51 protein-coding genes and 1 pseudogene (1 of these 52 only partly in view) are annotated in these 57,264 nt (G+C 56.9%); 24 read left to right on the top strand and 28 right to left on the bottom strand.

Annotated elements, in window-relative coordinates; all coding sequences use genetic code 11:
* Positions 1-2,331 (top strand): DEAD/DEAH box helicase (locus tag INF68_RS13150; protein WP_193525326.1); only part of this gene is annotated, 2,331 nt, incomplete at its 5' end.
* Between the two features lie 161 nt (positions 2,332-2,492).
* On the opposite strand, the gene INF68_RS13155 is transcribed toward INF68_RS13150, so the two are convergent.
* On the bottom strand, positions 2,493-3,359 hold the full coding sequence (locus INF68_RS13155) for a phosphorothioated DNA-binding restriction endonuclease (protein ID WP_126786360.1): 867 nt from the start codon (positions 3,357-3,359) through the stop codon (positions 2,493-2,495).
* Positions 3,360-3,659: 300 nt separating this feature from the next.
* On the opposite strand from INF68_RS13155, the gene INF68_RS13160 reads away from it, so the two are divergent.
* Positions 3,660-4,127, top strand: coding sequence for a SymE family type I addiction module toxin (locus INF68_RS13160; protein ID WP_082131790.1), 468 nt, complete (start codon positions 3,660-3,662; stop codon positions 4,125-4,127).
* A gap of 58 nt (positions 4,128-4,185) precedes the next feature.
* On the opposite strand, the gene INF68_RS13165 is transcribed toward INF68_RS13160, so the two are convergent.
* On the bottom strand, positions 4,186-4,557 hold the full coding sequence (locus INF68_RS13165) for a hypothetical protein (RefSeq protein ID WP_126786261.1): 372 nt from the start codon (positions 4,555-4,557) through the stop codon (positions 4,186-4,188).
* A gap of 575 nt (positions 4,558-5,132) precedes the next feature.
* Entirely contained in the window at positions 5,133-6,137 is a 1,005-nt protein-coding gene (gene trpS / locus INF68_RS13170; protein WP_126786263.1) for a tryptophan--tRNA ligase, read from the bottom strand.
* A 199-nt stretch (positions 6,138-6,336) separates the two neighbouring features.
* Between trpS and fosA the strand changes: the two genes are divergently transcribed.
* On the top strand, positions 6,337-6,762 hold the full coding sequence (fosA, locus tag INF68_RS13175; RefSeq protein WP_126786264.1) for a FosA/FosA2 family fosfomycin resistance glutathione transferase: 426 nt from the start codon (positions 6,337-6,339) through the stop codon (positions 6,760-6,762).
* Between the two features lie 108 nt (positions 6,763-6,870).
* Here fosA and INF68_RS13180 read toward each other — a convergent pair whose 3' ends face one another.
* The 4 genes from INF68_RS13180 to INF68_RS13195 are packed head-to-tail and all read right to left on the bottom strand — an operon-like array spanning position 6,871 to position 11,617.
* Positions 6,871-7,692 carry an alpha/beta fold hydrolase gene (locus INF68_RS13180; protein WP_023310234.1) on the bottom strand — a complete coding sequence of 274 codons (822 nt, stop codon included), beginning with the start codon at positions 7,690-7,692 and terminating at the stop codon, positions 6,871-6,873.
* Positions 7,693-7,722: 30 nt separating this feature from the next.
* Positions 7,723-9,342, bottom strand: coding sequence for an MFS transporter (locus tag INF68_RS13185; protein ID WP_126786265.1), 1,620 nt, complete (start codon positions 9,340-9,342; stop codon positions 7,723-7,725).
* A complete protein-coding gene (locus tag INF68_RS13190) occupies positions 9,339-9,746 on the bottom strand; it encodes a DoxX family protein (protein ID WP_126786266.1) in 408 nt (135 codons plus the stop codon). Before INF68_RS13190 ends, INF68_RS13185 begins: the two co-directional genes overlap by 4 nt.
* Positions 9,746-11,617, bottom strand: a complete 1,872-nt coding sequence (locus tag INF68_RS13195; RefSeq protein WP_059347234.1) for an amidohydrolase — start codon at positions 11,615-11,617, stop codon at positions 9,746-9,748. The genes INF68_RS13190 and INF68_RS13195 overlap by 1 nt, the downstream gene beginning before the upstream one ends.
* Positions 11,618-11,835: 218 nt before the next feature.
* Between INF68_RS13195 and INF68_RS13200 the strand changes: the two genes are divergently transcribed.
* The 5 genes from INF68_RS13200 to INF68_RS13220 all read left to right on the top strand — a co-directional run bounded on the left by INF68_RS13200 (position 11,836) and on the right by INF68_RS13220 (position 19,058).
* Entirely contained in the window at positions 11,836-12,522 is a 687-nt protein-coding gene (locus tag INF68_RS13200) for a hydrolase (protein ID WP_047742952.1), read from the top strand.
* Between the two features lie 61 nt (positions 12,523-12,583).
* A complete protein-coding gene (locus INF68_RS13205) occupies positions 12,584-12,805 on the top strand; it encodes a DUF1427 family protein (RefSeq protein WP_126786267.1) in 222 nt (73 codons plus the stop codon).
* Positions 12,802-13,062: a XapX domain-containing protein gene (locus tag INF68_RS13210; RefSeq protein ID WP_010427264.1), complete on the top strand. Its 261-nt coding sequence runs from the start codon at positions 12,802-12,804 to the stop codon at positions 13,060-13,062. Before INF68_RS13205 ends, INF68_RS13210 begins: the two co-directional genes overlap by 4 nt.
* Positions 13,063-13,085: 23 nt before the next feature.
* Entirely contained in the window at positions 13,086-13,466 is a 381-nt protein-coding gene (locus tag INF68_RS13215) for a response regulator transcription factor (RefSeq protein ID WP_059445718.1), read from the top strand.
* Between the two features lie 9 nt (positions 13,467-13,475).
* Positions 13,476-19,058: an ATP-binding protein gene (locus tag INF68_RS13220; RefSeq protein WP_126786268.1), complete on the top strand. Its 5,583-nt coding sequence runs from the start codon at positions 13,476-13,478 to the stop codon at positions 19,056-19,058.
* 3 nt (positions 19,059-19,061) lie between these two features.
* Here the strand turns inward: INF68_RS13220 and INF68_RS13225 are convergent, their stop codons facing one another.
* On the bottom strand, positions 19,062-19,679 hold the full coding sequence (locus INF68_RS13225) for a response regulator transcription factor (protein ID WP_126786269.1): 618 nt from the start codon (positions 19,677-19,679) through the stop codon (positions 19,062-19,064).
* 324 nt (positions 19,680-20,003) lie between these two features.
* On the opposite strand from INF68_RS13225, the gene INF68_RS13230 reads away from it, so the two are divergent.
* A complete protein-coding gene (locus INF68_RS13230) occupies positions 20,004-20,606 on the top strand; it encodes an ATP-dependent Clp protease proteolytic subunit (protein ID WP_023310243.1) in 603 nt (200 codons plus the stop codon).
* Between the two features lie 135 nt (positions 20,607-20,741).
* Positions 20,742-21,863 (top strand): cupin domain-containing protein, encoded by a 1,122-nt coding sequence (locus INF68_RS13235; protein WP_126786270.1) that lies wholly within the window; start codon positions 20,742-20,744, stop codon positions 21,861-21,863.
* A gap of 49 nt (positions 21,864-21,912) precedes the next feature.
* Here the strand turns inward: INF68_RS13235 and INF68_RS13240 are convergent, their stop codons facing one another.
* Positions 21,913-23,328, bottom strand: coding sequence for a PLP-dependent aminotransferase family protein (locus tag INF68_RS13240; RefSeq protein WP_109846360.1), 1,416 nt, complete (start codon positions 23,326-23,328; stop codon positions 21,913-21,915).
* 176 nt (positions 23,329-23,504) lie between these two features.
* Between INF68_RS13240 and INF68_RS13245 the strand changes: the two genes are divergently transcribed.
* On the top strand, positions 23,505-23,666 hold the full coding sequence (locus INF68_RS13245) for a DUF1127 domain-containing protein (RefSeq protein WP_063409561.1): 162 nt from the start codon (positions 23,505-23,507) through the stop codon (positions 23,664-23,666).
* 41 nt (positions 23,667-23,707) lie between these two features.
* Here the strand turns inward: INF68_RS13245 and INF68_RS13250 are convergent, their stop codons facing one another.
* The gene (locus tag INF68_RS13250; RefSeq protein WP_126786271.1) at positions 23,708-25,096 is read right to left on the bottom strand and encodes a PLP-dependent aminotransferase family protein; all 1,389 of its coding nucleotides are present in this window, start codon (positions 25,094-25,096) and stop codon (positions 23,708-23,710) included.
* A 101-nt stretch (positions 25,097-25,197) separates the two neighbouring features.
* On the opposite strand from INF68_RS13250, the gene INF68_RS13255 reads away from it, so the two are divergent.
* The gene (locus tag INF68_RS13255; RefSeq protein WP_023310248.1) at positions 25,198-25,677 is read left to right on the top strand and encodes a carboxymuconolactone decarboxylase family protein; all 480 of its coding nucleotides are present in this window, start codon (positions 25,198-25,200) and stop codon (positions 25,675-25,677) included.
* Here INF68_RS13255 and INF68_RS13260 read toward each other — a convergent pair.
* On the bottom strand, positions 25,664-26,566 hold the full coding sequence (locus tag INF68_RS13260; RefSeq protein ID WP_047173274.1) for a LysR family transcriptional regulator: 903 nt from the start codon (positions 26,564-26,566) through the stop codon (positions 25,664-25,666). The two genes, INF68_RS13255 and INF68_RS13260, sit on opposite strands and share 14 nt — an antisense overlap.
* A gap of 100 nt (positions 26,567-26,666) precedes the next feature.
* Between INF68_RS13260 and INF68_RS13265 the strand changes: the two genes are divergently transcribed.
* The 7 genes from INF68_RS13265 to INF68_RS13295 all read left to right on the top strand — a co-directional run bounded on the left by INF68_RS13265 (position 26,667) and on the right by INF68_RS13295 (position 32,365).
* A complete protein-coding gene (locus INF68_RS13265; RefSeq protein ID WP_126786272.1) occupies positions 26,667-28,082 on the top strand; it encodes an aldehyde dehydrogenase family protein in 1,416 nt (471 codons plus the stop codon).
* 152 nt (positions 28,083-28,234) lie between these two features.
* Positions 28,235-28,558, top strand: a complete 324-nt coding sequence (locus INF68_RS13270) for an antibiotic biosynthesis monooxygenase (RefSeq protein WP_023310251.1) — start codon at positions 28,235-28,237, stop codon at positions 28,556-28,558.
* The gene (locus INF68_RS13275; RefSeq protein ID WP_126786273.1) at positions 28,551-28,946 is read left to right on the top strand and encodes an amino acid-binding protein; all 396 of its coding nucleotides are present in this window, start codon (positions 28,551-28,553) and stop codon (positions 28,944-28,946) included. Before INF68_RS13270 ends, INF68_RS13275 begins: the two co-directional genes overlap by 8 nt.
* Positions 28,921-29,616, top strand: a complete 696-nt coding sequence (locus INF68_RS13280) for a helix-turn-helix transcriptional regulator (protein ID WP_126786274.1) — start codon at positions 28,921-28,923, stop codon at positions 29,614-29,616. Before INF68_RS13275 ends, INF68_RS13280 begins: the two co-directional genes overlap by 26 nt.
* 148 nt (positions 29,617-29,764) lie before the next feature.
* Positions 29,765-30,235: a MarR family winged helix-turn-helix transcriptional regulator gene (locus INF68_RS13285; RefSeq protein ID WP_023310254.1), complete on the top strand. Its 471-nt coding sequence runs from the start codon at positions 29,765-29,767 to the stop codon at positions 30,233-30,235.
* On the top strand, positions 30,232-31,299 hold the full coding sequence (locus INF68_RS13290) for an HlyD family secretion protein (RefSeq protein ID WP_123244547.1): 1,068 nt from the start codon (positions 30,232-30,234) through the stop codon (positions 31,297-31,299). Before INF68_RS13285 ends, INF68_RS13290 begins: the two co-directional genes overlap by 4 nt.
* A complete protein-coding gene (locus INF68_RS13295) occupies positions 31,289-32,365 on the top strand; it encodes a DUF2955 domain-containing protein (RefSeq protein WP_023310256.1) in 1,077 nt (358 codons plus the stop codon). Before INF68_RS13290 ends, INF68_RS13295 begins: the two co-directional genes overlap by 11 nt.
* Here INF68_RS13295 and INF68_RS13300 read toward each other — a convergent pair.
* Entirely contained in the window at positions 32,362-33,633 is a 1,272-nt protein-coding gene (locus INF68_RS13300; RefSeq protein WP_126786275.1) for a DUF445 domain-containing protein, read from the bottom strand. The genes INF68_RS13295 and INF68_RS13300 overlap by 4 nt on opposite strands.
* 242 nt (positions 33,634-33,875) lie before the next feature.
* On the opposite strand from INF68_RS13300, the gene INF68_RS13305 reads away from it, so the two are divergent.
* The 3 genes from INF68_RS13305 to tssD are packed head-to-tail and all read left to right on the top strand — an operon-like array spanning position 33,876 to position 35,239.
* Complete coding sequence (locus tag INF68_RS13305) at positions 33,876-34,238, top strand: tlde1 domain-containing protein (protein WP_023310258.1); 363 nt, start codon at positions 33,876-33,878, stop codon at positions 34,236-34,238.
* Entirely contained in the window at positions 34,238-34,747 is a 510-nt protein-coding gene (locus INF68_RS13310; protein WP_126786276.1) for a hypothetical protein, read from the top strand. Before INF68_RS13305 ends, INF68_RS13310 begins: the two co-directional genes overlap by 1 nt.
* Positions 34,748-35,239: a type VI secretion system tube protein TssD gene (gene tssD, locus INF68_RS13315; RefSeq protein ID WP_045404518.1), complete on the top strand. Its 492-nt coding sequence runs from the start codon at positions 34,748-34,750 to the stop codon at positions 35,237-35,239.
* 90 nt (positions 35,240-35,329) lie between these two features.
* Here the strand turns inward: tssD and INF68_RS13320 are convergent, their stop codons facing one another.
* From INF68_RS13320 to INF68_RS13345, 6 genes are all read right to left on the bottom strand, one after another.
* The gene (locus INF68_RS13320) at positions 35,330-36,253 is read right to left on the bottom strand and encodes a DUF5655 domain-containing protein (protein WP_126786277.1); all 924 of its coding nucleotides are present in this window, start codon (positions 36,251-36,253) and stop codon (positions 35,330-35,332) included.
* Entirely contained in the window at positions 36,246-39,506 is a 3,261-nt protein-coding gene (locus INF68_RS13325) for a type I restriction endonuclease subunit R (protein ID WP_126786278.1), read from the bottom strand. Before INF68_RS13325 ends, INF68_RS13320 begins: the two co-directional genes overlap by 8 nt.
* Positions 39,503-40,855, bottom strand: a complete 1,353-nt coding sequence (locus INF68_RS13330) for a restriction endonuclease subunit S (RefSeq protein ID WP_126786279.1) — start codon at positions 40,853-40,855, stop codon at positions 39,503-39,505. The genes INF68_RS13325 and INF68_RS13330 overlap by 4 nt, the downstream gene beginning before the upstream one ends.
* Positions 40,855-43,122 (bottom strand): class I SAM-dependent DNA methyltransferase, encoded by a 2,268-nt coding sequence (locus INF68_RS13335; protein ID WP_126786280.1) that lies wholly within the window; start codon positions 43,120-43,122, stop codon positions 40,855-40,857. Before INF68_RS13335 ends, INF68_RS13330 begins: the two co-directional genes overlap by 1 nt.
* A 178-nt stretch (positions 43,123-43,300) precedes the next feature.
* Positions 43,301-43,939 (bottom strand): LysE family translocator, encoded by a 639-nt coding sequence (locus INF68_RS13340; protein ID WP_126786281.1) that lies wholly within the window; start codon positions 43,937-43,939, stop codon positions 43,301-43,303.
* Positions 43,940-43,986: 47 nt separating this feature from the next.
* The gene (locus tag INF68_RS13345) at positions 43,987-44,730 is read right to left on the bottom strand and encodes an AraC family transcriptional regulator (protein WP_126786282.1); all 744 of its coding nucleotides are present in this window, start codon (positions 44,728-44,730) and stop codon (positions 43,987-43,989) included.
* Positions 44,731-44,881: 151 nt separating this feature from the next.
* On the opposite strand from INF68_RS13345, the gene INF68_RS13350 reads away from it, so the two are divergent.
* A complete protein-coding gene (locus INF68_RS13350) occupies positions 44,882-46,252 on the top strand; it encodes an NAD-dependent succinate-semialdehyde dehydrogenase (RefSeq protein ID WP_126786283.1) in 1,371 nt (456 codons plus the stop codon).
* 44 nt (positions 46,253-46,296) lie between these two features.
* Here INF68_RS13350 and INF68_RS13355 read toward each other — a convergent pair whose 3' ends face one another.
* Together INF68_RS13355 and INF68_RS13360 are read right to left on the bottom strand one after the other, a co-directional pair.
* A complete protein-coding gene (locus INF68_RS13355; protein ID WP_028015390.1) occupies positions 46,297-46,617 on the bottom strand; it encodes a hypothetical protein in 321 nt (106 codons plus the stop codon).
* On the bottom strand, positions 46,617-47,162 hold the full coding sequence (locus INF68_RS13360) for a YfaZ family outer membrane protein (RefSeq protein ID WP_023310269.1): 546 nt from the start codon (positions 47,160-47,162) through the stop codon (positions 46,617-46,619). Before INF68_RS13360 ends, INF68_RS13355 begins: the two co-directional genes overlap by 1 nt.
* Before the next feature lie 411 nt (positions 47,163-47,573).
* Here INF68_RS13360 and INF68_RS13365 point away from each other — a divergent pair, with 411 nt between their 5' ends.
* Entirely contained in the window at positions 47,574-48,932 is a 1,359-nt protein-coding gene (locus INF68_RS13365; RefSeq protein WP_126786284.1) for an esterase-like activity of phytase family protein, read from the top strand.
* 401 nt (positions 48,933-49,333) lie between these two features.
* Here INF68_RS13365 and yjiA read toward each other — a convergent pair whose 3' ends face one another.
* From yjiA to hpaX, 8 genes and pseudogenes are all read right to left on the bottom strand, one after another.
* A complete protein-coding gene (gene yjiA / locus INF68_RS13370) occupies positions 49,334-50,287 on the bottom strand; it encodes a GTPase (RefSeq protein ID WP_126786285.1) in 954 nt (317 codons plus the stop codon).
* A 10-nt stretch (positions 50,288-50,297) separates the two neighbouring features.
* On the bottom strand, positions 50,298-50,501 hold the full coding sequence (locus INF68_RS13375; protein ID WP_003856610.1) for a YbdD/YjiX family protein: 204 nt from the start codon (positions 50,499-50,501) through the stop codon (positions 50,298-50,300).
* A gap of 88 nt (positions 50,502-50,589) precedes the next feature.
* Positions 50,590-52,743 carry a carbon starvation CstA family protein gene (locus INF68_RS13380; protein ID WP_047346241.1) on the bottom strand — a complete coding sequence of 718 codons (2,154 nt, stop codon included), beginning with the start codon at positions 52,741-52,743 and terminating at the stop codon, positions 50,590-50,592.
* A gap of 191 nt (positions 52,744-52,934) precedes the next feature.
* Positions 52,935-53,852, bottom strand: coding sequence for a YafY family protein (locus tag INF68_RS13385; protein WP_126786286.1), 918 nt, complete (start codon positions 53,850-53,852; stop codon positions 52,935-52,937).
* 179 nt (positions 53,853-54,031) lie between these two features.
* Complete coding sequence (locus tag INF68_RS13390; RefSeq protein ID WP_023310274.1) at positions 54,032-54,544, bottom strand: 4-hydroxyphenylacetate 3-monooxygenase reductase subunit; 513 nt, start codon at positions 54,542-54,544, stop codon at positions 54,032-54,034.
* Between the two features lie 17 nt (positions 54,545-54,561).
* Positions 54,562-56,124, bottom strand: coding sequence for a 4-hydroxyphenylacetate 3-monooxygenase, oxygenase component (gene hpaB, locus INF68_RS13395; RefSeq protein WP_109846342.1), 1,563 nt, complete (start codon positions 56,122-56,124; stop codon positions 54,562-54,564).
* 177 nt (positions 56,125-56,301) lie between these two features.
* Positions 56,302-57,234, bottom strand: a complete 933-nt coding sequence (hpaA, locus tag INF68_RS13400) for a 4-hydroxyphenylacetate catabolism regulatory protein HpaA (RefSeq protein WP_063439871.1) — start codon at positions 57,232-57,234, stop codon at positions 56,302-56,304.
* Between the two features lie 9 nt (positions 57,235-57,243).
* Positions 57,244-57,264: pseudogene (hpaX, locus tag INF68_RS13405) on the bottom strand (4-hydroxyphenylacetate permease) (it continues 1,261 nt past the right edge of the window).

Here is a 57,264-nt window from a genome sequence, read left to right on the forward strand (position 1 = left end):
AAAAGTATAGCGTACCATTTAAACATGATTTCTCAAAAGGATATAATAAAGAAGAGTTCTGTTGAATTGTTAAGAGAGTTGGGTAATTTTCCGGGAGCTAATTTTTTAAAAGGGATAAGTAATTTCAAAGAGGAGTTGTTTTTTGATTTCCTGAAGAGAAATATTCTTGAGAAAGAAAATACTGTTAAAATAGATGGCATTGATTTCTTATTGACCGATTTTCAAAAGGGTGTTTGGAACTCATTATATCAAAAAGGTGCTAGGGCAATTTCAGCCCCAACCTCAGCTGGCAAGTCATTCATAGTTTTAGAAATGCTCGTTAGAAAAATTCTTGAAAATCACATTTGTTGTGCGGTTTACATTGCCCCAACAAGAGCTCTAGTTAATGAGATATGTGAAAAATTATCGAAGAAATTGTACATCCATAAAGATTCCGTTAGAGTTTCAGCAATCCCAACACTTAATAATAACTATAACAAACAGATTTTTGTATTGACGCAAGAAAGGTTACAGGTTTTACTTGAATTAATTGATGATAGCATTGATTTGGTTGTGATTGATGAGGCTCAGTGTATAGGGGATGATATTAGAGGTATGATTCTCCAAGATTGCCTCGAAATTATTAATAAGAGAAATGAAGATGTGGAGTATTTATTTTTAGCTCCAGGTGCCAATGGTTTTAATAGTTTTGGTGAAATACTAGGAAGAAAAGACATAGTTGTTGATAAAACAGATTATTCACCTGTTGTCCAAAATAAACTTATTGTTACTGTAGATCCTGCAGAACAAAAAAGCTTAGATTTATTTTTGCTAGATAATTCCACTAGATTTTATATTGGAAAAATAAAATCTGAAAGAGGGTTTGCTAATCATGATACTAGGTTGGCTGCAATTGCGTTAGCTTTGGGTAAAAACTCATCATCATTAGTATACGCAACTGGGGCAGCTAATGCTGAAAAAGTTGCTAAGCAGCTTGCTTCTGATTTAGAAATAAAAAAAGATAACGAGCTACTTGAGTTATCGAAATTCATTAAAAAGCATGTTCATAAAGACTATTCTTTGGCAAGTCACGTTCTTAAAGGTGTAGCGTATCACTATGGTAAAATGCCAGGGTTATTACGAGAGTCTATTGAGAAAGCATTTATAAAAAAGGATATAAATTTTTTAGTTTGTACAACTACCTTGTTCCAAGGTGTCAATTTGCCAACCAAAAATGTATTTATTGATACGCCCACTCGTGGTAATAAAGGTGTTCAACTGGATTCGGCATCAATATGGAATTTTGCAGGCAGAGCTGGTCGATTAGGTTATGCGTTTTCTGGAGATGTCTATTTAATTGGCTATGATGAATGGGATAGCAAGCCCTTAGATAATAAGGTTGAATTCAAAATAACACCATCATTCAAGAAAGTTGCCTCTGAAGATTTAGAGGCTATAATTTCGAGATTAAAAAAAGATAATCATGTAGATTCTGCAAAGTACACAAATGCTGATGCTGCCGCAGGATTGTTACTTTCAAAAGCGGCTAAAGGAGATTTAAATACTTTCCTTAAAAATAGCTTAGAGTCCAGCTTAACTCCCGCTAATATCGAGAAGTTAGAAATATCAACATTACAATCACTCAATTCTCTCGATTTGCCTCATGAAATGTTAGCAATAAATTGGACTGTAGACCCTTTTGGACAGGAAAGGATTTATAAAAGGTTTATTGAGGTAATAAAAAGTGGAGGTGCGGATGGGTTAATACCACGTCATCCGTCAGGTGATGTCTATCAAGTGTATGTAGGTATATTTAGTCGGATAAATAAATATATATTAAATAATAATTCTGCTAAATTTTCTAGATACCTTACAACTATGTCATTAAACTGGATGCGTGGTAAATCTCTTCCAGAGATTATATCGCTAACTATCAAACACAAAAAGTCTAACAGTAAGGATGGTAGTGTTAATGTTGATAGAACAGTTAGAGAAGTTTTTGAATTTATCGAAGACAACTTACGGTTTAAGTATGTACAGTTAGGGCGTGCATATGTTGACATACTACGGATTGCTTTAATGAATTGTGATTTGGCAGATAAGGTTAGAGAAATTTACGATTTCCCTTTGTCTTTAGAGCTGGGCGTATCTTCTATAGCAGGCCAGGTTTTCATTGAGCTAGGATTATCCAGAATCACAGCTTCTTACCTTGAGGGGATGATGCCAAATTCTAACCCGAGTCTAGATGAGGCCATAAACTGGATACGAAATATTGATCCTAAATCTTTGGAAATCCCTTTAATTATTTTGAGAGAGTTGGAAAGTAAATCCCTAATCAAATTATTAGAATAATTTAATACTTATAGACCACTCATAAACGAGCCAGTCTGTGTATGGATTCATGATGATTCCCTCTCATGGGGTCATCATGGGGGTCTATAAGTTTTATTTTCATTTAAAATAAATATAAATCAATGGCTTGTAGGTTTTTTTGAGTCCGGCCTTCGCACTCATCATCTAAACACCTCCCTACGATGCCACTCTACATATCCCTCCTTTGGATAGTTCCCTTTCACCATCGGCAAAGCAATCTGCTTCCCTGCAAAATCCCAGAACAACCGCCCAACAATCCCGCCTCCATTCACCGCCTCAGACACCAACACCCGCATACTTTCATCCAGCCCAATCGATCCCTTATCAAATGCCTTATGATGAATCGCACACAACGCCAGTCCGTTCGGGATCTCACACGGCCCGCCAAACTGCTTCCATTTAATATGCGCGGCTTCAAGTCCTACAGAGGCGTTATCATGTCGCATGTTAAACCCGCAGATTGCGCACTCGTAGTTATAAGCTCGCAGAACCTGCTGGCGGAACAGCGGATCGCGAACCTTACGGATTTGCTGAATATCAAAACCCATCTCATCCGCGATCTCTTCCTGAATGCTTTCCGGAAAATGCGCTTCAAGGATCTGCTGCGCCAGCGAGCCGATCAGGTTTTTGTTCTTACTCAGCAGCGCAAAGTGTTCTTCATCAAACCCGCCTGCGACGTTATGCTCCACAAGCTCTTTAACAGGCGGCTGCTTACTGCCAGTGGTCGAACAGAATTCAGTATTCTTCAGATCCCAAAAACCGTCCCCTTTGAGCCGCCAGAAGGGCATATTTGGGTAATGCGCCTTCCTCTGCGGGCCAAAACGTTCTAACAGGCTAAGCAACTGTTCATGGACCTCGGTTCCATAATCAAACAGTCGCGCATGCCCCTGCTGATAGTTCGCCAGCACGTACAGAAGCAATAAAGGCTTATGTGGCGCGCGCTGTTCGCCTTTGCGCCAGATGGTGATGTCGGCAATTGCCTGTTCGATAGTTTTGCTGAATGCCATCGCGTTACGGAAGAAAGTAAATATTTGCGATGATGCTCGCAAAACCCAGACCAGGCAACCCGCAATCAACAAAAACATGACTTTACCGCACAGAACTCTATTTCCTGAATCCCCCTCGCAAATTCTAAATTTACCCCACCCAAAACCGCTGTATTTATATTCAGTCCTGTATAATGAGCACCAGAAATTACGCCAATCGGCAAAGGAAGTATCAAAGAGAATTTAACGAAGAATTCGCGATATGAAGGTGCTGCAACACCCCCATACCGCTAACCACAGCCAACTAGACAGGAGTTGAAAATGGCTGCGACGAATTTTAAGCCAGAGTTTACTGTTTGCAAAACAGAATCAGACGCTTTCACCGGCATGATTGAAAACCGCGAGCTGGTCCGCAAAAACAGCGCCCGCCGTTTACACGGCAACCCGCCTAACGCGGCGCCCGTCCATCCCCGCGCGGAAACGCCGCAGGACAGTGCAGCCTGCTGCGAACTCTATGCACGCATAGACATGAAATACCTGCTGCTGGGTGGCGACTGGTTAACCCGTGCGGGCTTTATCAACGGCATGCCCGTGAAAATCCGCGCCATGAAAGACTGCATTGTGATTACGCCGCAGCATACAAGAGAATTATGGGGATGCCTGGAAGGGATGAGCGTGGTGAATATCAATAAGCAGAAAGTCGCCCAATGGCTGAAGACCTTTCCGGGAGCGCTGAATGATACAGGTGATGTTCCGGTGATTAAGCGTGGGAGTGGGAAGGCCGTTTAAACTTAAGACTAACGAGTGCGGGCATATGAGCACATGCCCGCACTATGCTAAAAATAACTCAATCATGATCTACCTGTTCTTTAACTGCCTTAACCAGCACAGCATGAAGCTCGCCAACGGTTAAATCGCGTATCACCGGTTCCGGAATGCCTCGCAACCTGCGAATCAAGCGGCAGATACCAAAGTAATCTATGCCCTCGGTGCTAAAAAGAAACTCGTTTTCAGCGAGGGAAAAAGTTTTCTCATAGCCATCTTCTTCAGTGACAAGCGTAACGCCAAACGCTGCCTCGCAGTCTTCAATCAGGGCATCGCCATCCATGCCGCATATATCAAGGTCGGCTTCGATTAGGGTGTTCTCATCAATGCGCTTGCGATGATGTCCAGAGGACTGACGTACAATCTCAATGACCTGCGAAAGAGTGGGGTACATTATGTTGGATTCCGAGGGTGAAGAAATGACGTAGACATTGATTAATAGACCGAGTTAACGCCTGGGGCTTATTATGGAAGGTATAAAGAAAATCAAAACAATCCACGCAAACATCCCAATGATTTTCAGCGGCCAGGGTTCGAATACATCAAAGCACACAATTGCGCCTATAACTAATAGTGGTCCTCCCAATAATTCCATCATTCCTTCTAAGATAGATAAATTATGCGGTAATACACGATTCAGTAAAATGGCCATGAAATGTGCGCATCCTAAAGTGATAATTATAGCTATAGTGCATTCTTTCCAGTTATCAGTGACGCCCACGCATATGAGGCATAACACAATCACAAAAAAACAAAGTAACGTATTCAGCATGGAAATAATAAACTTACTCATGAGAGTGGCCGCGACGTTATAAAATATAAAGAGTCTAAGAATATAGCGCTCTCAACAGAATGACAAACGACATTGGCTAATAATGCATTTCAGAATTTATTGCGCCTCGCTGATTTCCGTAATAATCAAGTTAGCGGCTTCATGCCAATTCCACGCACTCCACCGCTAAATCTAACTTAACTAAACACTGGCACCCCCAGTCCAACCTTCACCTCCCTCAACGTCTCCTGCGTCACCCCCTGCGCCCGTTCCGTGCCGCGCTTAAGCATCGCCATCAGCTCCCCCTTATCCCGCATATACATCGCCCTCCGCTCCCGCATCGGCGCAATCAGCTCCTGCAGGCACGCTTCAAGCTCGTTCTTGCACGCCCGGTCCCCAAGCCCGCCTGCCTGATAGTGCGCCTTCATCGCCGCCACTTTCTCCTTGTCCGGATGAAACGCATCGAGGTACGTAAACACCACGTTCCCCTCAATCTGCCCCGGGTCGCTCACCTTCAGATGATTCGGGTCGGTGTACATGGCGCTGACCGCACGGTGAATGGTCTCTTCACTGGCCGAAAGGTGCAGCGTGTTGCCCAGCGATTTCGACATCTTGGCGCTGCCGTCGATGCCGGGCAGGCGGCTGGTGTCGCTCAGCATCGCCTTGCAGTGGCGCAGCACCGGGGCTGGCAGCAGGCTGTTCATCTTGTGCACAATCTCGTTGGTCTGCTCAATCATCGGCAGCTGGTCGTCGCCGACGGGCACGCACTCGGCCTTAAACGCGGTGATGTCCGCCGCCTGGCTGATGGGGTAGGCCATAAACCCGACCGGCAGCGAGCGGGCGAAGCCCTTCTGCGCAATCTCGTTTTTCACCGTCGGGTTACGCTCCACGCGGGCGACGGTGACGATGTTCATATACAGCATCGTCAGCTCGGCGAGGGCGGGCAGGGCGGACTGCAGGCAGATGGTGGTCAGGTTCGGGTCGATGCCGGCGGCGAGGTAGTCGGCCAGCACTTCGGGGATGTTGTCGCGAATTTTCTGCGGGTTGCTGCCGTTGTCGGTCAGGCCCTGCAGGTCGGCAATCAGCACAAACTGGCTGTGCGTCTGCTGCAGCGCCACGCGCTGGCGCAGCGATCCGACGAAGTGGCCGAGGTGCAGCGGGCCGGTTGGGCGGTCGCCGGTGAGGATGGTTGGTGCGTTCATAATGACTCCTTAATGGGCAGTTGCCGAAAGGGGTCTTAGAAATGTGAAAGCCGCCTTTCGGCGGCTATCTGAAAATGGGGAAAACTACTCCGTGCCGCCTTTAAGAAGGCAGCCACCAGCGGTTTACGGTGAGCACGGCGTGGTTTATGTTCATCTCTTTACCGTATCACGTCCGGCGCGAAAAACAAAAGGGCACGTCATGCTGCAATCACTCAACCATCTGACCCTCGCGGTCAGCGACCTGCAAAAAAGCGTCACCTTCTGGCACGAGCTGCTGGGGCTTGCGCTGCACGCCCGCTGGAATACCGGGGCCTATCTCACCTGCGGCGATCTGTGGGTCTGCCTGTCGTACGACGAGGCGCGCCAGTACGTGCTGCCGCAGGAGAGCGACTACACCCACTACGCGTTTACCGTGGCGGAAGAGGATTTTGAACCGTTCTCGCAAAGGCTGGAGCAGGCGGGCGTCACCGTCTGGAAGCAGAACAAAAGCGAGGGGGCGTCGTTCTATTTTCTCGACCCGGACGGGCACAAGCTGGAGCTGCACGTGGGCAGCCTCGCCGCGCGGCTGGCGGCGTGTCGCGAGAAGCCCTATGCGGGCATGGTGTTTACCTCAGACGAGGCTTGAGGCGCGCACCTTCAGCCTGCAGGTCCTGTCTCAGCAATCACTGGCTACGTGACGCTGGCGGAGCGAAAGCGCCGGGTGGCGGCTGCGCCTTACCCGGCCTGGAAAAAATTACAGCGACTTCACAAACGCCAGCAGGTCTTCGTTGAGCTGGTCCTGGTGGGTCAGCGCGAAGCCGTGCGGCGCGTTGTCGTATACCTTCAGCGTGGCGTTTTTGATCATCTCTGCCGCCAGCTTGCCGGTGCTTTCAAATGGCACGATCTGGTCGTTGCTGCCGTGAATCACCAGCGTCGGCACGTCGATTTTCGCCATGTCCGGGCGGAAGTCGGTTTCGCCGAACGCGGTCACGCAGTCGATGGTGCCCTTCAGGGACGCCAGCAGGGCGATGTTCAGCGTCTGGGTCAGGGCACCGGCGGAAACGGTCTGCCCGGCGTTGGTGCCGTAGAACGGCGTCGCGAAGTCGCTGATAAACTGGGCGCGATCTTTACGTAGTCCGTCGCGAATGCCGTCGAACACGCTCTGATCCACGCCCTGCGGGAAGGAGTCGGATTTGCCGAAGATTGGCGTTACCGCGCCCAGCAGCGCCAGACCGGCCACGCGCGCGCTGCCGTAGTTGTTGATGTAGCGGGTCACGTCGCCGCCGCCCATTGAGAAACCCACCAGCGTCACGTCCTGCAGGTCCAGGGTGGTGATCAGGTCGTTGATGTCGGACGCAAAGGTGTCGTAGTCGTAGCCGTTCCACGGCTGATCCGAGCGGCCAAAGCCGCGGCGGTCAAAGGCGATGGCGCGGAAGCCGCGTTCCGCCAGGTAGTTCAGCTGGCTGTCCCACATGTCGCCGTCCAGCGGCCAGCCGTGGCTGAAGAGAACCGGTTTGCCCGCGCCGCCGTCCTTGTAGTAAATCTGCGTGCCGTCTTTTGCCTTAAACGTTGCCATAGTGTGTTCCTGTGCAGGTGATGGTTATGGTTATACCGGCGCGACCAGGTAGCGAATTGCCGGTGATGTTGTGCCCTGATGAAAAGCCAGAACGCGGCTCTGCAGCAGGAGGTCATTCATGGTGTGGCGCTCCTGCTGGCGCAGATGCTCAATCCAGGAGCCCATCAGGAAGGTCTCGATAAACAGGCCGGGGCGTTCGATATCCTCGTACACCGCCCAGCTCATCGCCCCGGCGCGGCGGCGCACCCGGCGCAGCTCGTGAACCGCCTCCAGGAAGGCCTTCGTATTCTGCGGGTCGATGATGTACTCGTGCGACACAAGCACCGGGCCGCGCTCGTTCGGCAGGTCAATCTCCACGCCGTCCAGCGGCTGGCCGCTGAGGTCGAGGTTCAGGTCCGGATCTTTCCCCAGCTTCCAGCGGAACACCGTCGCGCTCGCCAGCACCATCCCCAGCGTGGCGACCACCAGCGATGTCGGGGTGCCGAAGCGGGAGGCGATCTGCCCCCAGATGGCGCTGCCCGCGGTCATCGAGCCGAAGAACACCGTCAGGTAGACCGCCAGCGCGCGGGCCTTCACCCAGCGGGCGGCGCTGCGCTGCGCGCCGAGGTTCAGTGTTGAGAGCACCGCAATCCAAGCGAAGCCGGTGAAGAACTCAAACAGGTTGAGCAGCCAGACGTGGCGCACGAACGCCAGCGCCAGCATGGTGAGGGCAAAGGTCAGGCTGGCGGCCACCATCAGGCGGTCGGCGTCGAGCCGCTGGCGCAGGCGCGGCAGAAGGATCGCCCCGGCAATCGCCCCCAGGCCAATGCACGCCAGCATCACGCCGTAGCCCGCCGGGCCTAAGCCCAGCTCGCGGCGCGCCACCAGCGGCAGCAGCGCCCAGCCCGCGCTGCCGAAAACGAAGAAGGCCACGGTGCGCACCAGCACGTTGCGCAGCACCGGCGCGGCGTGCACGTAGCGGATGCCGGAGCGCACCGCGGAGAAGAAGTGCTCCGGCGGCAGACGTTGAATGGACGGTGCCGGACGCCAGCGCCACAGCACCCACGCCACGCCGACCACGGAGAGCGCGTTGAGGGCAAACACCATCCACGGCCCGGCGAGCGAGAGCAGAAAACCGCCCAGCGCGGGGCCAATTGCCCGGCTGATGTTCACTCCGAGCGAGTTCAGCGCCACGGCGGCGCCCAGCTCCGGCTTGCTCACCAGATCGGGCACCACGGCCTGGAACGGCGGCGAGCTCATCGCCGCGCCCACGCTCAGCAGAAACGTCGCCACCAGCAGAACGGTGGGGGTGACGTGTCCGGTGAAGGAGAGCACCGTCAGCCCGGCGGCGGCGATGAACACCCACAGCTGGGAGAAGAGCAGGTATTTACGTCGGTCGACTATGTCCGCCATCACCCCGGACGGCAGGGCGAAGAGGAACATCGGCAGGCTGCTGGCCGCCTGCACCAGCGCGATATCTAAAGGATCGGCGCTCAGGGTCAGCATGCTCCAGTTGATGCCGACGTCGCTCATCCATGAGCCGATGTTAGAGACCACCGTGGCGATCCACAGCATGCGGAACACCGGCTGGCTCAGCGGCTGCCACGGCGAAACCGCCTGCGCGGGCGTCGTCTCGACGTGTGCGTCGCGAACGTCGTTAACCTGGGTCATGTGAACCTCTCCGCTGTCTTACGCTGCAGCCGCCACTGGCCCGGCCCGGTGAGGGCGAGGGTGGTGAAGATAATCAGCAGCAGCCAGCCAAACTGCCCTTCGGCAATCGACCAGTTCGGGTGGACCGCCAGCATCGCCACCAGCAGCACGGCGATAATCGGCAGGCACGCCAGGCGGGTGTAGACGCCCGCAATGATCAACAGCGGGCAGATCACCTCGGCGACAATCGCCGGGATCAGGCTCGCGTAAGGCCCGAAGCCGAACGGATCTTCAATGCGCGTCAGCTCTTCGCTGAAGTGCAGCACCTTCGGCAGGCCGTGCACGTAGAGCAGCAGCAGGCTGCCGGTCAGGCGCAGGAAGAACAGCCCCAGGTCGACCCGGGGCGGAGCAAAGGTGTTTTTCATCAGAATGCAAAGCAGCTGCAGCCCAGCGCCCCCCAGAAAGCGTTATCGTCGGACACCGGCATCTCTGACGTGCGGGCGAAATCATGCTGGTGGCTGTGAACCCCGCACGGGCCGCTGCAGTGATGAACGGCGCTCATCCCGACGCGGGCGGCCTGCGGCGGCGCGCTGCGGTAGTGGCCCGGTACCTTCACCACCGGGGACCACTCGGGCAGAACCGGAATGGCCGGCGGCGCGAGCGGGCCAAAGCTGCCTGCGGCGTAAACGATATCGCCGTTGACCACCGTCAGGACGGACTCGATGCCCTTGATCTCCTCTTCCGGCACGCGGAAGTAGTCTTTGCTGAGCACCGCCAGGTCGGCGAGCTGGCCGACCTTGATCTGCCCCTTCTGGTTCTGCTCGCTGGAGAACCACGCGCTGCCCTGGGTCCAGAGCATCAGGGCGGTATCGCGGTCCAGACGGGCGCTGTGGTCGTACATCTGCATCCCGCCGACGGTGCGGCCGGAGACCAGCCAGTAGAGTGCGGTCCACGGGTTGTAGCTCGCCACGCGGGTGGCGTCCGTCCCTAAGCCCACCGGCACGCCGGTCTCGAGCATTTTCGCCACCGGCGGCGTGTGGCGGGTGGCTTCGATGCCGTAGCGCTCGGCAAAGTATTCCCCCTGGAAGGCCATGCGGTGCTGCACGGCAATGCCGCCGCCGAGCGCTTTGATGCGGTCGATGTTGGCCTGGGTAACGGTTTCCGCATGGTCGAAGAACCAGTGCAGGCCGTTGAACGGAATGTCGCGGTTCACCTTCTCGAAGACGTCCAGCATGCGGCTGATGGATTCGTTATAGGTGGCGTGCAGGCGGAACGGCCAGCGGTGCTCCACCAGATGGCGCACCACGCGCTCCAGCTCGTCCTCCATGCCCGGCGCGAGGTCCGGGCGCGGCTCGAGGAAGTCTTCAAAATCGGCGGCGGAGAAGACCAGCATCTCGCCCGCGCCGTTGTGGCGGAAGAAGTCGCTGCCCTGGCCCGGCGTGAGCATGTCGGTCCATTTTTCAAAGTCTTCCAGCTCGTGGCCCGGACGCTGGGTAAACAGGTTGTAGGCGATGCGGATGGTCATCTGCTTTTTCTCGTGCAGCTCGGCAATCACCTCGTAATCTTCCGGGTAGTTCTGGAAGCCGCCGCCCGCGTCGATGGCGCTGGTCAGCCCCAGGCGGTTGAGCTCGCGCATGAACTGGCGCGTGGAGTTGACCTGCTGCTCCAGCGGCAGCTTCGGCCCTTTCGCCAGCGTGGCGTAGAGGATCATGGCGTTCGGACGGGCGATCAGCATCCCGGTCGGGTTGCCGTTGGCGTCGCGCTGGATCTCGCCCCCCGGCGGGTTTGGCGTGTCTTTGGTGTAGCCGACCACCTTCAGCGCGGCGCGGTTGAGCAGGGCGCGGTCGTACAGGTGCAGGATGAAGACCGGGGTATCCGGCGCGGCGTCGTTAATTTCGTCCAGGGTCGGCATCCGGCGCTCGGCAAACTGGAACTCGGTCCAGCCGCCCACCACGCGTACCCACTGCGGCGACGGCGTGCGCAGGGCCTGCTCTTTCAGCATCCGCAGGGCGTCGGCCAGCGACGGCACGCCTTCCCAGCGCAGCTCGAGGTTGTAGTTCAGCCCGCCGCGAATCAGGTGCAGGTGCGAGTCGTTCAGGCCGGGGATGGCGGTGTGGCCTTTTAAGTCGACCACTTTGGTGCCTTCGCAGTGGTGTTGCATCACCTCGGCGACGGTACCCACTTCCAGAAATTTTCCGTCGCGCACGGCAACGGCTTCCGCGACAGGATTTTCGCGATCGACGGTGTGAAACTGGCCGTTAACCAGAATGAGATCGGCTTTACCGAGGGTAACCATAAACTGCTCCTGACTGAGAGGGGAATGGTCAGGATTATGGGAACCGGTTTCGGCAAAGATCCAGTTATACAATAGGATAGGTATACCAAAGTATAACTATACCTAAGGTTAACTATACGAAGAGATAATTACGCGCAGGGACGGAAAACCGCAGGATGAGGATGATTTTATCGTCGCGGCGCTCGCGGCGATTTCACCCTTAACCACTGGAAAATGCTATGACCTCTTCAAAGCTCGAAGTGTTAACCCCTGCGAACTGTCAGATCATCTTTATCGATCACCAGCCTCAGATGGCGTTTGGCGTGCAGTCTATTGACCGCCAGGTGCTGAAAAACAACACCGTGGCGCTGGCGAAAGCGGCTAAGGTGTTCAACATCCCAACCATCATCACCACCGTTGAGACCGAAAGCTTCTCCGGTAACACCTATCCGGAGCTGCTGGACGTGTTCCCGGGCCAGGACATCCTGGAGCGTACCTCCATGAACTCCTGGGACGACCAGAAGGTGCGCGACGCGCTGCAGGCTAACGGTAAGAAGAAGGTGGTGGTGGCCGGCCTGTGGACCGAAGTGTGCAACAACAGCTTTGCCCTGTGCGCGATGCTGGAAGGCGACTACGAAATTTACATGGTGGCGGACGCGTCCGGCGGCACCTCCAAAGAAGCCCACGACTACGCGATGCAGCGCATGATCCAGGCGGGCGTGATCCCGGTCACCTGGCAGCAGGTGATGCTGGAGTGGCAGCGCGACTGGGCGCGTAAAGAGACCTACACCGCGGTGATGGATATCGTGCGCGAGCACTCCGGCGCGTACGGCATGGGCGTGGATTACGCCTACACCATGGTGCACAAAGCGCCGTCTCGCCAGAAGAGCGAGCACCGCACCTTAGCGCCGGTCCCGGCTCGCTAAGTTCCGCTGGCGGGCTGGTCCCTCATCCGGCTCGCCGCTGCCTCTTTCTCTGGAGTTCACAATGAGTACTGGGCTGATATCCCTTGCGGCAGGCGTGTTGATTGGCCTGATGTATGCCGTGCTGAAGGTGCGCTCCCCCGCGCCGCCCGCGCTGGCGCTGATTGGCCTGCTGGGGATGCTGGCGGGTGAACAGGCGACGCGACATCTGTTATCCCGCGACGGCGCGCCGCCGCCTCCGGTGGCCGTTCCGCAGGCCAAATTGCAGACGGGAGCGTCCTCATGAAAGCATGGATAATTTCGCTGGTGTGCGGTGTGGTTGCTGGGGTAATTTACGCTCTGCTCGACGTCCATTCCCCGGCGCCGCCGGTTGTCGCCCTGCTTGGCCTGTTTGGCATGCTGGTGGGCGAACAGCTCATCCCGGTGGGACGGCGTTTACTGAGTCGCGAACCGCTTACCCTCGCCTGGTTTCGTCACGAATGCGTACCGAAAATCAGCGGCACGGCGCCCCCTGCGCCCGCGAAGGACGATCGCGACGTTTAATGATTTACCAGAGGAAAGACAGCATGACGCTGCCGTGGCGCATTGCCATCATTGATGACGAACGATCCGTCCGCAGCGGGCTGAGTAATCTCCTCGAGTCGGAAGGCTATGCCGCCGATACGTTTGATTCGGCAGAGGTGTTTCTGAGCCATCCGCTCGCCCTGTCCGGCGCGGCGCTGGTGATCACCGATATCAAGCTGCGGGGCATGAGCGGCCTGGAGCTGTTTGATAAGCTGCGGCTGCTGGCCGTACCGCCTCCGCCCGTGCTCTTTATCTCCGGTCATGCTGATGAAAATATGCAGCGGTACGCTCTTAATCTGGGCGCCGCTGCATTTTTGCGTAAGCCTATTAACATCGATATTCTGCTGGATCATATTCAGCGGGAGCTGGCCCGCCGACAATAAGGATCGCGGATGAACGAACACGAGCAGCCTGCATTCTGGCCCGCCCAGGGGAATCTTCACCAGGGGCGGGTTTTTGTCCTTAAAGAGGATGTGATTTTTACCGTGCTGGCGCAGGAGGGCGGAATCGCCTGGATGCACGCGCGACATCCTCATTCCGGCGGTTCGTTCATTATCGCCACCGCGGTGAGCGACGAAGAGGAAGAGCGGGCCACCCGGCTGCTTAAAAACGAGTTTGCGCTGCGCGACGCGCTGCAGGACAGCTGGGCCATCCGCGCCGTTGCGTCCACCCAGTACCGGGGGCGCTTCGCGCTGGTGTACGCCCCGTTTTCGTTTGAGCTGCTGGCGCGGCGCGCGGGCAGGGCGATCTCGGGCATCGCGCGCTTTATCGAGATGGCGATCCAGATTTGCGTTCCCCTGCGCCAGATGCATCTGCAAAACCTGATCCACGGCGATATCAAGCCCGGCAGTATTTTTGTTCATCACGGCGCCACCTGCCGTCTGGGCAGCTTTGGCCTTTCCAGCAGTCTTTCCGATGCCATCACCCAAACCCGGCTTGCCGTTTCAGGGGGCACGCCCGCCTATATGTCGCCGGAGCACACCACCCGCACCCAGCGCCCCGTCGACGGCCGCAGCGATCTCTACAGCCTCGGCATGGTGCTGTATGAACTCCTGACCGGACGCCTGCCGTTTGAGCTGGGGGAGGACGAGCAGACTAACTGGGCGCACTACCATATTGCCTCGGCGCCGCTGGCCCCGGACGCGATCCGCCCGGACGTGCCGGGAATGCTGTCGACCATCATCCTGAAGCTGCTGGAAAAGCACCCCGATAACCGCTACCAGACGGTCGACGGATTGATTGCCGACCTTCGCCGCTGCCAGGCGACGCTGACCTGCGAGGGCGAGATCGTCGCCTTTATCCCCGGCCAGCAGGACCGCACCCCGGCGATCCATCTGGCGGACTCCCTCTTCGCGACGCATCCGCAGGCGAATGACGTTATTGCGGCGTTTGAGCGGGTGGGGCAGAGCCTGGTGCCGGAGCTGGTGACGATCGGCGGGCCGTCGGGGATCGGCAAATCTTCGATCATCGCGACGGCGCTCAAAACGCTGCAGCAGCGTACGGTGCTGCTGGCGGTGGGCAAAGTCGACCAGTTTTCGCCGTCGCTGCCCTACGGCGTATTAAGCTCCGCGTTCCGCACCCTGACGCTGCACCTGCTGGGGCTGCCCGCAGAGGACGTGGCGAAGTGGAAAATCCGCTTGTCTCGCGCCCTGGAGGGGTACGAGGCGCTGGCCGTCAGCCTGGTGCCCGAGCTGGGCCTGCTGCTTGAGAGCAAGCCGCGCTTCTCGGCGGATACGTTTTCCATTGATGCCCGGGCGCGCTTCAGTCATATGGTGCTGGCGCTGGTAAAAACCTTTGCCTCGCAGGGCTGCCCGCTGGTGCTGGTGCTCGACGATCTCCAGTGGAGCGACGCCGCCAGCCTGTATACGCTTAAATACCTGCTGATGAACTGCGGCGCGATCCCGCTGCTGGTGGTTGTGGCTCACCGCGATATCGGTTCGCTATCCGAACCTACACTGCAACAGCAGCTGGCGAGCCTGCCGGAGGCGGCACAGCACGCGAGCGAAATTGTCCCGCAGGCGCTTTCCGTGAAAGCGGTGGCGCGCTGGCTGGCGACGGTATTTCGCACCCGCAGCGCGGCGACGACCGATCTCGCCACGCTGATCCACGAGAAGACGGGCGGCAACCCGCTCTTTGTGCACGAGTTTTTCCGCCGCATCGTGGATGACGGCCTGGTAGTGCACAACAAATATCAGGACAAGTGGCACTACGATCTGCAGGCGATCCGCGCCAGGCATTACACCGAAAACGTCGTCACCCTGGTGCTGGAGCAGCTCGAAGAGCTGCCCGACGAAACGCGCCGCCTGCTGGGCAGCATCGCCTGCCTCGGCGGCACGGGCGAGATGGAGATGATCTGCCGCGTGGTCGGCATGTCGATGGCGGAAATGCGCTATGCGCTGCACCCGGCGGTGATGGCCCAGCTCATCGTGCTGGCGGAAAAAAAGTACGCCTTCACTCATGACCGGGTGCAGGAGGCCGCCTTTGCGCTGCTGGATCGGCATGAGAGAAGCCATATTCACCTGACCACCGCCAGCCTGCTGGCCGAGGCCGCGCGTCAGGCGGCGGGGAACGAGCTGCTGTTCCGCGCCGTTCACCACGTCACGGCCGCGCTGGACAGCATCCAGCCCGCCCCGCAGCGCGAGATGTTCCGCGAGCTTAGCCTGCTGGCCGCGCGACGCGCGAAGCGTTCGGGAGATTACCTTTCGGCGCTCGGCTATATCCAGACCGCCAGAGCGCTGGGCAACGCCGGGACGGTATCGGACTTTATGCTCGATATCGAAGAGGCAGGCTGCGAGTTTGCGCTGGGGCATCTGGAGCGCACCCGCAAGCTGTGTGACGCCATTCTCGGCTGCCCCGGCGGGCTGACCGAAAAGGCGCTGGCGGCCAACCTGCTGGTGGAGGTGTACATTCGTCAGTCGGACAGCCGTCTGGCGCTGGAGGCGGCGCTCTGCTGGCTGGGGATTTTCGGGATCCAGATTAGCCGCTATCCGGAAGATGCCGACTGCGACGAGGCCTGGGCGCTCTTTTGCAACCGCACGGCCGACGCGCCGCAAAACCTGTTTGCCCAGCTGTCGCGGATGGATAACCCGGAAACCGAAGCGGTGATGAACCTGCTCTACAGCGCCAGCATTTGCGCCAGCTTCATCTGCCCGCGCCTGCACTTTTTGCTGCTCTGCCGCATGATGCACCTGACCCTCGACCACGGCATTACCGGCGCCTCCACCACGGCGATGGCCTGGTTTGGCGTGCTGATTGGCCACCGCTACGCCGAGTATCGCCTCGGGTTCCAGTACGGCACCCTGGCCCGCGAGCTGGTGAATCGCCACGGCTACGACGCGTTCGAAGCCAAAACCCTGCTGCCGCTCGACCAGCTCAGCGTCTGGACCCAGCCTTTATCGTTTACCATCGAATGCGCGAAGGCCTGCTTCACCTCGGCGGTGACCCACGGGGATATGACGATGGCCTGCTTTGCGGCCTGCCACCAGGTGATTAACTTCCTCTCGCGGGGCGATCACCTGGACGGGGTGTTGACCAGCATCGAGCGCGGCCTGGCGTTCGTGCGTAAAACCCACTTCCAGGACGTGGAGACCATTCTGATGGTCCAGCGCGGCTACGTTGAGTTCCTGCGCACGCCGGTCATCGGCACCTGGACCGCGTCGCAGGTGCTGCCGGAGGCGCTGCTTCCCGCGTCGCCGGAGCAGGCGCCGGAGAAGAACTCCACCATGCTGTTCTGGTACTGGCTGTATCGCGGCATGGCGCACTTTACCTGCGGCGAATATGCCGACGCGCAGGCGGATCTTGAGATGGCGGGCTGGTACGCGTGGTCTGCACCGGGCCACATCCATCTGCTGGATTACCATCTCTACAGCGCCCTGGCGCTCTCCCGTCAGCTGACGCCGGAGACCTTCTCGGCGAACCACCGCCGCAGCATTCACGCCCACTACGACAAAATCGCCCTCTGGGCGCGCGTTAATCCCGGCACGTTCGCGGATAAAGAGGCGCTGATCTACGCGGAAATCGTGCGTCTGGACGGGATGAACAGCATTGCGCTCGAGCAGTACGAGAAGGCGGTCCGGCTCTCCCGCGAGGGCGGGTTTAACCCGATCAACGCCCTGGCCCACGAGCTGGCGGGCCGGTTCGCGCTGGCCTGCGGCTACCCGACGGCCTCGGACGCCCACTTCCGCGGCGCAATTGCCGCCTGGGGACGCGCGGGCGCGCAGGCCAAGGTGCGCCAGCTGGAGCAGGATTTCCCGCATCTGCTGGCCTCCGGGCAGGCGAGCGCCTATGACACGGTGGCGTTCGCCCAGAACGAGACCATCCGCGATCTCCAGAGCGTCATTAAAGCCTCCCGCGCGCTGTCGGAAGAGATCAACCTGGAGCGCTTAATCGAAAACCTGATGACCATCCTGCTCGAACGCGCCGGGGCGCAGCGCGGCCTGCTGCTTCGCGTGAGCGAGAGCCTCATCCCGGAGATCGAGGCCAGCGCCTGGACCAGCACCGAGGGCGTGCGGGTGCGGATCCTGAAAGACGTGCCGACGGCGACCGACCTGCCGCTGTCGGTGCTGGCGGCGGTGATCCGCACCGGGCAGGAGATCCGCACCGGCAGGCCGGAGGAGTTCCATCCCTTCAGCCAGGACCCTTATCTGGTGACCTCGGGGGCGGCGGTCATGTGCGTCCCGATGTTCAAACAGGCGCGGCTGGTAGGCGTGCTCTACCTCGAAAACCGCCTGATGCCGGAGGTCTTCACCGCCGAGCACTCGCGCGTGGTGAGCCTGCTGGGCGCGCAGGCCGCGGTATCCCTGGAGACGGCGCGGCTGTACGCCGAATTGCTGGCGGAGAACATCCAGCGCCGACGGGTGGAGAAAGAGCTGCGCTCCAGCCAGACCTCGCTGATGCTCGGCGAGCAGATCAGCCACACCGGCAGCTGGCGCTGGGAGCTGGAGCAGGATCTGATGTTTGTCTCGGAAGAGTACGCCCGCATTCTCGGCCTGCCCGGGCAGCAAAAGACGATCTCCATGGCGGAGTTTTTGACCTTCGTCCATGAGGACGATTACGCCCGCATCAGCGCCATCGTCACCCAAAGCGTGCGCGACGGGCTCTCCATGCGCGCGGAGTTTCGGGTTAAGCGTACCGACGGCTCAACGCGCTACATACTCGGGATTGGCGATCCGGTGGGCGTGGGCAGCGAGGTGAACGAGTATTACGGCATCATCACCGATATCACCGGGCAGCGCGCGGCGGAGGATGCCATGCGGGTCGCGCAGGCGGATCTGGCGCGGGTCTCCCGGGCCACCACCGTCGGACAGCTGACCTCCTCCATCGCCCACGAGATCAACCAGCCGCTGATGTCGATCGTCTCGAACGCCGGGGCGAGCCTGCGCTGGCTCAACCGCGAGCCCGCCCGGCTGGATAAAGTGCGCGAAGGGCTGGAGGAGATCGCCGCGGAAGGCGCGCGGGCGGGGGAGATCATTCGCAGCATTCAGTCCCTGACCCGCAAGCAGGATCCCACCTTCTCGCGCATCGACATGCACTACCTGATCCACCATATCATCACGCTTTCGCGCAGCGAGCTGGAGCAGAGACACATTAGCGTTGATTATCTGTTAAAGGCGCAGGACAGCTTTATCACCGGCGATAGCGTGCAGATCCAGCAGGTGCTGCTCAATCTGGTGATGAATGCGGTTGAGGCGATGGCCGAGGTGAAGGATCGCGCCAGTACCATTACCCTCAGCACCGCCAACGCGGACGGGAAAGTGATCGTCGAGATCGCCGATACCGGGAGCGGCATTGAGCCCGAGCGGCTGGAGCAGATTTTTGATTCGTTCTACTCCACCAAAGCGCAGGGGATGGGGATGGGGCTGACCATCAGCGCCAGCATCATCGAGCGCCACTGCGGGAAGCTGAGCGCGCGCCGCCGGGAGCCGTACGGCACGGTGTTTGCGTTTGCGCTGCCGCTGGCGGCGCAGGAAGGGTAAGCGTTACTCCGCAGGCAGGCTTGAGGTCAGGCGCTCAACGGCCCTGACCAGCTCCGCCACGGAGCGCACCTGCATTTTCTCCATCACGCGGCGGCGGTGCACCTTCACCGTGATCTCGCTGACGCCCAGCTCGGCGGCAATCTGCTTGTTCAGCATGCCGCTTATCGCCAGCGTCAGTACCTCGTGCTCGCGCGGGGTGAGGGACATGTGGCGCTGCTTCAGGGCGTAGTGCTCTTTATTGCGCTCGGCGTTGTGTTCCGCCAGCTGAAGCGCGGACTCGATGGCGTCGATAAGCGCGGTGGATTCGACGGGCTTGGTGAGAAATTCGTACGCGCCGCCTTTAATGGCGCGCACCGACATCGGGATGGTGCCGTGGCCGGTGAGAAAAATAATCGGGATCTCGCGCCCGCTGTCCTTAAGGGCGTCAGCCACCTCAAAACCCGAGATGGTGGGCATTTGCATATCAAGCACCACGCACGACGGGAGCTCTTCAAAGCGGTACTGAAGAAACGCTTCTGCCGATGAAAAGCCGACGGCGTTTAGGTCTGCCGATTCCAGCAGCCCAATCACGGACTGCCTGACTGCGTCATCGTCATCTACAACATACACAATGTGTTCCATTCACCGCCCCGGTGCTGATTGACATGTCGAGGATGCAAACAATCCCGCCGGTTACGTAAGGGACTGTTTATGCTGACTTTCATCTTAACACATTAACTATCATTATCATTTAACAATATGATAACCGTATGAAGATGAAGTATAGCGATCTGTGACCGGAGCGGTTAAAGAACGAAACGCTGATTTTATGCACCCACAAGCTCAATGCGGTTGCCGTCCGGATCCGCGATCACCGCTTCGTGGATTGCGATCTGTCCGTGAGGACTTTGACCCGTAAAACAGGCTACACTCTGGTTTTGAGCGCGACAAGCTGAGGAAATAACAATGCACTACACACTGAAAGATAGCGACAAGGAAAAAGCGGAAGGGTCAAACGGCGCGGGCGCTCTGCAGCAAAAACTGCTGGAGTCTCGTTCGATTGTGATCTCCGGTGAGATCAACCAGGAGCTGGCGCAGAAAGTGATCACCCAGATGATCCTGCTGCAAAGCGTCAGCAACGATCCGATCAAGCTGTACATCAACAGCCAGGGCGGCCACGTGGAAGCGGGCGATACCATCCACGACTTCATCAAGTTCATCCGCCCGGAAGTGCACGTCATCGGCACCGGCTGGGTGGCGAGCGCCGGGATCACCATCTTCCTGGCGGCGAAGAAAGAGCACCGCTACTCGCTGCCAAATACCCGCTTTATGATCCACCAGCCGCTGGGCGGCGTGCGCGGTCAGGCAACGGATATTGAGATCGAAGCGCGGGAGATCATCCGCATGCTGGATCGCGTGAACAAGCTGATCGCCGACGCCACCGGCCAGCCCCTGGAAAAAGTGAAAAAAGACACCGATCGCAACTTCTGGATGTCTCCGGCAGAAGCGCTGGACTACGGCATCGTGGGTAAACTGATAACCCATTATGACGAGCTGAAGCTGGATTAAGTTTTCGCGGCGTGTTTGAGTCGGGTGGCGGCTTCGCCTTACCCGACCTACACGCCCTCGTTTGACCCATGACAAGTTCCCCCTCCGCCTTCTTGCCTATAATCGCGCCTGTTTCCCCTCTCACTGGTGCTACCCATGGCGTATCAACTGAACCTGAACTGGCCGGAATTTCTTGAGAAATACTGGCAAAAACAACCCGTAGTGCTGAAAAATGCCTTCCCGAATTTTGTCGACCCGATTACCCCGGACGAGCTGGCAGGGCTGGCGATGGAGCCGGAAGTCGATAGCCGTCTGGTGAGCCATTTCAACGGCAAATGGCAGGCCAGCAATGGTCCGTTTGAGCACTTTGACGATCTGGGCGAAACCGGCTGGTCGCTGCTGGCGCAGGCGGTAAACCACTGGCATATGCCCGCCGCGGAGCTGGTGCGTCCGTTCCGCGTCCTGCCGGACTGGCGTCTGGACGACCTGATGATCTCCTTCTCCGTGCCGGGCGGCGGCGTGGGTCCGCATATCGATCAGTACGACGTGTTTATCATTCAGGGGATGGGTAGCCGCCGCTGGCGCGTGGGCGACAAGCTGCCGATGCGTCAGTTCTGCCCGCATCCGGCGCTGCTGCATGTCGATCCGTTCGAGCCGATCATCGACGAAGATCTGGCCCCGGGCGATATCCTCTACATCCCGCCTGGATTCCCGCACGACGGTTTTACCCATGAGACGGCGCTCAACTACTCCGTCGGCTTCCGCGGGCCGAACGGTCGCGATCTGATCAGCAGTTTCGCCGATTACGCGTTGGAAAACGATCTGGGCGGCGAGCACTACAGCGATCCGGATCTGACCTGTCGCGAACACCCTGGCCGCGTGGAGCAGTACGAACTCGATCGCATTCGCCAGATGATGTTCGACATGATTAGCAAGCCGGATGATTTCACAAAATGGTTCGGCAGCTTTGTCTCCACGCCGCGCCACGAGCTGGATATCGCCGCCGCCGAGCCGCCGTACGCCCCGGAAGAGGTGCTGGACGCGCTGCAGGGCGGCGAAGCGCTGTCCCGCCTGAGCGGCCTGCGCGTGCTGAACGTCAACGGCAGCTTCTTTATCAACAGCGAACAGCTGGAGACGGTAGACTCGAAAGCGGCGGATGCGCTGTGCCGCTACACCGAACTCGGTCTGGCCGAGCTGGGCGATGCGCTGAAAAACCCGGCGTTTGTTGAAGAGCTTACCGGGCTGATTAACCAGGGATACTGGTACTTCGACGAGTAATGCTGCACGGTTTTCTCCCTCTCCCTGTGGGAGAGGGCATCAGGCCGCACTACTCCTCCATCGCAATCACAATCGCTTCACCCATCTTCTTCAACGCCTCGCGATTCTTCTCCGTCGGCGGCAGCGCCACGTTGATCCGCAGACAGTTGCGGTACTTCCCGGAGGCGGAAAACAGCGACCCGGCCGCGGCCTGGATCTTCAGACGACACAGCTGCTTGCTGACGCACACCATGTCGACCTTCTCCGGCAGTTCAATCCACAGCAGGAAGCTTCCCTGAGGACGCGTGACGCAAATCTCTGCCGGAAAATACTGCCGCACCCAGCAGGTGTAGGTTTCCATATTCTGCTGATAAATCTGACGCATACGGCGCACGTGGCGATGGTAATGGCCGTCGCGAATAAACGCCGCCACCGCCATCTGCGTGCCCGGCACGTTAAACCCGCCGGCGGCGTATTTCATGTGCATCACCCGGTCGTAGTAGCGTCCTGGCACAATCCAGCCGACGCGCAGGCCCGGCGCCACGGTTTTGGTAAACGAGCTGCAGAGGATCACACGGCCGTCGATATCCATCGAATGAATGGTGCGCGGGCGCGGGTACTCCGCCGCCAGCTCGCCGTAAATATCATCTTCCACGATCACGATATCGTGCCGCTGGGCGAGGGCCAGCACCTGCTTTTTCCGCGCTTCCGGCATGATAAACCCGAGCGGGTTATTGCAGTTGGGCACCAGGATAACGGCCTTGATCGGCCACTGCTCCAGCGCCAGCTCTAATGCCTCGATGCTGATCCCGGTCTCGGGATCGGTAGGAATTTCAATCGCCTTGATGTCAAACCCGCGCAGCATCTGCATGGTGCCGTGAAACGACGGTGATTCTACCGCCACGATATCCCCCGGCTTGCACACCGAGAGCAGGGCGATCGACAGCGCGCCGTGGCAGCCGTTGGTGATGACAATCTCGTTCGCTGCCACGGTGGAGCCGCCGTCCAGCATCAGACGGGCGATCTGCTCGCGCAGCTCCAGGCGGCCGTCGAGCACGTCATAGCTCAGCATCTCGGCAGGATTATGCTGCGCTATGCGGCTCATCTCGCGCCACAGGGGCTTCAGGCTCGGCTGGTTAATGTCCGGCGAGCCGCCGCCAAAGGAGATCATCTCTTTGTCGGCGCGGGCGTCCAGCAGCATCATCACCTCATCCCACTGGGTGACGTCCACGGGGCGCTGCACCGGTCGCGTCATGGCCGGAACCGGCGGCTGGGCCTTGCGCTGCGAGACAAAATAGCCGGAGCGCGGCTGAGGGGTGATCAGCTGGAGGTTTTCGAGGATCTGGTAGGCCTGCTGTATGGTGCTGATGCTTACGCCGTGCTCCTGGCTCAGCGTGCGCACCGACGGCAGACGTTCGCCGCTGCGATACAGACCTTGTTGAATGCGTTCCGCCAGAAGATTGGCCAGATGTTGGTAGCGCGTCATGCTGTATCCTTTGTTTTCACCATACAGATTGTAAAACCAGTACAGATTGCCGTAAAAATTGGCATGCAGATACTGTTTTAGCGGATCTGTATGTTAAACAAAAGGTGTTTTTGCATCTGTATTGCACGGGTGGATTTCCGGGATGATAACCCCACTGACAAAGTGAGGAGAGCATCATGGAATTCTACGAGAATCGTTCAAAACGTCCGTTTATTGTGTTTGTCTGGATCGCGAAAACAACACGCAACTGGTATCGCATCAACCGCACCCGCCGCATCCTGAGCCGGATGAGCGACGAGCAGCTCAAGGACGTTGGGTTGTCGCGGAATGATGTATGAGCCACGTCATCGCCGGGCGAGCGCAGCGCACCCGGCGATGTTCAGCTCAACAGCGCAAGCGTCTGCCGCTTCGGCCTCTCCAGCAACGCCACCGCCTCTTCATACGACCGCACGTTGTTATAGCCCATCACCAGCCCGTAGCGTTTGCCCGACCCGCGATACCACTCCGAAAGCGCATTCACCTGCAGCTGCTGTTCCTGCCAGCAGCGTGCCACTTCCCGGTCACCGCTTCCTCTGGTCAGGAACGCCACGATATGCATCCCGCCGTCATTTTGCTCGGTGAAAAACAGATCGCCATACACCTCCTGCAGGGCGGCAATCATCCAGTCGCGCCGGGTCTGATACAGCGCGCGCATCTTTTTCAGATGGCGGAAAAAATGCCCTTCGTTGAGAAACGCGGTGAGGATCTTTTGCGTCAGCACCGGCTGGCCGCTGGTGGTAATGTCCGCGCAGTCGGTAAAGGCCCCGACGGTGCTGGCGGGCATCACCACGTAGCCCATGCGCAGCGACGGCATGATGGTTTTACTGAAGGTGCCCATAAAAATCACCCGATCGTGCCGATCGAGGCTTTTTAGCGACGGCAGCACCTTGCGGGTGTAGTGAAACTCGCCGTCGTAATCGTCTTCAATAATCCATGCCTCGTTCTGGCTGGCCCAGTCGAGCAGCTGCTGCTTGCGCGGCAGTGAGAGGGTGACCGCCAGCGGGCTCTGGTGCGACGGGGTGACGATGGCAAATCGGGCATCGCGATGGTGACGGAGCAGGTAGTCCGTGTCGATACCGCAGCGATCGACCGGCACGGTGTGCAGGCGCGGCACGATCCGCTTGAGCAGCTGCTGGCCCATAAAGTAGCCCGGATCTTCAAACACCACCTTGTCGCTGCGGCTGGCAAGCGTGTCGAGGATCAGCCGCAGGCTGCCGCTGTAGCCGCTGGTGATCAGCACCTGTTCGGCGCTGCAGGAAAGCCCGCGTGAAATATTAAGATAGCTGGCGATGGCCTGGCGCAGCGGATACCAGCCCAGAACGGGCGGGTTAAGCATCTCCTCCTGACGCATGGCGCGCGTCGCCTGTCCCGCCAGCAGCAGCCATTTTTTATACGGAAAGCTGTCGAGGGCGGGGATGCCGGGGCGCAGAAACCCGGCCCGCTCGCGCTGGCTGATGAGGGATGCCGGAAGCGTGCCGGTGGGCTGTTCCGCAGGGGCACTCTTATCCGGCAACAGCAGATCCGGGTTGACCCGTGTGCCGCGCGCGCCCCGGCTCACCAGATACCCTTCCCCCGTCAGAATGGCATACGCCGTTTCGACGGTTTTACGCGCCACCTTCAGCTCTTCCGCCAGCACGCGGATGGCGGGCACCTTATCGCCCGGCTTCAGCACGCCGCGCGTGATGTTGTCGCGATAGCGGGAATAAATCTCGTGATAGCCCGGCTTCATGTCCTACCTCTTTTCGCGATTTTTGTATCTTTTTACTATGTCATGAACGGCGTAGATTTGCCTCATCGCATGACACATGCCGCACAAAAAGAGGAAAGACAATGAGCACTCGCGTCAACCACCATAAAGTCACACCTGCCCTCGCCAACGCGCTGTCTGCCCTGAGCATGGAGGTGGCAAAAACCTCCATCGACCCGGCGCTGAAGCACCTGATCGACATTCGCGTATCGCAGCTGAACGGCTGCACCTTCTGCCTGGATATGCACTCGAAAGAGGCCAAAATTGCCGGCGAGCGCGAGCTGCGCCTGTATCATCTGGCGGCCTGGCGCGAGTCCCCGCTGTTCAGCGCCCGCGAGAAAGCCGCGCTGGCCTTCACCGAAGCGCTGACCCAGATTGGCGTTCACGGCGTAAGCGACGCGCTGTACCGCAGCGTGGCGGAGCACTTCTCGGACGTGGAGATTTCAGAGCTGAACTTCGCCATCGTGGCGATCAACGCCTGGAACCGTCTGGGGATCACCTCTCGCATGGCGCCGGGCGCGCTGGACGCGGCTTACGGGCTGAACAAGGCTAACCTGGAATAATCCCGCGCTCGCGGATCGTTGCCACCAGCGCCCGCAGGCCTGGCGGGACGTGGCGATGGCCGGGGTAGTAGAGGCGCAGTCCGGCAAACGGCTGCGCCCAGTCGTTTAAGACGCTCACCAGCTCTCCACGCTCCAGCTCTTCCCGGATATACAGCTCCGGCAAAAATCCCACCCCTAATCCCGCTTTCACGGCGCGGATCGAGGCAAAAAGATCGGACGTCGCAAAGCGCGGCGGCACGGCAAGGGCGTACGTTTCTCCCCGACGCGCCAGCTCCCAGCGGTAGATCCCGCCGTGGGCCATGCGCATGCCGATCCCCTGATGTGAAAGCAGATCGTCCGGCGTCTGCGGAATGCCGTGGCGTGCAAAATAGTCCGGCGTGGCGGTGACCAGCTGGCGGATCTCTCCGGTCAGCGGCACGGCGATCATGTCCTGCGGCACGGACTCTTCAAGGCGGATCCCCGCGTCATAGCCTTCCGCGACGATGTCGATCATTCGCGCTTCGCTGACGGTCTCCACGCGCATCTTCGGATAGCGGATCATAAAGTCGATCAGCAGCTGGTCCAGAAACAGGGCGCCGATATGGTTCGGCACGTTCAGACGCAGCGTGCCGGCGGGCTCCCCGGTGTCGCTGTGGATCTCCTCGCTGGCGAGACGGATCTCCTGCAGGGCCGGGCCGATACGCGCCACGTAGCGCTGTCCGGCGTCGGTGAGCGCCACGCTGCGGGTGGTGCGGTTAAAGAGGCGGGTATCAAGGCGGCTCTCCAGCCCGGCGATGGCGTTGCTGACCGCCGTGGCGGACATGCCCAGCTCCTGCGCCGCGCCGCGAAAGCTGCCGCGCCGCACGACCGCCATCACCACTTCCAGCTCTGTCAGACCTGAACGATGCATAGATTATCCTGAAAATCGAAACAACCCTTGCAGCATAGCGTGGATTATCGCAACGGAGAAGCCGTGACAGACTGTGCTCACACAGCCTGAGGAGGTTTATATGCACACCATCGAACAGATCTTTATTAACGGCGAATTTGTTACCCCGCACGGCACCGAGTGGTTTGATTTGTACAACCCGGCGACGGCGCAGGTCATCGGCCAGGTTCGTCTGGCGGATGAGGTTGACGCGGAGCGCGCCGTTGCGGCGGCAAAAGCGGCGTTTCCGGCGTGGTCACGGACCACAAAGCAGGAACGCATCGCGGCGCTAAAACGCATGCACGCCGCCGTGGCCGCCCGTCACGACGATCTGCTGGAAGCGGTTATTGAAGAGTACGGCGCGCCCGCCTCGCGCTCGGCGTGGATGGCCAGCTATCCGGCGGAGGTGATTGCTCAGGCCATCGAGGCGCTGGAGGCGTTTGAGTTCGTCATCCCCGCAGGCGCAGCGACGGTGCAGATGACGCCGCTTGGCGTGGCCGGGCTTATCACGCCGTGGAACAGCGACGCGGGGTTTATCTGCGGCAAGCTGGCGGCCGCGCTGGCTGCGGGCTGTACGGCAGTCATCAAGCCGAGCGAAATGAGCGCCCTGCAAACCCGGATTGTCACCGAAGCGCTGCGCGATGCCGCGCTGCCGCCGGGGGTGTTTAACATCGTCACCGGGCGCGGCGAAACCGTCGGTGAAACCATCAGCCGCCATCCGGATGTGGCAAAAATCTCGTTTACCGGCTCGACGAATACCGGCAAGGCGATCCTGCGCAACGCGGCGGAGAGCTTTAAGCGCGTGACCCTGGAGTTAGGCGGTAAATCGCCGACGATCCTGCTGGATGATGTGGATCTGGCGCAGGCGATCCCGCTGGTGATTCAGGCCGGGTTTATGAACAGCGGGCAGGCGTGCGTGGCCGGAACGCGCATTCTGGTGCCGCAGGCGCGCAAGGCTGAGATCGAAACCGCGCTGGCGCAGGCCGTGGCGGCGGTGAAATCGGGCGATCCGCGCGATAGCGCGACGGACGTCGGCCCGATGGTCAGCGAGAAGCAGTGGCAGCGGGTGCAGGGCTATATCCGTAAAGGTATTGAAGAGGGGGCGCGTCTGCTGGCGGGTGGTGAAGGGAGACCGGACGGCACGCGAGACGGCTGGTTTGTGCGCCCGACGCTGTTTGCCGACGTGAACAACCGGATGACGGTCGCCCGTGACGAGATTTTCGGCCCGGTGCTGTGCGCGATCCCCTATCGTGACGAGGCGGAGGCTATCGCCATTGCCAACGACACCGATTACGGACTGAGCGCGATGGTGCTGGGCGGCGATGCGAACCGCGCGCGACGCGTGGCGCAGCAGATTGTTTCCGGTCGCGTGCTGGTGAATACCCTTGCCCATGAGCCGAAAGCGCCGTTCGGCGGGTTTAAGCACTCCGGCGTGGGGCGCGAGATGGGCGAGTGGGGAATTCGGGCGTTTATGGAGCCTAAGTCGATTCTGAGCTAAAACCTGCCCGGTGGCGCTGCGCTTGCCGGGCCTACATCATCCCACTGGCCGGATAAGCGCAGCACCATCCGGCACAACGCTTCGCTCTTTGCCGAAGCATCGTTCCTCTCTACCCTGCATTCTCTCCCCAACATCACTACGGAGAGACCATCATGATTGCAGTCATTTTCGAAGCCAAAGCCGCGCCCGCCCATCAGGCGCGCTATCTTCAGCTCGCTGCCGAACTCAAACCTTTGCTGGCGGACATCGACGGCTTTATTGATATTGAACGGTTCCAGAGCCTGACGACCGACGGCAAAATCCTGTCGCTTTCCTGGTGGCGGGATGAGGAGGCCGTCCGTAGCTGGAAGCAGAACGTCTTCCATCAGGCCGCGCAGGCCGAAGGGCGGGAGTCGATTTTCGCGTACTACCGCATTCGGGTGGCGCAGCTGGTGCGGGAGTACAGTTCCGAAACCGGAGGGCACGCGGATGTATGACGTTCATGTGATTTTTAGCGACAGGCCCGGCGAGCTGGCGCGCTTTGGACAGCTGCTGGGGCGCAACGGCGTGGGGCTGGAGGGCGGAGGCGTATTTGGTACCGATGCCCATTTTCTGGTGGAAGACGGGGAAAAAGCGCGACGCGTGCTGCTCGACGCCGGGTTTACCGTGCAGGCGTTGCGTAAGCCGGTGATTCGGAAACTCAGGCAGGAGCGCCCCGGCGAGCTGGGCGAGATCGCAGCGGCGCTGGCGGCACGCGGCGTGTCTATCCTGACTCAGTACAGCGACCATGCGAATCACCTTATTCTGCTGACGGATGATGATAAGCTGGCCGCAGAGATCACCGAACCCTGGGCAACATATGTTAAAAACGAGCCTACCTCCTGAGAACGGCGCGGCGCTGGAACAGGCCATTGCCGCGGTGGCGGCCGCAATGGCCGATCCCTCGCGCGTAAAGATGCTGTGCGCGCTGATGGACGGGCGGGCGTGGACCGCCACCGAGCTGAGCGCGGCGGCAGAGGTTGCGCCGTCGACCGCCAGCGGGCATCTCGCCCGGCTGGTGGAGGGAAAGCTGATTACCTGCCTGTCGCAGGGGCGGCACCGCTATTATCGTCTGGCGGGGCACGAGGTGGCGGAGCTGGTGGAGCAGATGATGGGGCTCTCCTGGAGCCGCATTGCCCCGCCGGAAACGACCGCACCGAAGGCCATGCGCGAGGCCCGAACCTGCTACGACCATCTTGCCGGAACGGTTGCGGTGCAGATCTATGATTTCATGCAGACGGAAGGCTGGCTGGAGGCTGACGGTTCAGCGTTGACCCTGTATGGCCGGGAGCAGTTCCTGGCGCTCGGTATTCCGTTAAGCGCTCACCCGCGCCGCAAAGCCTGCTGCGCCTGTCTGGACTGGAGCGAGCGGCGGTTTCATCTGGGCGGTGAGGCGGGCGCGGCGCTGCTCATTCATCTGGAAAGCAAAGGGTGGATCCAGCGGGTGGCGGGATACAGGGAGGTGGTGGTGACGGCTTCAGGTAGGGCTGCTGTTAAGAGACTTTTTAGCCGCTAAACTCCGCTGCGGGCTGGTGCCCTCACCCCGACCCTCTCCCACGGGGAGGGGGAGACGTCGTTTTGCAATTCCTGCTCTTTCGCCTCTCGTTTCTTGATACTTATCCTGATAACTATTATCGTGGCCGCGTGTGACGAGAGGTTTCCCCATGAGCGAAGAAGAACTGTTTAGCCGCAGGCCGATGGGCATGCGGATGGCGATGATCGTGCGCCAGTGGCGTGCGGTAATCGACGACGCCATTCTCGATACCGGGTTAACCCAGTCGAGCTGGACGGTGATGATGCAGCTTCATCAGCTCGGGGATAACGTCTCCGTGAGTGAGCTGGCGGAGGTGCAGGGCATTGAACTGCCGCCGCTGATGCGCACCCTGGCACAGCTGGAAAAGCAGGGTTACCTGCTGCGCTCCGTATCGCCTTATGACAAGCGCATCCGGCTTCTGACGCTGACGCCTGAGGGAAAAGCCATATTAAAAAGGCTCACTCAGGTGATTGAGACCTATCAGGCGCGCGTATCGCAAAACATCGCGCCGGAACATATCGACATTTTCAGCGCCACCCTGAATCAATTCGCCTGCAATTTGCGGACTATCCGCGAAGAAGATAACAAGACCGAAAAATAATGACCCCTGAACAAAAGTTTGCCCGCTGGGTAAGGGTGAGTATTGCCTCTTTCCTGCTGATGTTTGTCTACTTTATCGTCGCGGATATCTGGATCCCGCTGACGCCGGACTCCACCGTGATGCGCGTGGTGACGCCGGTTTCTCCGCGCGTCTCCGGCTACGTGGCGGCGGTACATGTCCATAACAACAGCCAGGTGAAGAAAGGCGATCTGCTGTTTGAGCTCGACGACACGCCGTTTCGCAATAAAGTGGAAGCGGCGCAAATCGCGCTTGAGCAGGCACGCCTTTCCAACGACCAGCTGGATGCGCAGATCGCCGCCGCGCAGGCCAGCCTGAAAACCGCCGTGCTGACCGCGCGTAACGACAAAGTGACCTTCGATCGCTACCAGAAGCTGAGCACCCTGCAGAACGTCTCGCAGGCGGATCTGGATAAGGTTCGCACCACCTGGCAGAGCAGCGAGCAGTCCGTCAGCTCCATCCAGGCCAATATCCATAACCTGCGTATTCAGCGCGGCGAGCGGGACGAGCATCGCAACGTGACGCTGCAAAAATACCGCAACGCGCTGGATGAGGCAGAGCTTAACCTCGGCTGGACGAAGGTCTACGCCCAGGCGGACGGCACGGTCAGTAACCTGCAGTTAAGCCCGGGCTTTTACGCCTCCTCGGGTTCCGCCGCGCTGGCGCTGGTGAACAACCAGACCGATATCGTGGCCGATTTTCGCGAAAAAAGCCTGCGTCACACCCATCAGGGCACCGATGCCGCCGTGGTGTTTGACGCCTTCCCGGGGCACGTTTTCCGCGCCCACGTGACCAGCAGCGACGCGGGGATACTGGCGGGTCAGGAGGCCGTGAACGGCCAGCTGTCCGAACCGGAAACCTCCAACCGCTGGGTGCGTGACGCCCAGCGCATGCGCATTCACGTTGCGCTGGACGAGGCGCTGCCGAAGCATCTGCCGACCGGCGCGCGCGCGACCGTGCAGCTCTATAACAGCGAGGGGCCGTTTGCGCGCTTTTTCTCCGGGATGCAGATCCACCTGGTGAGCCTGCTTCACTATGTCTATTAGCACCCTGGCGCGGGTGTTTACCCCGCACGGCAACATCGTCTATACGGCAAACGACTTTCGCCAGACCCTGCGCATCGTCTTCGCCGGGATGATTGCGCTCAGCATCTCCAGCTTCTACAACACCAGCTACGGCGTATTTTTCGTGGTCTATCCGATCATGCTCCTGTCGCTGGTGCCGGTGTTTAACCGCCACGTGGCGAAGCAGTTTATCTTCAGCGCCGCGCTAAACTGCGTCGAAATGATCTTCATTATCGGCTATCTGTCGCAATGGCCGGTCATCATGACGCTGGTGGTGTTCGCCCTGTACGTGATGCGTTTTCGTTTTATGAGCAAGGGGCCGCTGTTCCTGTTTGGCTCAATGGGCGTGGTGTGCCAGAGCGTGATGCTCAACTTTATGAGCTACCCCACCACCAGCTGGCACACGCTGCTGTTTTCCAACATCGAAGCGAGCGTGATGGCGGTGTGCCTGAGCGCGCTGATGAACTATCTCCTGCCTGACGTTGAGCCCCGCAGGCCGCCGCCGCTGATTGAGAAAGACGATGCCCGCGTGCGCCACGAGTCGCTGCTCTCCGGTACCGTCGCGACGCTGATATTCGTGGTGTTTCAGATTAGCGACTTAAGCGATTCGCTTTCGGCGCTGATGGCGGGGATTTTGATCCTGTTCCCGATGCACTATCGCGGTTCGGTGATGAGCTCTATCTGGCGCGTGGTCGGCGTGGTGTTGGGCTGCCTCTATATTCTGGTGGTGCAGCTGATCCTCTACGATCACAGCAGCCATATGCTGTTGATGATGCCCCTGATCGGCCTCGGGCTGGCGTTTGGCGCGCGACTCCACGTGATGGAAAAGGTGGGCGCGGGCGTGGGGTTTTCCAGCATCACCACCATCGGCATTATGTTCGGGCAGAACATGCACCCGGACACTGACCTGGTGTTCAGCGATCTCTATCGCATCACTTCCGTCACCTTTTCGCTGGTCGCAACGCTGACGATGGTCTTCCTGGTGCACCTGATCCTCAATCGCTTCGAAGCGACGCGCTACGTCATCGCGCCGCCCAAGGTAGATTAATGTCCCAGCACGGCAGGCAGCTGCGAGAGTAAAAACAGGATCAGGCCAATCGTCCCGCCGACCAGCGTGCCGTTGACACGGACGAACTGCAGATCTTTACCGATGTTCAGCTCAATCTGGCGGGACATGTCTTTGGCGTCCCAGCTTTTGACCGTGTCGCTGATGTGGCGCGTCAGGAAGGCGGCAAAATCCGGCGCGAGGCGGTGCGCGGCCTGCTCCAGATGCTCGTTCAGCGACGCCCGCAGGCTGGCGTCGTTAGACAGCGTTTCGCCAAACCACAGCCCGGCGTTGGCGATGCGCTGCTTCACCCGCGAATCCTCGCTTTGCATATCCGCTTTCAGCCACTGGCGCAGGTCGGCCCACATCTCGCCCAGATAGCGGTTAAACGCCTCATCGTTTTTCAGGTAGTGCTTGATGTTGTCGGCTTTCGCCGCCATTTCCGGATCGTTTTTCAGGTTGTCGATAAGCTTCAGCGTGGCGCGGTCGAACGCATGGCGGATCTGGTGCGTGCGGTCGTGGCTGATATCGTCCAGCAGCGTGTTCACCGCGTTCGACACCATCTCCGCGCTTTGATCGCCCAGCCACTCGGTGGGCAGCACCATCGCTTTGCGCGGATGCTCGGTCTTCAGCCAGTGGACAATCTGATCGGCAATAAAGTCCCGCGTGCTCTCCCGCTGAATCAGGGTAATCAGACGGTTGATGATCGCATCCAGCAGCACCTGGTGGCGGTTGTTTTTGGTCATGCTCTCCAGCATCACTGCGCTGGTTTCGGTGAAATCAACCTTGTCGATGGCCTTATGCACTGCCCGTTTGAGCAGGCGCTGAATACGCCCGTCGTCCGTGAGTTCGAGAAAACCGCTCATCACCTGCATCAAGTGCAGCCCGACGCGCTGAGCGTTGTCGGGCTTGCTGAACCAGGCGCCAATCATTTGCGCGGGCTCATAGCGGCGGATCAACGCGACCAGCGACTGGGTATCCAGAAATTTCTCCTGCACGAACAGGCCGAGATTGTCGCCGATCCGGTCTTTATTGCGAGGGATGATCGCCGTATGGCGGGAGATAAAAGGAATCGGCACCCGACGGAACAGCGCGACGACCGCAAACCAGTCAGCCAGCGCGCCGACCATCGCCGCCTCGGCAATGGCCTTGACGCCGCGCACCCAGAATGTCTGCGGCAGGAACAGGGTGGTGATAAAGGCTGCGGCGGCAATCAGCAGCAGCGACAGCGCCAGCAGCTTGGCGCGTTTGAGTTCAGCTATTTTTTCCATGGGGTAAGGATAGAGGCAAGTGAACCAAAAGTGCAAAGCTGGTGTAAGGGGGAGACTCATTCTCAGTGTGAACAAATGGCGTCTATATAAAAAATATATACATCTAAATTATCTATTATTAATTTTTCTATATTTTTTGTGCTTATTTATTTTCGGACGTAATTTTTTGTGACCGTCGTAGTCATTTTAACGCTCTCATTAGCCATAAGATAAAAGACTATTTATGAAAGGAGACGGTATTGATGACATGGGAGTATAAAGTTTCGACAGGGGTATTGAGTCATAATGGTGTGTTTGTCGCTAACTGCTACAGCGGAGCGGGTGAATCGAAAGATAAGCCAGAGTGTGAAGGTCAACGAAACAGAGGCCCCATTCCCAGAGGTATTTATTTTATTGCCGGGTGGAATAATCATAAAAGTGCAGAGGCTATTATTCTTGAACCTATAGCGGGGACCAATACCTTTGGTAGAGATCATTTTCAAATTCATGGGGATAAAAAAGGTCAACCGCCAGGCTCAGCATCAGCTGGTTGCATCATTATGAACGGTCAGGACAAGCGCCATATGATTTATGATTCGGGTGACACAATTCTGGTGGTGCGATAATGAAATATATCATTGTGCTCTTATTGTACTTCCCGTTGGCTTTATTTGCCAAAAGTCACACTCCAGAGCAACTTTTGCAGATGATAAACGAGAAAGGTGCCTGGCATGTTGTTGCACAATTATATGCTAATGATAGCGATGAGTCGGAATGGTGGAATCATGTTATCCCAGAGATTAGCAAAGGAAACCAGAAATGGTTAGCTGTCGCGAGTGCCCTAGAACCCGGAGTAGATGCCAGTACGGCTGAAGATTTAAAGGCGGCGCTTTCAGAAGCCATCCCGCATAACCCTGAAGGTGTCTTAGCAATCTTAAAAGACGATAAGCCGTTGCTCACTATTGAACAAGTCTGCGCTTTTGCTAATTTCCCTGAGACGGAAGCAGAGAGCAATAAGCTTTATGTAGATTCAATCAGGGAGATGTTTAAGGTTAACAGTCCGAAGGGTAAAAAATGTCTCGCCGTTATGATCGCCACCGTTGAACACTCTGTTCCATTCGATAAGGATATTTAAATGGCCATTCCGGGATATATGTCATTAACTGACGATGCGGGTAATATTATAAAAGGGAGCGTGAAAGTTACAGACCGTGAAAACCAAATTGAGGTTTTAGGGCTCTATCATAACGTAAGCTATAATTCTGACCTGCATAATGGCAGAGTGTTGAGCAAACGCCAGCATCGCCCTTTTCTCATTGAAAAGGAAATTGATGCCTCCAGCGTTTATCTCTATAAAGCGCTTAGCACGGGCGGTACGCTCAGGAAAGCAACTATCGACCTTTACAGAATCAATGATGCCGGTCACGAGGAAATCTATTTCACGATAACGCTGGAATCGGTAAAAGTCGTCACGCTGTTTTCATTAATGCATGACGTGAAAGAGACTTATCATGAAAAACAGGGGCATCTTGAGCTTGTTCTGCTTCGTTATGAAAAGATTGCCTGGCATTACCGTGACGGTAATGTTATTCATTCGGATGACTGGGATTATCGGTTAGGGGCTTGATTAGCCAGCTCCGGGAGAAAAATTTTCCCGGAGCAAGAAAGCATGATGACGAACAGAATTTACCACTCTCGGCCCTGAAACAAATTAGTATCAATTCTCCTGATAAGCCTTTTCGATCAGCAGTTTCGCTTTCATCAGGTCATTTTCATTGCGAACGACTAGCTCAACGTTGCCCGTTCCCCAGTGCCCAATATGAGTTACATCCCGGCTAAATCCTTCTTCTAAATGAATATGCTCAGGATCCAGTTTCAGCCACAAACGGATATGGGGATCTGTAACGGGGTAAACGCCGGCGCAAACAAAATTTCTCATACGGCGGAATGCGCCGTATAGCTTTAGTTCTTTGTATTGCACCTCATCGCCAAGAGACAGGACGTAGCTTTTAAGCTGTTCGAACAAAGTGGCTAATTCGGTGGACGCGCTGGCGATCTGTTCGCTATGCGACCGTGTGTTACGCTTGCCAGCGGCAGCGGTTAGCGTATCGGTTGCAGCCTCTGAAAACGCGTTTTCAACCACGGCATTGACCAGTTCGAACATCAACAGATCGTCAGAAAAAAGCTTGTAACGAATCAGGCTAATATTGCGGTTAATTTGCTGAACGGCATGTTCGTCATACTTATTAAAATCAGCGGCAATACAGAGCAGGCGCGTGCCTGACCAGTCGATGGCCTCTGCCGTCTCTTTACCGAGCTTCTCCATAACCAGCCACTTAAACTCGGCCTTATGATCGAGAAGCCAGTCCAGATAAAACAGCCCCTGGTTGATGACATTTTCGTTGCTGTGACGTTTATATTCGATAATGACCGGACAGTTATTTTCGTCCAGCCCCAGTGAATCAATACGCCCACGGTGGGTCTTACCGGTACTGTATTCACTGTCGAGAAAACGAACCCCGAGAAAGGTATCCATTCGGGATTCGATCAAGGATTGCAGCTCTTTTTCGATGGTTGCTGCTTTACCGGAAAGTTCTTTTACGCCGCTAGCACTGTAGCGGAAGAGCTGGATATCACTCATTAATCGATTCCCTGCGCATTTTTGCGATGTCATACATCAGGTGAGCAAACCCTCTGGCAACGTCAGGAGACGATAAATACTGCATCATCATCTCCTTGTGCGCTTCGTTGCTGTCTATCACGGCGTCATCAATAGCTTTCGTGAAGTCGCCCAGCATGGCCTGCTCACGGGTATTGTTGTCGAGTTGGGTCATGACAAGTTTGTTTTCTGCAAGCTTATCGTAAACCACAAAGGCATAGTTGAGCATATCTTTGTCGGTCAGGTTTTCGGTGATAAACAGCTCGTTGAGCTGCGCCAGAACCTGCGACATAAACTCCTCTTTCTTATCTTTTGCTTTTGCGGTGCCGATGTCATTAACCGGGTTGAGCTTATATTCTGCCGCATCCTCCTGAAGCTTAATATGCTGCTCATGGATCTTTGAAAGCCGATAGTGGCTCATTTCAACATTGGAAAGATCGACGTCATCTTCATCTGTTGATTCTTCACGCAGTAAAGGGCGAAGGTGTCGACAATAAAGGCTTAACTTCTCCAGCGACTTGTCATCGTAGGAGACGATCTGGGACATAAATTCATAAAAGCGTACAAAGCTACCGAGATCTTTTTTGAAGATCTCCAGACGATCTTTTTCCTGCTTGCAGGCTTTAAAACTGTTTTCCGCGTTTGCGAGCAAGATGGGGTTAGGAGAATCCCTTTTTGTTAACTCATAGATCTGTTTGGCGCTGATATACGCCTCTTTCGCGGAGGCATACCGCATTGCCCAGCGGTTTACTGCGGGCAGGCAAATATTGCTGAGCGTCGCATTCGATTTCTTCTTACTGTAAAAAGCCTCGCATAGCTGTTCGACTTCGTGCCATAAAAATATCCCCGTCGCGCGAAGTTTCTCGTACAGATCGAACACCAGACCCGGATCGCTGACATCGGTCAATTCAGCCGTTTGATAGTAGGGCTGAAAGGCAGCGAGAATATCGTCAGGTTCATTATAAAAATCGAGTACAAAGGTGCCGGATTCCTTTTTACCTGGATAGGTTCGGTTCAGCCGCGACAGCGTCTGCACGCACTCCACGCCGCCAAGCGCTTTATCCACGTACATGGCGCATAGCTTAGGCTGGTCAAAGCCGGTCTGGAACTTATTAGCCACCAGCATCACCTGATAGTCATCGGTATCAAACGCCTTACGCATATCGCGGCCTTTGAGCGCCGGGTTCATATTGATTTCAGTAAATTTCTGGTGCAATAGCGCAAGGCTGTTCATGTCATTTTCCTGAAACTCAACTTCGCCTGAGAACGCCACCATCGCAGTGATCTTCCCGTAGCCCATGTCGGCAATGTATTTATCAAACGCCAGCTTATAGCGCACGGCAGCTTTGCGAGAGCTGGTGACCACCATCGCTTTTGCCTGTCCGCCGAGCAGATGCATTACGTGCTGGCGGTAATGCTCAACGATGACTTTTACCTTTTGCGAGACATTGTGGTCGTGCAACGTCACCCACTGGTTGAGCCTGATCTTCGCCCGTTTGCTGTCCACTTCCCGGTCTTTATCACCCATTTTTTGCAGCAGCTTATAGGCCACTTTGTAATTGGTGTAGTTTTTCAGCACGTCGAGGATAAAGCCCTCCTCAATGGCCTGACGCATGGAGTAAACGTGGAACGCCGCAGGTTTGTTGGTTCTGGATGCGGGCTCGTGCGGGTTGGGTCTACGGCCAAAAAGCTCCAGGGTTTTCGCCTTCGGCGTCGCGGTGAAGGCGTAGAAGTTAAGATTGCTGCTCCCGCTGCGGGCGGCAAGGGTGGCGTCGAGGATATCTTCAGAGGTGAGGACCACATCGTCGTCGGCTCCTTCGCTCATCAGCACCTCTTTCAGCTGGCGCGCCGTGGAGCCGCTCTGAGAGGAGTGAGCTTCATCTGCGATGATCGCGTAGGTTCGCTCTTTGAGACAGGTGCTGTTTTCGATTGCTTTAAGTACGAAAGGGAAAGTCTGAATGGTGACGATGATGATGGGCTGCGAATGCTCCAGCGCGCTGGCGAGCTTCTCCGATTTCGAGCCTTCCCCCTCGCGGTTGTTGATTCGCCCGACCACGCCGTCCGCATGTTCAAACTGATAGATGGTGTCCTGGAGCTGATCGTCCAGCACGGTGCGGTCAGTCACAACAATCACCGAGTGGAAGCGTTTTTCACCCTTTTCGTTATGCAGGCAGGAGAGCTGATGTGCCGTCCAGGCGATGGAGTTCGATTTTCCGGATCCGGCGCTGTGCTGGATGAGGTATTTGTTGCCGGTGCCTTCCTCATCTGCTGCGGCAATGAGCTTGTTCACGACGTCCCACTGGTGATAGCGCGGGAAGATCAGGCTCTCTTTTTTGACCTTTTTACCGTCCCAGTCCTCTTTTTCCTCGATTTGCAGATGCACAAAACAGGCGAGGATCTTCAGCAGATTGTCAGGGAGCAATACCTCGTTCCACAGATAGCTGGTGGCGTATTCATGGTGATCCTCCGGGATATCGTTACCCGCGCCACCCTCTTTAGTGCCTTTGTTGAACGGCAGAAAGAACGTGTCGTCACCGGCAAGTCGGGTAGTCATGTAGACCTCGTACTGGCTGACCGCGAAATGCACCAGCGCGCCGCGCTTGAAGGTCAGCAGCGGCTCAGGTTTGTTGGTCTCCGGATCTTTTGGCAGGCGCGTTTTTTTGTACTGGTTGATGGCGCTGTTGACCGTCTGCTTGAATTCGGATTTCAGTTCGAGAGTGGCAACGGGAAGGCCGTTGATAAACAGCACCAGATCGATGCGCCAGCGTTTGGCTTTCGCCTCCGTGTCGGTGCCGCTCGCGTGGGGGCTATAAACCAGTTCCGGGACGATACGGCAGATGTTTTGCCGATAGCGCGCAAGGGTGTCCGGGTTGAGGTTGTGGTCCGGCTTGAACTGACACAGGTTGAAGCGCGCGTTATGGCTTTTGATGCCGTGGCGCAGCACCCCCAGGGTTCCGTAGGTTCGGGACTGGAGATCGGTGGCGTTGGCATCGGCTTTTTTAAGCTGCGCGACCAGCGCATCGAGAAAATGACGCTCGGTGTCGTTGGGATAGATGCGGGTGAATTTTTCCCACTCCTGCGGCTGGGTGATTTGGACAAACGTCAGTGCATCCTGCGGATAGAGTGCACGTTCGCGATCGTATTTGCTGCCCGTGCCGGGGACCCAGCCGTTCTGACACATCTGCTGAATGATATCGGCCTGCAGGTTCGATTCTTTGGTGACGTCGGCGATCATGCTGTGGCCTCCTCAGCGGTGAGGGATGCTTCGGCGCTGCTGGCAGGAGGCGTCCAGTCGCGGAGATCGATTTTGCCGGTGACGGCGGCGGAGATGAGGGCGGTGCGGCGTTCTTTTAGGAGATCGATTTGTTGGAGTTGTTTTTGTAACAGTACGTCTATCTTTTCTTCCTGTCTCTTTATATATTTGAAGATGAATATTTGTTCTTCATAATTAGGAATAGGAAGAGGTAATTCTGAAAATTCATTAAAACGAAATTCTGTTGAGCGCTCCCTGATTCCTTTAGACAACGATTGGATAAAATTAGTAACCGCTAATTGACGTACGAGATAGCCATAATAGCTAGTATAAACTTGTGTCTTTTTATGAGGGATACAAACAGAGCAAACAGGAGAGCACTTTCCATTAGAATCACTAACCCCAATTGCACCAGCAAAGCCATCCATAGCATGTATCACAAGATCCCCTTTTAAAACCCCTTGATACCCAATTTCTTTAATTGCGAAAGTAAACCCATCTGTTCTTTTGTTTTGTCGAAGTGTGACATGTCCGTCACGAAATGCCGTAATTATTCCAGCATGCTTTGATATCGGCCTTTGCATTTTACGGAATATAAATTTTGCTCTTTTCAGCATCCAGTGTTCTGGTATATTACCTAACCAATCAACCCCAGAATCTTTCATCGGTGCATCAGGGTTTAGGCCTTTGGTTACCGCATGGCTAATCACTGCCTGACGTTTTTCTTTTAGCAGTTTGATAAATTGGTGTTGTTTGTCTATAAGCTCATCTATTTTCGCAGTTTCACTGTTTAGAAAACAAACAGTCTTATCTATCTTTTCATTCGGGATAGATATTTTAACTTGACCAAGATCTTCTGATGATAATTCTAAAAAAGTACTTCCTCGCCCAAGATTATTAAGTTGCTCATTTAATATTGTAAGCCAATAGTAAAGGAATGTACTTAAATTATCGTTTTTGCAAACTAAAGATTTACATCCTTGATTAGTACAGGATGATATTTTATTTAATGCTAATGAACCAATCGGAGCTCTGGTTGATAGAATAACTGTATTTGGAGGAACTAAAGATGCTCCGCATGAGTTTAATCCTCTTTTAGTTATTTTCCTTAAACTAGAATAAATGAACCTCCCTTTTTTCTTACTTAAATCAGTTGGCGTAAGCCAGTTTATCTCACCATTCCAAAATGCATCAATATCAGAACTTGGAGTTGAGCCATTGATAATTATTGTAATATGCTTTAGGTGTACAATATTCCAAGTTGAAGGAATTTCCCCTACCCACTCAACCCCAGAATCCCTATATTCCGGATACGCCTTATACTTAGCCATCAGGAGTGTACCTCCTGCAGCAGCTTCATAATCTCCGCGCTCAGCGCATCCAGCTCCGCGTCAATCTCCTCCAGCGGGCGCGGTGGCTTATAGACATAAAAATGTCGGTTAAACGGAATCTCATACCCGACAACGCCAACCTCGCCGTCGCGGGCATCGCGCTTATCGGCATTAATCCACGCGTCCGGTACGTGCGGGAGCACCTCCGCCTTCACGTAGCCTTCAATCAAATCGCTGGTCGAAACAGACGGATCGAGCGCTACGTTCTCGTTGTCGCGCAGGTCGGCATCCTGTTCAAACTCCACCACCTGTCCGCGGTACGCAAACGCGCCGTACAGCGGCTGCGCATCTTCCCTGAGCACCTTTTTGACGACCGGCTCCGCGTCAGGGTTTTTGCGGGTAATGGCCTCGATAAACTGCTTATGCTCTTTGGCATCCAGCTTAACGGCGGCAGTTTTGAACGCCTCTTTGAGCGTCAGCTGGAACTGATTGAAATCATCGCTCGGCTGAGCGCGCCCACCAGCTTTCCCGTCGAGCGACGTCTGTATTTTTTGCGCTTTAACCATCAGCGCGCGCTGTTGTCGCCACAGCGTTGCGTCGAGCAGATCTTTAATCTGCTTCTCTTTAAGCTCGGGGAATTCGGCCTTGATAACGGCGCGTGCTTCCACCTCAAACTCGGTAAAACTGCCGTAGTTATCGTCCTGCCAGAAGGCACCGAACGCGTCGTACAGACACGCCATCGGGGCGTTGAGCGGTTTCGGGGCAAAGCGCAGCGCGGCAATGGATTCATCCGTGACCTGAGCCGTCAGACGCAGCGGGCGCTCAATGGTCAGGCGGCGGAAGCCAAAGTCGGTGCTGTTGAAAATCTTGCAGGCGAAAGTGCGTTTGTCATCGGCGTCCTTAAGATCCACCACTTCGAAGTCGCCAAAGGTACGGGTGATGAGCCGAATATCCTCCTCGCTCATCATGTTGCGCTTCGCGCCCAGTGACTTACGCATTTTGCTGCACAGCTTGCTGGCGTCGATCAGCTGGATCTTGCCTTTGCGTTCCGCCGCCTTTTTGTTCGACAGGATCCACACGTAGGTGGCGATCCCTGTGTTGTAGAACATGTCGGTGGGCAGGGCGACGATCCCTTCCAGCAGATCGGCTTCAAGGATGTAGCGGCGGATCTCGCTTTCGCCGCTGCCCGCGCCGCCCGTGAACAGTGGCGAACCGTTGAGAATGATCCCGATGCGCCCGCCGGTATCGGCATCACGCATTTTGCTGATCAGGTGCAGCAGGAACAGCAGCGAGCCGTCGGATACGCGCGGCAGGCCGGGCCCGAAACGCCCGTCAAATCCTTTGCGATGCTCGTTGTTAACGTCGGCTTCGATCTTCTTCCAGTCCACGCCAAACGGCGGGTTCGACAGCATGTAATCGAAGCGATCGGCGGGAAGCTGATCGTTAGAAAGGGTGTTGCCCAGCTTGATGCGGCTGACGTCCTGACCTTTTATCAGCATGTCGGCCTTACAGATAGCGTAGGACTCCGGGTTCAGCTCTTGCCCGAACGCGCGCATCACCGCATTCGGGTTGAGTTCATGAACGTACTCCATTCCGGCAGAGAGAAATCCGCCCGTACCCGCCGTCGGATCGTAAAGGGTTCGAATGACGCCCTCTTTGGTGAGAGCCTCGTCGTCTTCCATAAACACCAGCGAGGTAGTGAGACGCACGATATCGCGCGGCGTGAAGTGTTCACCGGCAGTTTCATTCGAGCTTTCGGCGAAACGGCGGATCAGCTCTTCAAAGACCAGCCCCATATCATGGTTGGAGATGGCCTGCGGGCTGAGATCGGTGGTGGCAAACTTCTGCACCACTTTATAGAGGAGGTTGGCATCATCCAGCAACCCGATGAATTCGCTGAATTTAAAGTGCTCGAAAATTTCCCGCGCATCTCTGGAAAAATACTGAATGTAGTTTTCCAGGTTGGCCCTGATGTCGTTTTGACCCATTTTGCTCAGATCCAGCGGCGAGGCGTTAAAGAACGTCAGCCCGCTGGTGGCGCGCAGGATTAACTTTTCTTTCGCTTCTTCAGGCAGGGGCGAAGAACGGACCTTTTGAGCCTCAATAACGACGGCCTCTTTAGTCTCTTCAAGGACGCATTCCAGGCGGCGCAACAGGGTAAACGGAAGAATAATGCGGCCATATTGAGATTGCTTAAAATCACCGCGCAGGAGATCTGCAACAGACCAGATAAAGGCTGCCGTTTGGGAGAAATTCAGGGTACTCATAAAAGCGTCCTTGCCCATTTTTCAGGCATTTTTGATGATGAATTAAAACCCTCTTTTTATCATGGCTAAAAATATTGATCGACTAAAAAATCGATCTAAATCAATGTCTTAATGTTATGATTTGCAATAATTCATGGGTGTCATGAATGTGTATTTCAATACAGATGATGGAGCCGGGTCATATAGCACTAACGCATAACCGCCACAGCACCCACCCACCAAACCCCATCAGCACTGCCCCCGCCGTGCGCTCAATCCACCACAGCGAACGGCTGAGCTTGTGTTGCACCGCCGATAGTCCCATCAGGGACACCAGCGCCAGATCCCACACCAGCACCACCATCACCATCCAGACGCCGCAGGTCGCCTGCTGAAGCAGCGTGACGTCCGGCCCCAGTAACGCCGTCATCAGCGCCAGATAGAACAGCGCGTTCTTCGGGTTTAACAGCGCCGAACCGAGCCCCAGCAGGATCTGCTTTTGCAGCGAGGGAAAGCGCTGGTGGGTTTCATTCAGCGCCAGCGCCTGGTGGCGGCTGCGAATCAGATGCGATCCGATCCACAGCAGGTACAGCGCCCCGCAAAGCTCGATCAGCGTAAACAGCCACGTAAACTGGCGCAGCGCGCTCCAGCCGATAATCACCAGAAGAATATAAAGCGCGTTACCCGCGGCGATGCCGAGGCACAGTCCGGCGCTACCCCGCAGCCGATAGCGCGCGGCGTAGCCCACCAGCAGGAAGAAATCCGGGCCCGGGCTTAGCAGGGCAACAAAATGCGCCAGCGCCAGGGCGAGAAAAGCGGAAGGGAATAACAGTTCCATAGCGACCTCAATTAACAATCCGAGGTCAGAGTACGGCGCTGCAGAACCTATTTATTGTCTGATATTGATCGGCCGGTGGCGTACTGGCGTGGCGTGGCGGCGGTATAGCTGACGAAGGTCTTATGAAAATGGCTCTGGTCGGCAAAGCCGCTCTGGTAGCCAACGTCGGCAATATCATCCCCAGCGCGCAGCCGCGCTTTAGCGTATTCCACGCGGGAGATGTTGAGAAAGCTGCCCGGCGTCAGGCCGGTGTCCTGCCTGAAGGTGCGAATTAGCGTCTCCTTGCGCAACGAGAAGCGTTGAGCAAGTTCGTCGAGGGAGGGCGGGCTGGTGAGATCGGAAAGTAACGCCTGCTGAATCTGCTGGCTGGTTCCGCTAAGCGCGTCAGCGTTATACGCTGCGCGGGGAAGGGCAGAAAGCAGCGTCTCCAGTGATGCCGGAGACAGGGTCTCGACAACGTCCAGGTAATGGGCAAACAGGGTTGGGCTACGAATCACCTGTAGCGCCAGCGGAAGCCCGGTGTCGATGTAGAGCATATGGTAGCTGCGGGGTTGCCCGGCGACGGGGTTACAGCTGTGCGGCGCACAGGCCGGGATCACGATGAGGTCCCCGGGGTTAAGGATGTACTCTCTGTCGTGACACACGCAGCAGGTCTGGCCCTCCACAATCGCGCCGATGGAGAGCTGAGAGTGACTGTGGCGTTTGTACGCCTGCGTACTCTGCCAGGTGCTGCGCAGCTCAAGGCCTGAGGTGCGGTGAAAAGTCTGGCGGATATGTCGGGTATCGGTCATGGGCGCTCCTTCTGAAGATTTTTTATACCATGTCAGCGACCCCTCTGGCAGCGCTTCATTAAGAACCTTCCGGATATACCCAACTTTACGTCCATAGCCAGTCATGTTGACTACCCTTAATACCCTAAGCGGTAAAACAAGGAGATTCGACATGGCTTATCAGACAGTAAATCCTGCTACTAACCAGCTCATCAAAGAATACCCCTCACATACCGACGCGGATATCGAAGCGGCGCTGAAGGCGGCCGATGCGCTTTATCATTCGGACTGGGCGAAAGGCGACATCAGCCAGCGCCTGCCGGTGCTGCATAAGCTTGCCGATCTGATCGACGAGCGCGTGGAGGATCTGGCTAAAATCGCCAGCCAGGAGATGGGTAAGCTCATCGAACAGAGCCGCGGCGAGGTGAAGCTGTGCGCGCAGATCGCGCGCTACTACGCCGACAACGCGAAGCAGTTCCTGGCCTCGGTGAAGTACGACTCTGAGCTCGGGGAAGCCTGGGTGGAGCATCACCCGATTGGCGTGCTGATGGCCGTTGAGCCGTGGAACTTCCCGTACTACCAGCTGATGCGCGTGCTGGCGCCAAACCTGGCGGCGGGGAACCCCGTCATCGCCAAGCATGCCAGCATCGTGCCGCACTGCGCCGAAACCTTTGCCCATCTGGTGCGCGAGGCGGGCGCGCCGGAAGGGGCGTGGACCAACCTGTTTATTTCGTCCGAGCAGGTGGCGAATATCATTGCTGACGATCGCGTGCAGGGCGCTGCATTAACCGGCTCCGAAAAGGCCGGCAGCGCGGTGGCCGCGCAGGCGGCGAAGCACATCAAGAAATCCACGCTGGAGCTGGGCGGTAACGACGTGTTCGTGGTGCTGGATGACGCAGACCTTGAGAAGGCCGTGAAAATTGGCGTTAACGCGCGGCTCAACAACGCCGGGCAGGTCTGCACCGCGGCGAAGCGCTTTATCCTGCATGAAAAGATTGCGGATGCCTTCCTGAGCAAATTCACCGAGGCGTTTAAGCAGGTGAAGATTGGCGATCCGCTGGACGAAAGCACCACGCTGGGGCCGCTGTCGTCTAAAGATGCGCTCGAAACGCTGACCAAACAGGTTAACGAGGCGGTGAAAAACGGTGCGACGCTGCACTATGGCGGCAAACCGGCGCAGCGCGACGGGAGTTTCTTCGAACCGACGATCCTGACGAATATCTCCCGCGATAACCCGGCGTATTTCGAAGAGTTCTTCGGCCCGGTGGCGCAGATGTACGTGGTGAAAAACGACGACGAGGCGGTCGCGCTGGCGAACGACTCCCACTACGGCCTTGGCGGGGCGGTATTCAGCCAGAATATCGAGCGCGCGAAGAAAATGGCGTCGCGGATTGAGACCGGGATGGTGTATATCAACTGGCTCACCGATACCGCACCGGAGCTGCCGTTCGGTGGCGTGAAGCGCTCCGGCTACGGACGCGAGCTGTCGGATCTGGGGATCAAAGAGTTTGTGAACCAGAAGCTGGTGGTGGTGCGTAAGTAAGAGATAATAAAAAAACCTGCCAATCGGCAGGTTTTTTTGAGGGATTATTGCACTTCGATCTTGTCCCAGCCGCTTTTGAACATGCAGCTGTCGACTAACGTATCCCGGCGATATTCATTCGCGTCTTCAACCGTGTAGCTCGTGGAAATATCCTTTTTCTTGTTCTTTTTGTCCGTTTTTTCCGAGCTGGATCCGGTCACGACGTTATCCGGGGGCAGATCGATTAGCGCCTGCGCTTCGCATTCCGTGAGCTTTTTATTCATTTCCGCATCGCTGACGCCCGGTTTCACCCATTTGTACTGGACGCAGCCGGTGAGCATCAGCGTGAGGCTCAGAACGCAAAGCGCGGTTATGCGGTGTTTCATCAGAAGGTGACTCCACCGCCTACATATGCGCCGTCAATCAGCGTGTGGCCAGGACGACCGTCTTTGCCATCCACGCTCACGTGGCGGTAGCCCACTTTCAGGGTCACTGGCGTAATTGGCGTCCAGCTTACGCCGCCGTTAGCTTCGACGTAGTTTTTCACGCTGTTGTTCAGGCCTTCTGGCGCCACATAGCCTTCACCGTACACGTGGATGCTGTCGGTCAGGGCAACGTTTACGCCGCCGCCAATCGGGAACGCCACGCCGTTATCGCCTTTTTTCGGGCCGAGGTAGATGGCTTTTGCGCCCGCATTCAGCATCACCGGGCCAAGACCCAGGTTGTAGCCTGCGCCCACGCCCCCGGTCTGGGTACCGTCATCGGTGTTTTTGAGCCAGTTGCTTTCGAGATAAACACCGGATGAGGATTTCCCCATTTCCAGATTGAGGTTGGTAAAGTTTTTACCCTGCTCAACGGTGCCGCCCATCGCCAGTGCGGAACCCGATACGGCAGCCAGAGCAGAAAGAAGAAGGATATTCAGTTTTTTCATGTTTTTTGCCTCGTCATTAAATTCATCTGGGCGCACCTTAACAAGCGATGTTAATGACTGCAAATGTGATATAAATCGCGGTTTTATACTGATATTGTTAACTTTTTTATTGAAGTTGTTGCAATGATGTTTGATTGTCGGGGTGTCAACAGGGGATGTTTTTAGCGTTTAGGGACCGTTTAGTTTTTTGACTAAACATAAACTGAACGAGGTGGGGATAGTGATTTGAGATGAATTAATTGGGTTTCTAATAATTTCCAAAAATGTTTCGCCTGTCACACAAAACAACAAAGCCTTACATTTCGAGCGATGAATATACGTTCAATCGCGCAGGCCGGTTTCCCTTCCATGTCATTTTTCTGACACGTTTATTCTTTACGTTGTTGGCTTCACTAACTGGATGCTAACAATATGAAAAGAAAAATTATTCCTGTACTAATCGGCTGTGCGCTCTCTTTCTCTGGCCTGGCGGCGCAACCCACTGCTGAGCGCTATGTCGTCAGCTTCCCTGAAGGCTCCCACGTGAGCTACAGCGGCGCGTTTGCCAGCGCGTTTCCGGACGGACTCCCCGTGGGCATTGGCTCCGGCCTGCTGTTTACGGGCAAGCAGGGCGACGCCCTGACCTTTGCGACCGTGACCGATCGCGGTCCAAACGCCGATGCGCCAAAAATGGGTAAAAACGAAGCCAAAATATTTGTCACGCCAGATTTCGCGCCGCTGCTGATGACCATCCGCGTCCAGAACGGCAAAGCGGAGGCTGTTGATGCCCGCCCGCTGCATGATGATAAAGGCGAGATCAACGGTCTGCCGCTGCAAAGCGGCGTGATTGGCTCCACCAATGAAGTGGCGTTCAGCGATACCCTCAAGACCCTGAAGGGTGACAACCGCGGCCTGGACACGGAAGGCATCACGCCGGACGGGAAAGGGGGCTACTGGCTGTGCGACGAATATGGCCCGTTCCTGATTAACGTCGACAGCAAAGGGAAGATCCTGGCGATCCACGGTCCGCAGGCGGCGGAAGGGGAGAAATCCATCGCGGGCGGCCTGCCAAACATTATCAAATGGCGCCAGGCGAACCGGGGCTTTGAGGGCCTGACCCGGATGCCGGACGGGCGGATTATCGCCGCCGTGCAAAGTACGCTGGATATCGACGGTAAGAGCAAAAAGCAGGCGCTGTTTACGCGTCTGGTGAGCTTCGACCCGGCGACCGGGAAAACCGCGATGTACGGTTACCCTATCGACAGCGCGGCCTACAGCAAAAACAGCGACGCCAAAATCGGCGACATCGTGGCGCTCGATGACCAGCACATCCTGCTGATTGAGCAGGGAAGCGATAAAAACGACGGCATGCGTAACCTTATCTACAAGGTGGATCTCAGCAAGGCGAGCGACCTGACCGCCTTCGACAAGCCGGGCGAGTACCCGGAGTTTGATGATGAGAAAACCCTGGCGCAGCGCGGCATTACCCTTGCGGCAAAAACGCAGATGGTCGATCTCCGCGCGCTGGGCTGGCAGCAGGAGAAGGCCGAAGGGCTGGCGCTGATCGACAGCAAAACGCTTGCGGTGGCGAACGATAACGACTTTGGCGTGAAGGTGGCGATGCAAAACCCGGTCGAGGGCAAGAAGCTCAAGGATTATCGGGTGAACGCGGAAGGCAAGCTGACGCTGGATGATAAACCGGTGGAAACCACGCTCAGCGTGAAGCCGCTGAAAAAGCCGGAGTCGGACAGCGAGCTGTGGATTGTGACGCTGCCGGAGGCGGTGAAATAAGTATCCCCACAAAATAATGCCTGCACAGACGCCCCCTCTCCCTTGAGGGAGAGGGCTGGGGTGAGGGGGAACATACGGCTCTGGAGGTCATTCCGTTCACTTCATGTTCCTTGCTACTCTGTAACGGCATGACCGGTGAACGTGCCAGGGTGGCTCAATCGCCACCACCCTGGCGACCCGGGCTCCCGGCGGTAAATCGCCGCTTCGCGGTACCCTCAGCTTATTCCTTCAGGCTATCGGGTCGGGCATGAGCCTGCATCCCTGCGCCTCGCGCCAGCCTTACGGAAACGCCTCGGCGATTTACAGCCGGACCAGGACATCGCTGTAATTTATTCATTTTTCTGAAGCAATATTCATCGCTTCAGGTTAATAAATTACTGGGCAGAGGGGATGCATAGCGGTTATTTCTTCAGCCCTGCAAACGCTGCCCGAATCTCCTCTTCCGGCAGTTGGATGCCAATAAACACCATCACGCTGTGCGGCGATTCATCGCCCCACGGCCTGTCCCAGTCGGCGCTGTACAGGCGCTGTACACCCTGAAACAGCAGGCGGTTCGGCTCGCCGTCAATCCACAGCATCCCTTTGTAGCGCAGCAGCTTGTCGGCAAACGAGAGCAGCAGGTTCTCCATCACGCGCGAAACCTCGCCTATGTCCACCGGGTAGTCCAGCTCCACCACAATCGACGCCACGTCGTTTTGCTTATCTCCCAGAAAGTGGAAGCGCGGTTTTGCGGTCACGTTCTCTTCCAGCATAAAGCCGTTGGTGTTGAACAGCTGAGACAGATCGATGTCGCCGTGCGTCACCGTGTAAACCGGCGCGCGGGAGTTAATGCGCGTCAGGCGCTCGCGCAGTTTTTCGCTTTCGCCCGCCACGTCGGTTTTGGTCAGCAGGATGCGGTCGGCGTAGCCCACCTGAGACTGGGCGATGGTGAACTGGTTCATCTGATCGTCGGCGTGAACCGCGTCGACCAGGGCAATCACGCCGTCCAGCAGGTAGCGCTGGCAGAGGATCTCGTGAGAGAAAAAGGTCTGAATAATCGGGCCGGGGTCGGCCATGCCGGTGCATTCGATCACCAGGCGGTCAAAGTCGATCCCGCCGCGATCGCGGCTGTCGAGCAGGTCCAGCAGGGCGTCTTCCAGCTCGTTAGAGCGAGTACAGCAGATGCAGCCGTTGGTGAGGGTTTTGATCTGGGTGGCGCGATCGCCGATCAATTGATCGTCAACGGAGACCTCGCCGAATTCGTTTTCGATGACGGCGATTTTGAAGCCGTGCTGTTCGTTCAGGATGTGGCGCAGCAGGGTGGTTTTACCGGCGCCGAGGAAACCGGTCAGCAGGGTAACGGCAATCGGGGTCATGGTCTCTCCTTTAGCAGCAGCGAACGCCGCCTTCTCCACTTCCGCCGTAGCGCGCTTCCTGGCGCTCGCGGAAGAATTCGGTGTAGGTCATGTACGGCTTATCCGGATGGTTGGTCTTCATATGCTCAACGTAGTTGTCATAGTCCGGAATGCCAATCAGCATTTTCGCCGCCTGACCGAGGTATTTTTTTGCTTCGCCTAAGTTACCAAACATTGTGGGTTCCAGACAGAAAAAGCCCGGCGATGTGAGTCCGCTGGGCTTATGTTCCCCTCACCCAAAGGGAGAGGGGGAGGATTGCGGATTAATGGTGTGAAGAGGTCTTCACGCCGCCTTCCGGCACCGGCACGTACGGGGTTTCTTTATCCGTACGGCCGTCGGCGTTGCGCACTTTCAGCCAGGTTTTGATGCCGTAGAAGATGATGCTGTACACCACCACCAGGAACAGAATGCTCAGTCCCGCGTTGGTGTAGTTGTTCACCACGATATGGTTCATGTTGGCAATCTGCTGCGCGGTCAGGTCCGCGCCGCCTGCGGCAATCTTCTCTTTGTACTGGTTAGCCATGAAGAAGAAGCCTTCCAGCTGCGGGTTGGCGCTGAACAGCTTCAGGCCAAGCGCCCAGGTGGTGCAGAGCAGCAGCCACAGTGCAGGAACAACGGTTACCCAGATGTATTTGGTGCGCTTCATCTTCACGAGGACCACGGTACCCAGCACCAGAGCAACGGCTGCGAGCATCTGGTTAGAGATACCGAACAGCGGCCACAGGCTCTTCACGCCGCCGAGCGGGTCGACAACGCCCTGATACAGCAGGTAGCCCCACAGGCCGACGCAGCCCGCAGTACCCAGAATGCCCGCTACCAGAGAGTCGGTTTTCTTCAGGAACGGCACGAAGTTACCGAGCAGGTCCTGCAGCATGAAGCGGCCCGCACGGGTACCGGCGTCCAGCGCGGTCAGGATGAACAGCGCTTCGAACAGAATACCGAAGTGGTACCAGAAGCCCATGTCCGCCCACGGCAGCACCTTGTGGAACACGTGTGCGATACCGACGGCCAGCGTCGGCGCGCCACCGGCGCGGTTCAGCACGGACGGTTCGCCGATGTCTTTCGCGGTTTGCATAATCTGCTCAGGCGAAATCACGAAGCCCCAGGAGCTGACGGTCGCTGCCGCATGTGCGCTGGCGTCCTTCAGTTGCGCCATAATCAGCGCCGCGTTGTCACCGCCCATCTCGTGCAGGTTAGGCATGGTAATGCCGAGGCCCGCAGGCGGGGTGTTCATCGCGAAGTAGAGACCCGGTTCGATAATGGACGCGGCAACCAGCGCCATGATCGCCACGAAAGACTCCATCAGCATTGCGCCGTAGCCGATCAGACGCGCGTCTTTCTCGTTCGCCAGTAGCTTAGGCGTGGTACCGGAGGCAATCAGGGCGTGGAAGCCGGAGACCGCACCGCAGGCGATGGTGATGAACAGGAACGGGAACAGGGCGCCTTTCCACAGCGGGCCGGTACCGTCGATGTACTGCGTGACCGCAGGCATTTTCAGGTCCGGGTTAATCACCAGGATACCGATCGCCAGACCGACGATAACGCCGATTTTCAGGAAGGTCGCCAGGTAGTCACGCGGGGCCAGAATCAGCCAGACCGGCAGCAGCGCGGAGATAAACGCATAGCCAATCAGCGCGAAGGTAATGGTGGTGTCCTTGAAGGTCAGCGCCGGGCCCCAGTACGGGTCGTGCGCAATCACGCCGCCGAAGTAGATGGAGGCCACCAGCAGCACGATACCAATCACTGACACTTCGCCCACGCGTCCCGGACGCAGGAAGCGCATGTAGATACCCATGAACAGCGCAATCGGCACGGTTGAGCAGACGGTGAAGACGCCCCACGGGCTTTCGGCCAGCGCTTTCACCACGATCAGGGCCAGCACCGCGAGGATGATGATCATAATCAGGAAGCAGCCGAACAGGGCGATAGTCCCCGGCACGCGGCCCATCTCTTCTTTGACCATCTCACCCAGAGAGGCGCCGTTACGGCGAGAAGAGATAAACAGCACCATAAAGTCCTGCACCGCACCCGCCAGCACCACGCCGGCGAGCAGCCACAGGGTTCCCGGCAGGTAGCCCATCTGCGCGGCCAGCACCGGGCCGACCAGCGGACCTGCGCCGGCGATAGCGGCAAAGTGGTGACCAAACAGCACGTAGCGGTTGGTTGGCACGTAGTTCAGGCCGTCATTGTTAATGACCGCCGGGGTGGCGCGCGTTGGGTCGAGCTTCATGACCTTCTGCGCGATGTACAAGCTGTAGTAGCGATAAGCAACAAGATAGACGGAAACGGACGCGACCACGATCCACAGGGCGCTTACGTGTTCGCCCCGGCGTAATGCGACAACCGCCAGACAGAAAGCGCCGAGGATCCCGAGTAAGGCCCAGGGCACGTGCTTCAGTAGTTTTTTAGTATCCATAGTAAGACCTGGTTTTTTATGTAAAGAAAAAAGGGTCAGAGTTCGTTGTGAGGAGGTATTGATTAATGCTGGAGCGATCGTGCCAGATCCTCGCGCGTGTAAAGGACGGTAAATGAATGAGTGGTTGAAAGTGCCGGGTGAGCGGTCAAAGGGGGCGACGAGCGGTTCCGGCTCGCCGCCAGGGGGCGAAATTATGTGATTGAGATCACTTGATTATTCTGATTACGCTCCACGGCCAGATAGTTCTCCAGGGTTCTAATCAGTTTTTCCTTCAGCCAGTTCGGTTCCAGAATCTGAATGTGGGGCAGCCAGTAGAACAGCAGCGGCAGGATCTGGTTCTCGTGCGCCGCCTGACAGCGCAGCGTGACGCCGCCCTGTTGCTCCTCTACCAGCTCCTGTTCCGGCAGAAGATCGCGGCGCAGGAAGTAATGTGAAATATTATCTTTGATAAATATTTTCACTGCGAAAGTATTTTCAGAGACCCAGGGGTCGAGGCTTTTCTCCAGCAGCTCAAGGACATTTTCTTCGGGCGTGAAGGTCGTTTTCTGAATATCGAACCAGCTAATCTGGCTCAATGAGAAGGATTTCAGCCGGTTATTTTCGGTGGCTTGTAAATACCATATATTTTTTTTGTTAATGAGTTTATAGGGATTAATCAGGCGGGTTTTGCCCTTATAAACGATCTGGCAAACATTATGGTTTTTAATCGATTTCTCGACTTTCGTTAAATGACGGCGAATATCGCGTTCTAACGTGTGTTCCGCTTCATTACCAAGAATAAGAATATGGTTTTCATCTACGCGCGTTTCCAGCTTCTGCCAGAATTCCGTATTTCTTTCAGGGAAAAAGCTGTCAGCATTCAGGAAGTTAGCAAGGGTGTGATGTAAGCCTTGTCCGCCGGGCGATTGCGCAGAATGGATCAGTCGATATAGCCCGTTACCGGTATGTTCAACAATAGGAGATAGGGCATTTAAATCCCGGTAGACGGTACGCTCGGTAATTTTAAATTTTTCCATTAGCGCACTGCGGTTTACCACACCGTTTAAATGTAGCTCAACCAGAATATCGACCAGACGTTCAGCCGAGCGGCTCCGCGTCGTTTTAGCCATAAGGTCATCCTGTATATTTAGGTATGCGCTGAATGATGCGGATGCACTGACAAAGGGTGTCAGTATTCAGTCACAGAAAATTTCTCTTATGGTTATATAACGGCGTGATTTAGCGGAAACCTTAGGAGTTTTTGTAGAAAGCGGCGCTGGCCGAAGAAAAAGGCCAGCGCGAGGGGGGATCACACGGCGGCTTCCGCCTCCAGCATGACCGGGTGGAAGCGGCGCTTGAAGTAGATCAGACCGTGTCCCGCGTCACTCAGAATGATGTTCTTAACTTCAACAAGGTAGACAAGATGCGTGCCGATGGTTTGCACCTGGCTAATCTCGCCTTCAAGGCTGGCGAGCGCGCCCTTGAGCACCGGCTGCGCCAGCGGTCCTTTCTGCCAGCAGGAGAGGGCAAAGCGCTCCTCCATCGTCATACCGGTCATCCCGGCGAAATGGCGAGCCATGATCTCCTGCTCGTGGTTCAGTACGTTAACGCACAGCCTGCCGTTGCCCTGAAATACCGGATTCATGGCGCTGTTGGCGTTGATGCACACCATAACCGACGGCGGGGTGTCCGTGACCGAACAGACGGCGGTGGCGGTAATGCCGCAGCGGCCGGCCTCGCCCTCGGTAGTGACCACATTAACCGCAGCCGACAGGCTGCTCATTGCGTCGCGAAAACGCAGGCGTTGTTCATCTGAATGCATTGCAACCTCCCGCTGCGCTATTTCAGCAGCTTGTCGAGCATGTTGATATCGCTGTTGTTGTGCAGGTGCGGCACCGTCCAGCCGTGCTGGTCGTACTCGGACATGCAGCGGTCGACCATCGCCATCATCTTGTCCATGTTGCCGGAGCTTTGCGCCTGGCGCAGACACTGCAGGCGGATCTCATCCTGGCTGCCGGAGTAGTTGATTTCGTACAGCTCGTGACGGCCGCCAAACTCGCTGCCGATGGCGTCCCACATCAGCTTCAAAATCTTGATGCGTTCGACGTGATCCATCCCGTTGGAGCCGCGCACGTATTTCGCCAGATACTGGTCGATCTGCGGGTTGTTCAGATCCCGGGCGCTGGACGGCAGGTAGATCAGACCGGACGTCACGTTACGCTCGATGATGTTCTTGATCTTGGCGTAGGCCATCGGCGCCATCACGCGGTAGGTTTGCAGCGCGGCGTGATCCGGCAGATACGCGCCGTTCACCCACGGGGTAGCTTCGGAACACATGGAGTCGCTCAGCGCCCAGAACATGTTGCGCCAGGCAACCACTTCGCCGAGATCCGCCTGCACGCCGCGGAACTCCAGGGTACCGGTGCACTCCAGGGATTTCTTCAGCAGGGCGGTGATGAAGTCGAGCTTCACCGCCAGACGCACGCAGGCCTGCAGCGGGTACATCCGCGCAAAGCCGCCTTCCATCGTCCAGCGACGGCAGCGGTCGAAATCGCGGTAGATCAGCACGTTTTCCCACGGGATCAGCACGTGATCCATCACCAGGATCGCGTCGTTCTCGTCGAAGCGGCTGGAGAGCGGGTAGTCGTACGGGGATCCGGTTGCGCCTGCCACCATCTCGTAAGAGGCGCGGGAGATCAGCTTCACGCCTTCGGCATCCATCGGCGCGACGAACATCAGCGCGAAGTCCGGGTTTTCGCCCATCACCTGTGCGGAGCCGAAGCCGATCATGTTGTAGTGGGTCAGCGCCGAGTTGGTTGCCACCACCTTCGCGCCGCTGACGATGATCCCGGCGTCGGTCTCTTTCTCCAGCTTGATGTAGACGTCTTTCACCTCGTCCGCCGGCTTGTGGCGGTCGATCGGCGGGTTAACGATGGCGTGGTTGAAGTACAGGCCGGTTTCCTGAATGCGCGTGTACCAGCTGCGGGCGTTCTGTTCGAACTGGCCATAGAAGGCCGGGTTGGCGCCGAGCGCGCAGCCGAACGCGGCTTTGTAGTCCGGCGTGCGGCCCATCCAGCCGTAGCTCAGGCGCGACCACTCGGCGATGGCGTCGCGCTGCTGGCGCAGGTCGTCGGCGCTTTTCGCCACACGGAAGAACTTGTGGGTGTAGCCGCCGCTGCCGGTGTCGGTGCCCCAGCAGAGGGTATCCTGCATGTCCGGCTTGTGAAGCGCGTCGTACATCTGCGCGATGGAGGCCGCCGCGTTGCGAAACGCCGGATGGGTGGTGACGTCGTTGACGCGCTCGCCGTAGATGTAAATCTCACGGCCGTCCTGCAGGCTTTTTAAATACTCTTCGCCGGTTAACGGACGTTTGGCATCAGCGCGGAAATCTTCAGGCTTCATAGGGACCTCGTATCGGAATAGGGTTGTTAAATTTATGTTTTGTTTTTGTTGTTTAATTGAAGCCTGAGAGGGGCGGAACGTGAAGGGACGATTGGGACAACGGCGGGTACTTTTCGCGAGAGATCGCAGAGTGTGATTTCTCTCACCCTAACCCTCTCCCAAAGGGAGAGGGGACGGTTACTCTCTCTCCCTTTGGGAGAGGGCCGGGGTGAGGGGAACAGGCGATACCGGTACTTTCTGCGCCCGATACGCGCTCGGCGAGCACCCCACTAAGCGGTTAAAAAACCGGGCAAAATAGGCCGGGTCCTTAAACCCCAGCTGCCAGGCAATGTCGCTGACCGCGCTGTCGGAGAAGAGCAGCAAGCGTCTGGCCTCCCGCAGCTGGCGGTCGAAGATCAGCCGCTTCGGCGGGCGGTTGGCGAAGCGGCGGCAGATATCGGTCAGGCGGGATTCGGTCAGGTGCAGCTCGCTGGCGTATTCCGGCACCGTCCAGTGCTGGTGGTAGTGGGCATCTATCAGCTGGGTAAAGCGCTGGAACAGCTTCAGCTCGCCGCGCATGCCGCCTGAAGCGTGGTCGTCGAGCTTCGCGTTGCGCAGCAGCAGGGTAAACACCGCCTGCGCCAGCAGGACCAGAGTATGTTCGCGCCCCGGCAGCTGTTCCGTGGATTCCCGGGCAATGAGCTGCCAGTAGTGCTTCAGCGCCGCCAGCTCGTCCGGCCTGTCGGCCAGCGAGAGGCAGATCCCCGGCAGGCCAAACGCCTCCCGCGTGCCGGGGTAGAGCACCTCCAGCAGCGGCCAGATGAGATCCTCGCGCACCGTCAGCACGTGTCCGTCGCTGTCGGATTCGGTGATAAACGCGTGCGGCACCGACGGCGGCGTGAGGACGAACAGCGGGGCCTGCACCGAGTAGCGGTGATCGTCGAGCTGGAGCTCAATCTGTCCGGTATCGAGAAAGTGCATCTGAAAATACTGGTCGTGACGGTGCGCCTGCATGTCGCGGCCAAAAAAGGCCGCCATGCGCGCGAACGACTGGTAGTGCACGTCGTCGGTGCCCAGACTTTCGTCGTACTCCTTGCTAATGTCGATGTTGGTAATGGGGCTCTGGCACATGGCGGCTCCCTAGTGGATCTTCTGCGCCGC

The organism is Enterobacter cloacae complex sp. P16RS2 (genome assembly GCF_014982155.1).
In the GTDB taxonomy this organism is placed as follows: Bacteria; Pseudomonadota; Gammaproteobacteria; order Enterobacterales; family Enterobacteriaceae; genus Enterobacter; species Enterobacter cloacae_M.

What these genes read in the sequence shown, in the direction of transcription:
- INF68_RS13155 (WP_126786360.1), bottom strand. Translation starts at nt 3,359, where the DNA reads ATGGCATTCAGCAAAACTATCGAACAGGCAATTGCCGACATCACCATC.
- INF68_RS13275 (WP_126786273.1), top strand. Translation starts at nt 28,551, where the DNA reads ATGTATGACGTTCATGTGATTTTTAGCGACAGGCCCGGCGAGCTGGCG.
- INF68_RS13205 (WP_126786267.1), top strand. Translation starts at nt 12,584, where the DNA reads ATGAGTACTGGGCTGATATCCCTTGCGGCAGGCGTGTTGATTGGCCTG.
- INF68_RS13250 (WP_126786271.1), bottom strand. Translation starts at nt 25,096, where the DNA reads ATGAAGCCGGGCTATCACGAGATTTATTCCCGCTATCGCGACAACATC.
- INF68_RS13255 (WP_023310248.1), top strand. Translation starts at nt 25,198, where the DNA reads ATGAGCACTCGCGTCAACCACCATAAAGTCACACCTGCCCTCGCCAAC.
- INF68_RS13320 (WP_126786277.1), bottom strand. Translation starts at nt 36,253, where the DNA reads ATGAGTGATATCCAGCTCTTCCGCTACAGTGCTAGCGGCGTAAAAGAA.
- INF68_RS13215 (WP_059445718.1), top strand. Translation starts at nt 13,086, where the DNA reads ATGACGCTGCCGTGGCGCATTGCCATCATTGATGACGAACGATCCGTC.
- tssD (WP_045404518.1), top strand. Translation starts at nt 34,748, where the DNA reads ATGGCCATTCCGGGATATATGTCATTAACTGACGATGCGGGTAATATT.
- hpaB (WP_109846342.1), bottom strand. Translation starts at nt 56,124, where the DNA reads ATGAAGCCTGAAGATTTCCGCGCTGATGCCAAACGTCCGTTAACCGGC.
- INF68_RS13220 (WP_126786268.1), top strand. Translation starts at nt 13,476, where the DNA reads ATGAACGAACACGAGCAGCCTGCATTCTGGCCCGCCCAGGGGAATCTT.
- INF68_RS13195 (WP_059347234.1), bottom strand. Translation starts at nt 11,617, where the DNA reads ATGGTTACCCTCGGTAAAGCCGATCTCATTCTGGTTAACGGCCAGTTT.
- INF68_RS13230 (WP_023310243.1), top strand. Translation starts at nt 20,004, where the DNA reads ATGCACTACACACTGAAAGATAGCGACAAGGAAAAAGCGGAAGGGTCA.
- INF68_RS13355 (WP_028015390.1), bottom strand. Translation starts at nt 46,617, where the DNA reads ATGAAACACCGCATAACCGCGCTTTGCGTTCTGAGCCTCACGCTGATG.
- INF68_RS13235 (WP_126786270.1), top strand. Translation starts at nt 20,742, where the DNA reads ATGGCGTATCAACTGAACCTGAACTGGCCGGAATTTCTTGAGAAATAC.
- INF68_RS13325 (WP_126786278.1), bottom strand. Translation starts at nt 39,506, where the DNA reads ATGATCGCCGACGTCACCAAAGAATCGAACCTGCAGGCCGATATCATT.
- INF68_RS13360 (WP_023310269.1), bottom strand. Translation starts at nt 47,162, where the DNA reads ATGAAAAAACTGAATATCCTTCTTCTTTCTGCTCTGGCTGCCGTATCG.
- INF68_RS13260 (WP_047173274.1), bottom strand. Translation starts at nt 26,566, where the DNA reads ATGCATCGTTCAGGTCTGACAGAGCTGGAAGTGGTGATGGCGGTCGTG.
- INF68_RS13185 (WP_126786265.1), bottom strand. Translation starts at nt 9,342, where the DNA reads ATGACCCAGGTTAACGACGTTCGCGACGCACACGTCGAGACGACGCCC.
- INF68_RS13345 (WP_126786282.1), bottom strand. Translation starts at nt 44,730, where the DNA reads ATGACCGATACCCGACATATCCGCCAGACTTTTCACCGCACCTCAGGC.
- INF68_RS13200 (WP_047742952.1), top strand. Translation starts at nt 11,836, where the DNA reads ATGACCTCTTCAAAGCTCGAAGTGTTAACCCCTGCGAACTGTCAGATC.
- INF68_RS13165 (WP_126786261.1), bottom strand. Translation starts at nt 4,557, where the DNA reads ATGTACCCCACTCTTTCGCAGGTCATTGAGATTGTACGTCAGTCCTCT.
- INF68_RS13210 (WP_010427264.1), top strand. Translation starts at nt 12,802, where the DNA reads ATGAAAGCATGGATAATTTCGCTGGTGTGCGGTGTGGTTGCTGGGGTA.
- INF68_RS13160 (WP_082131790.1), top strand. Translation starts at nt 3,660, where the DNA reads ATGGCTGCGACGAATTTTAAGCCAGAGTTTACTGTTTGCAAAACAGAA.
- INF68_RS13310 (WP_126786276.1), top strand. Translation starts at nt 34,238, where the DNA reads ATGAAATATATCATTGTGCTCTTATTGTACTTCCCGTTGGCTTTATTT.
- INF68_RS13330 (WP_126786279.1), bottom strand. Translation starts at nt 40,855, where the DNA reads ATGGCTAAGTATAAGGCGTATCCGGAATATAGGGATTCTGGGGTTGAG.
- hpaA (WP_063439871.1), bottom strand. Translation starts at nt 57,234, where the DNA reads ATGTGCCAGAGCCCCATTACCAACATCGACATTAGCAAGGAGTACGAC.
- INF68_RS13350 (WP_126786283.1), top strand. Translation starts at nt 44,882, where the DNA reads ATGGCTTATCAGACAGTAAATCCTGCTACTAACCAGCTCATCAAAGAA.
- yjiA (WP_126786285.1), bottom strand. Translation starts at nt 50,287, where the DNA reads ATGACCCCGATTGCCGTTACCCTGCTGACCGGTTTCCTCGGCGCCGGT.
- INF68_RS13385 (WP_126786286.1), bottom strand. Translation starts at nt 53,852, where the DNA reads ATGGCTAAAACGACGCGGAGCCGCTCGGCTGAACGTCTGGTCGATATT.
- INF68_RS13300 (WP_126786275.1), bottom strand. Translation starts at nt 33,633, where the DNA reads ATGGAAAAAATAGCTGAACTCAAACGCGCCAAGCTGCTGGCGCTGTCG.
- trpS (WP_126786263.1), bottom strand. Translation starts at nt 6,137, where the DNA reads ATGAACGCACCAACCATCCTCACCGGCGACCGCCCAACCGGCCCGCTG.
- INF68_RS13240 (WP_109846360.1), bottom strand. Translation starts at nt 23,328, where the DNA reads ATGACGCGCTACCAACATCTGGCCAATCTTCTGGCGGAACGCATTCAA.
- INF68_RS13265 (WP_126786272.1), top strand. Translation starts at nt 26,667, where the DNA reads ATGCACACCATCGAACAGATCTTTATTAACGGCGAATTTGTTACCCCG.
- INF68_RS13390 (WP_023310274.1), bottom strand. Translation starts at nt 54,544, where the DNA reads ATGCATTCAGATGAACAACGCCTGCGTTTTCGCGACGCAATGAGCAGC.
- INF68_RS13225 (WP_126786269.1), bottom strand. Translation starts at nt 19,679, where the DNA reads ATGGAACACATTGTGTATGTTGTAGATGACGATGACGCAGTCAGGCAG.
- fosA (WP_126786264.1), top strand. Translation starts at nt 6,337, where the DNA reads ATGCTGCAATCACTCAACCATCTGACCCTCGCGGTCAGCGACCTGCAA.
- INF68_RS13280 (WP_126786274.1), top strand. Translation starts at nt 28,921, where the DNA reads ATGTTAAAAACGAGCCTACCTCCTGAGAACGGCGCGGCGCTGGAACAG.
- INF68_RS13180 (WP_023310234.1), bottom strand. Translation starts at nt 7,692, where the DNA reads ATGGCAACGTTTAAGGCAAAAGACGGCACGCAGATTTACTACAAGGAC.
- INF68_RS13190 (WP_126786266.1), bottom strand. Translation starts at nt 9,746, where the DNA reads ATGAAAAACACCTTTGCTCCGCCCCGGGTCGACCTGGGGCTGTTCTTC.
- INF68_RS13365 (WP_126786284.1), top strand. Translation starts at nt 47,574, where the DNA reads ATGAAAAGAAAAATTATTCCTGTACTAATCGGCTGTGCGCTCTCTTTC.
- INF68_RS13340 (WP_126786281.1), bottom strand. Translation starts at nt 43,939, where the DNA reads ATGGAACTGTTATTCCCTTCCGCTTTTCTCGCCCTGGCGCTGGCGCAT.
- INF68_RS13295 (WP_023310256.1), top strand. Translation starts at nt 31,289, where the DNA reads ATGTCTATTAGCACCCTGGCGCGGGTGTTTACCCCGCACGGCAACATC.
- INF68_RS13245 (WP_063409561.1), top strand. Translation starts at nt 23,505, where the DNA reads ATGGAATTCTACGAGAATCGTTCAAAACGTCCGTTTATTGTGTTTGTC.
- INF68_RS13285 (WP_023310254.1), top strand. Translation starts at nt 29,765, where the DNA reads ATGAGCGAAGAAGAACTGTTTAGCCGCAGGCCGATGGGCATGCGGATG.
- INF68_RS13270 (WP_023310251.1), top strand. Translation starts at nt 28,235, where the DNA reads ATGATTGCAGTCATTTTCGAAGCCAAAGCCGCGCCCGCCCATCAGGCG.
- INF68_RS13380 (WP_047346241.1), bottom strand. Translation starts at nt 52,743, where the DNA reads ATGGATACTAAAAAACTACTGAAGCACGTGCCCTGGGCCTTACTCGGG.
- INF68_RS13375 (WP_003856610.1), bottom strand. Translation starts at nt 50,501, where the DNA reads ATGTTTGGTAACTTAGGCGAAGCAAAAAAATACCTCGGTCAGGCGGCG.
- INF68_RS13305 (WP_023310258.1), top strand. Translation starts at nt 33,876, where the DNA reads ATGACATGGGAGTATAAAGTTTCGACAGGGGTATTGAGTCATAATGGT.
- INF68_RS13335 (WP_126786280.1), bottom strand. Translation starts at nt 43,122, where the DNA reads ATGAGTACCCTGAATTTCTCCCAAACGGCAGCCTTTATCTGGTCTGTT.